This window comes from Shewanella gelidimarina (assembly GCF_023283945.1).
In the GTDB taxonomy this organism is placed as follows: domain Bacteria; phylum Pseudomonadota; class Gammaproteobacteria; order Enterobacterales; family Shewanellaceae; genus Shewanella; species Shewanella gelidimarina.
The window spans coordinates 346,028-403,698 of record NZ_JAKIKW010000001.1; the positions used below are offsets into that span (position 1 = coordinate 346,028).

At 44.2% G+C, this 57,671-nt stretch carries 54 protein-coding genes and 1 tRNA gene (2 of these 55 running past the window's edge); 34 read left to right on the top strand and 21 right to left on the bottom strand.

The features are described from left to right. Nucleotides 1–549: the 5' portion of an outer membrane protein OmpK gene (locus L2729_RS01500; protein WP_248986643.1), read on the bottom strand. Its footprint begins 204 nt before the window's first position; the window shows 549 of its 753 coding nt (coding positions 1–549); its start codon is at nucleotides 547–549; its stop codon lies beyond the left edge, outside the window. A gap of 446 nt (nucleotides 550–995) precedes the next feature. On the opposite strand from L2729_RS01500, the gene L2729_RS01505 reads away from it, so the two are divergent. The 4 genes from L2729_RS01505 (at nucleotide 996) to L2729_RS01520 (ending at nucleotide 4,043) form a co-directional block, all read left to right on the top strand. Continuing rightward, nucleotides 996–1,472: an NfeD family protein gene (locus L2729_RS01505; protein WP_248986644.1), complete on the top strand. Its 477-nt coding sequence runs from the start codon at nucleotides 996–998 to the stop codon at nucleotides 1,470–1,472. Between the two features lie 41 nt (nucleotides 1,473–1,513). Further along, the gene (locus L2729_RS01510) at nucleotides 1,514–2,443 is read left to right on the top strand and encodes an SPFH domain-containing protein (RefSeq protein WP_248986645.1); all 930 of its coding nucleotides are present in this window, start codon (nucleotides 1,514–1,516) and stop codon (nucleotides 2,441–2,443) included. Continuing rightward, complete coding sequence (locus tag L2729_RS01515; RefSeq protein WP_248986646.1) at nucleotides 2,443–3,384, top strand: SPFH domain-containing protein; 942 nt, start codon at nucleotides 2,443–2,445, stop codon at nucleotides 3,382–3,384. Before L2729_RS01510 ends, L2729_RS01515 begins: the two co-directional genes overlap by 1 nt. 245 nt (nucleotides 3,385–3,629) lie before the next feature. Further along, nucleotides 3,630–4,043: an NUDIX hydrolase gene (locus L2729_RS01520; RefSeq protein ID WP_248986647.1), complete on the top strand. Its 414-nt coding sequence runs from the start codon at nucleotides 3,630–3,632 to the stop codon at nucleotides 4,041–4,043. On the opposite strand, the gene L2729_RS01525 is transcribed toward L2729_RS01520, so the two are convergent. Beyond that, entirely contained in the window at nucleotides 4,027–6,144 is a 2,118-nt protein-coding gene (locus L2729_RS01525; protein ID WP_248986648.1) for a putative bifunctional diguanylate cyclase/phosphodiesterase, read from the bottom strand. The two genes, L2729_RS01520 and L2729_RS01525, sit on opposite strands and share 17 nt — an antisense overlap. Nucleotides 6,145–6,628: 484 nt before the next feature. Here L2729_RS01525 and L2729_RS01530 point away from each other — a divergent pair, with 484 nt between their 5' ends. The 4 genes from L2729_RS01530 to L2729_RS01545 all read left to right on the top strand — a co-directional run bounded on the left by L2729_RS01530 (nucleotide 6,629) and on the right by L2729_RS01545 (nucleotide 11,073). Then, the gene (locus L2729_RS01530) at nucleotides 6,629–6,982 is read left to right on the top strand and encodes a RidA family protein (RefSeq protein ID WP_248986649.1); all 354 of its coding nucleotides are present in this window, start codon (nucleotides 6,629–6,631) and stop codon (nucleotides 6,980–6,982) included. A gap of 130 nt (nucleotides 6,983–7,112) precedes the next feature. Beyond that, a complete protein-coding gene (uvrD, locus tag L2729_RS01535) occupies nucleotides 7,113–9,278 on the top strand; it encodes a DNA helicase II (RefSeq protein ID WP_248986650.1) in 2,166 nt (721 codons plus the stop codon). Between the two features lie 107 nt (nucleotides 9,279–9,385). Continuing rightward, a complete protein-coding gene (gene ubiA, locus L2729_RS01540; protein ID WP_248986651.1) occupies nucleotides 9,386–10,249 on the top strand; it encodes a 4-hydroxybenzoate octaprenyltransferase in 864 nt (287 codons plus the stop codon). A gap of 287 nt (nucleotides 10,250–10,536) precedes the next feature. Next, the gene (locus L2729_RS01545; RefSeq protein WP_248986652.1) at nucleotides 10,537–11,073 is read left to right on the top strand and encodes a hypothetical protein; all 537 of its coding nucleotides are present in this window, start codon (nucleotides 10,537–10,539) and stop codon (nucleotides 11,071–11,073) included. 7 nt (nucleotides 11,074–11,080) lie between these two features. Here L2729_RS01545 and L2729_RS01550 read toward each other — a convergent pair whose 3' ends face one another. Then, nucleotides 11,081–12,067, bottom strand: a complete 987-nt coding sequence (locus tag L2729_RS01550) for an alpha/beta hydrolase (protein WP_248986653.1) — start codon at nucleotides 12,065–12,067, stop codon at nucleotides 11,081–11,083. 209 nt (nucleotides 12,068–12,276) lie between these two features. On the opposite strand from L2729_RS01550, the gene L2729_RS01555 reads away from it, so the two are divergent. Beyond that, entirely contained in the window at nucleotides 12,277–13,347 is a 1,071-nt protein-coding gene (locus L2729_RS01555; protein ID WP_248986654.1) for a hypothetical protein, read from the top strand. Between the two features lie 87 nt (nucleotides 13,348–13,434). On the opposite strand, the gene L2729_RS01560 is transcribed toward L2729_RS01555, so the two are convergent. The 3 genes from L2729_RS01560 to L2729_RS01570 form a co-directional block, all read right to left on the bottom strand. Further along, nucleotides 13,435–14,013, bottom strand: a complete 579-nt coding sequence (locus L2729_RS01560; RefSeq protein ID WP_248986655.1) for a nucleoside triphosphate pyrophosphohydrolase family protein — start codon at nucleotides 14,011–14,013, stop codon at nucleotides 13,435–13,437. Nucleotides 14,014–14,145: 132 nt separating this feature from the next. After that, a complete protein-coding gene (locus L2729_RS01565; RefSeq protein WP_248986656.1) occupies nucleotides 14,146–14,421 on the bottom strand; it encodes a hypothetical protein in 276 nt (91 codons plus the stop codon). Next, the gene (locus tag L2729_RS01570; RefSeq protein ID WP_248986657.1) at nucleotides 14,422–14,655 is read right to left on the bottom strand and encodes a hypothetical protein; all 234 of its coding nucleotides are present in this window, start codon (nucleotides 14,653–14,655) and stop codon (nucleotides 14,422–14,424) included. It lies immediately after the preceding gene. A gap of 477 nt (nucleotides 14,656–15,132) precedes the next feature. On the opposite strand from L2729_RS01570, the gene nhaC reads away from it, so the two are divergent. Further along, on the top strand, nucleotides 15,133–16,635 hold the full coding sequence (gene nhaC, locus L2729_RS01575) for a Na+/H+ antiporter NhaC (RefSeq protein WP_248986658.1): 1,503 nt from the start codon (nucleotides 15,133–15,135) through the stop codon (nucleotides 16,633–16,635). Between the two features lie 177 nt (nucleotides 16,636–16,812). Here the strand turns inward: nhaC and L2729_RS01580 are convergent, their stop codons facing one another. The 3 genes from L2729_RS01580 to L2729_RS01590 are packed head-to-tail and all read right to left on the bottom strand — an operon-like array spanning nucleotide 16,813 to nucleotide 19,901. Beyond that, nucleotides 16,813–17,436 carry a TlpA family protein disulfide reductase gene (locus L2729_RS01580; RefSeq protein WP_248986659.1) on the bottom strand — a complete coding sequence of 208 codons (624 nt, stop codon included), beginning with the start codon at nucleotides 17,434–17,436 and terminating at the stop codon, nucleotides 16,813–16,815. Then, nucleotides 17,429–17,917, bottom strand: coding sequence for a cytochrome c-type biogenesis protein (locus L2729_RS01585; RefSeq protein WP_248986660.1), 489 nt, complete (start codon nucleotides 17,915–17,917; stop codon nucleotides 17,429–17,431). Before L2729_RS01585 ends, L2729_RS01580 begins: the two co-directional genes overlap by 8 nt. Further along, nucleotides 17,904–19,901 carry a heme lyase CcmF/NrfE family subunit gene (locus tag L2729_RS01590; RefSeq protein ID WP_248986661.1) on the bottom strand — a complete coding sequence of 666 codons (1,998 nt, stop codon included), beginning with the start codon at nucleotides 19,899–19,901 and terminating at the stop codon, nucleotides 17,904–17,906. The genes L2729_RS01585 and L2729_RS01590 overlap by 14 nt, the downstream gene beginning before the upstream one ends. A gap of 620 nt (nucleotides 19,902–20,521) precedes the next feature. On the opposite strand from L2729_RS01590, the gene L2729_RS01595 reads away from it, so the two are divergent. From L2729_RS01595 to L2729_RS01645, 11 genes are all read left to right on the top strand, one after another. After that, a complete protein-coding gene (locus L2729_RS01595; protein WP_248986662.1) occupies nucleotides 20,522–22,555 on the top strand; it encodes a cytochrome c3 family protein in 2,034 nt (677 codons plus the stop codon). A 71-nt stretch (nucleotides 22,556–22,626) separates the two neighbouring features. Next, a complete protein-coding gene (locus tag L2729_RS01600) occupies nucleotides 22,627–23,055 on the top strand; it encodes a rhodanese-like domain-containing protein (protein ID WP_248986663.1) in 429 nt (142 codons plus the stop codon). Nucleotides 23,056–23,143: 88 nt separating this feature from the next. Then, nucleotides 23,144–23,935, top strand: coding sequence for an FKBP-type peptidyl-prolyl cis-trans isomerase (locus tag L2729_RS01605; protein ID WP_101090380.1), 792 nt, complete (start codon nucleotides 23,144–23,146; stop codon nucleotides 23,933–23,935). Between the two features lie 46 nt (nucleotides 23,936–23,981). Continuing rightward, complete coding sequence (locus L2729_RS01610) at nucleotides 23,982–24,698, top strand: nitrite reductase (protein ID WP_248986664.1); 717 nt, start codon at nucleotides 23,982–23,984, stop codon at nucleotides 24,696–24,698. Between the two features lie 54 nt (nucleotides 24,699–24,752). Then, complete coding sequence (locus tag L2729_RS01615) at nucleotides 24,753–25,457, top strand: 4Fe-4S dicluster domain-containing protein (RefSeq protein WP_248986665.1); 705 nt, start codon at nucleotides 24,753–24,755, stop codon at nucleotides 25,455–25,457. A 2-nt stretch (nucleotides 25,458–25,459) separates the two neighbouring features. Continuing rightward, the gene (nrfD, locus tag L2729_RS01620) at nucleotides 25,460–26,407 is read left to right on the top strand and encodes an NrfD/PsrC family molybdoenzyme membrane anchor subunit (protein WP_248986666.1); all 948 of its coding nucleotides are present in this window, start codon (nucleotides 25,460–25,462) and stop codon (nucleotides 26,405–26,407) included. Nucleotides 26,408–26,542: 135 nt separating this feature from the next. Further along, the gene (locus L2729_RS01625) at nucleotides 26,543–27,031 is read left to right on the top strand and encodes a nitrous oxide reductase accessory protein NosL (protein ID WP_248986667.1); all 489 of its coding nucleotides are present in this window, start codon (nucleotides 26,543–26,545) and stop codon (nucleotides 27,029–27,031) included. A gap of 20 nt (nucleotides 27,032–27,051) precedes the next feature. After that, nucleotides 27,052–28,383, top strand: coding sequence for a nitrous oxide reductase family maturation protein NosD (gene nosD, locus L2729_RS01630; RefSeq protein WP_248986668.1), 1,332 nt, complete (start codon nucleotides 27,052–27,054; stop codon nucleotides 28,381–28,383). Continuing rightward, entirely contained in the window at nucleotides 28,373–29,368 is a 996-nt protein-coding gene (locus L2729_RS01635) for an ABC transporter ATP-binding protein (protein WP_248986669.1), read from the top strand. The genes nosD and L2729_RS01635 overlap by 11 nt, the downstream gene beginning before the upstream one ends. Beyond that, nucleotides 29,365–30,210, top strand: a complete 846-nt coding sequence (locus tag L2729_RS01640; RefSeq protein WP_248986670.1) for an ABC transporter permease — start codon at nucleotides 29,365–29,367, stop codon at nucleotides 30,208–30,210. The genes L2729_RS01635 and L2729_RS01640 overlap by 4 nt, the downstream gene beginning before the upstream one ends. Before the next feature lie 230 nt (nucleotides 30,211–30,440). Then, entirely contained in the window at nucleotides 30,441–31,745 is a 1,305-nt protein-coding gene (locus tag L2729_RS01645) for a winged helix-turn-helix domain-containing protein (RefSeq protein WP_248986671.1), read from the top strand. Nucleotides 31,746–31,857: 112 nt separating this feature from the next. Here the strand turns inward: L2729_RS01645 and fre are convergent, their stop codons facing one another. Next, nucleotides 31,858–32,568, bottom strand: a complete 711-nt coding sequence (fre, locus tag L2729_RS01650) for an NAD(P)H-flavin reductase (protein ID WP_101090309.1) — start codon at nucleotides 32,566–32,568, stop codon at nucleotides 31,858–31,860. Nucleotides 32,569–32,643: 75 nt separating this feature from the next. After that, the gene (gene ubiD, locus L2729_RS01655; RefSeq protein ID WP_248986672.1) at nucleotides 32,644–34,125 is read right to left on the bottom strand and encodes a 4-hydroxy-3-polyprenylbenzoate decarboxylase; all 1,482 of its coding nucleotides are present in this window, start codon (nucleotides 34,123–34,125) and stop codon (nucleotides 32,644–32,646) included. Between the two features lie 233 nt (nucleotides 34,126–34,358). Here ubiD and L2729_RS01660 point away from each other — a divergent pair, with 233 nt between their 5' ends. Next, nucleotides 34,359–34,880, top strand: coding sequence for a hypothetical protein (locus L2729_RS01660; protein ID WP_248986673.1), 522 nt, complete (start codon nucleotides 34,359–34,361; stop codon nucleotides 34,878–34,880). Between the two features lie 68 nt (nucleotides 34,881–34,948). On the opposite strand, the gene L2729_RS01665 is transcribed toward L2729_RS01660, so the two are convergent. Next, the gene (locus tag L2729_RS01665) at nucleotides 34,949–35,461 is read right to left on the bottom strand and encodes a TlpA family protein disulfide reductase (protein WP_248986674.1); all 513 of its coding nucleotides are present in this window, start codon (nucleotides 35,459–35,461) and stop codon (nucleotides 34,949–34,951) included. 178 nt (nucleotides 35,462–35,639) lie between these two features. Further along, nucleotides 35,640–36,308: a signal peptidase I gene (gene lepB, locus L2729_RS01670; RefSeq protein WP_248986675.1), complete on the bottom strand. Its 669-nt coding sequence runs from the start codon at nucleotides 36,306–36,308 to the stop codon at nucleotides 35,640–35,642. Between the two features lie 276 nt (nucleotides 36,309–36,584). On the opposite strand from lepB, the gene L2729_RS01675 reads away from it, so the two are divergent. Next, nucleotides 36,585–36,675 (top strand) — tRNA-Ser (locus L2729_RS01675). A 147-nt stretch (nucleotides 36,676–36,822) separates the two neighbouring features. On the opposite strand, the gene L2729_RS01680 is transcribed toward L2729_RS01675, so the two are convergent. Together L2729_RS01680 and L2729_RS01685 are read right to left on the bottom strand one after the other, a co-directional pair. Next, nucleotides 36,823–37,689, bottom strand: coding sequence for an AraC family transcriptional regulator (locus tag L2729_RS01680; RefSeq protein WP_248986676.1), 867 nt, complete (start codon nucleotides 37,687–37,689; stop codon nucleotides 36,823–36,825). Nucleotides 37,690–37,775: 86 nt separating this feature from the next. Then, nucleotides 37,776–38,210 carry a DUF3859 domain-containing protein gene (locus tag L2729_RS01685; protein ID WP_248986677.1) on the bottom strand — a complete coding sequence of 145 codons (435 nt, stop codon included), beginning with the start codon at nucleotides 38,208–38,210 and terminating at the stop codon, nucleotides 37,776–37,778. A 566-nt stretch (nucleotides 38,211–38,776) separates the two neighbouring features. Between L2729_RS01685 and L2729_RS01690 the strand changes: the two genes are divergently transcribed. Next, nucleotides 38,777–39,418 carry a DsbA family protein gene (locus L2729_RS01690; protein ID WP_248986678.1) on the top strand — a complete coding sequence of 214 codons (642 nt, stop codon included), beginning with the start codon at nucleotides 38,777–38,779 and terminating at the stop codon, nucleotides 39,416–39,418. A 9-nt stretch (nucleotides 39,419–39,427) separates the two neighbouring features. On the opposite strand, the gene L2729_RS01695 is transcribed toward L2729_RS01690, so the two are convergent. The 5 genes from L2729_RS01695 to arfB form a co-directional block, all read right to left on the bottom strand. Next, nucleotides 39,428–39,781, bottom strand: a complete 354-nt coding sequence (locus L2729_RS01695) for a hypothetical protein (protein ID WP_102039166.1) — start codon at nucleotides 39,779–39,781, stop codon at nucleotides 39,428–39,430. Between the two features lie 100 nt (nucleotides 39,782–39,881). After that, nucleotides 39,882–40,544: an SDR family NAD(P)-dependent oxidoreductase gene (locus L2729_RS01700; protein WP_248986679.1), complete on the bottom strand. Its 663-nt coding sequence runs from the start codon at nucleotides 40,542–40,544 to the stop codon at nucleotides 39,882–39,884. A 100-nt stretch (nucleotides 40,545–40,644) separates the two neighbouring features. Then, nucleotides 40,645–41,103 carry an acetyl-CoA carboxylase biotin carboxyl carrier protein gene (gene accB, locus L2729_RS01705; protein ID WP_248986680.1) on the bottom strand — a complete coding sequence of 153 codons (459 nt, stop codon included), beginning with the start codon at nucleotides 41,101–41,103 and terminating at the stop codon, nucleotides 40,645–40,647. A 15-nt stretch (nucleotides 41,104–41,118) separates the two neighbouring features. After that, complete coding sequence (aroQ, locus tag L2729_RS01710) at nucleotides 41,119–41,571, bottom strand: type II 3-dehydroquinate dehydratase (RefSeq protein ID WP_248986681.1); 453 nt, start codon at nucleotides 41,569–41,571, stop codon at nucleotides 41,119–41,121. Between the two features lie 93 nt (nucleotides 41,572–41,664). After that, complete coding sequence (gene arfB / locus L2729_RS01715) at nucleotides 41,665–42,087, bottom strand: alternative ribosome rescue aminoacyl-tRNA hydrolase ArfB (RefSeq protein WP_248986682.1); 423 nt, start codon at nucleotides 42,085–42,087, stop codon at nucleotides 41,665–41,667. Nucleotides 42,088–42,279: 192 nt separating this feature from the next. Between arfB and L2729_RS01720 the strand changes: the two genes are divergently transcribed. The 10 genes from L2729_RS01720 to mepA all read left to right on the top strand — a co-directional run bounded on the left by L2729_RS01720 (nucleotide 42,280) and on the right by mepA (nucleotide 56,454). After that, entirely contained in the window at nucleotides 42,280–42,639 is a 360-nt protein-coding gene (locus L2729_RS01720) for a SpoIIAA family protein (protein WP_101090296.1), read from the top strand. An 86-nt stretch (nucleotides 42,640–42,725) separates the two neighbouring features. After that, entirely contained in the window at nucleotides 42,726–42,902 is a 177-nt protein-coding gene (locus L2729_RS01725) for a DUF3012 domain-containing protein (protein ID WP_248986683.1), read from the top strand. A gap of 172 nt (nucleotides 42,903–43,074) precedes the next feature. After that, nucleotides 43,075–43,482 carry a hypothetical protein gene (locus L2729_RS01730; RefSeq protein WP_248986684.1) on the top strand — a complete coding sequence of 136 codons (408 nt, stop codon included), beginning with the start codon at nucleotides 43,075–43,077 and terminating at the stop codon, nucleotides 43,480–43,482. A 337-nt stretch (nucleotides 43,483–43,819) separates the two neighbouring features. After that, nucleotides 43,820–45,127 (top strand): TolC family protein, encoded by a 1,308-nt coding sequence (locus L2729_RS01735; protein ID WP_248986685.1) that lies wholly within the window; start codon nucleotides 43,820–43,822, stop codon nucleotides 45,125–45,127. 25 nt (nucleotides 45,128–45,152) lie between these two features. After that, a complete protein-coding gene (locus tag L2729_RS01740; protein ID WP_428848208.1) occupies nucleotides 45,153–46,433 on the top strand; it encodes an efflux RND transporter periplasmic adaptor subunit in 1,281 nt (426 codons plus the stop codon). A 12-nt stretch (nucleotides 46,434–46,445) separates the two neighbouring features. Continuing rightward, nucleotides 46,446–49,709, top strand: a complete 3,264-nt coding sequence (locus L2729_RS01745) for an efflux RND transporter permease subunit (protein ID WP_248986686.1) — start codon at nucleotides 46,446–46,448, stop codon at nucleotides 49,707–49,709. A 375-nt stretch (nucleotides 49,710–50,084) separates the two neighbouring features. Then, nucleotides 50,085–50,966 (top strand): cation diffusion facilitator family transporter, encoded by an 882-nt coding sequence (locus tag L2729_RS01750; RefSeq protein WP_248986687.1) that lies wholly within the window; start codon nucleotides 50,085–50,087, stop codon nucleotides 50,964–50,966. 690 nt (nucleotides 50,967–51,656) lie between these two features. Further along, complete coding sequence (locus tag L2729_RS01755) at nucleotides 51,657–52,706, top strand: cytochrome-c peroxidase (RefSeq protein WP_248986688.1); 1,050 nt, start codon at nucleotides 51,657–51,659, stop codon at nucleotides 52,704–52,706. Continuing rightward, entirely contained in the window at nucleotides 52,703–55,507 is a 2,805-nt protein-coding gene (locus tag L2729_RS01760) for a hybrid sensor histidine kinase/response regulator (RefSeq protein WP_248986689.1), read from the top strand. Before L2729_RS01755 ends, L2729_RS01760 begins: the two co-directional genes overlap by 4 nt. Before the next feature lie 83 nt (nucleotides 55,508–55,590). After that, nucleotides 55,591–56,454 carry a penicillin-insensitive murein endopeptidase gene (mepA, locus tag L2729_RS01765; RefSeq protein ID WP_248986690.1) on the top strand — a complete coding sequence of 288 codons (864 nt, stop codon included), beginning with the start codon at nucleotides 55,591–55,593 and terminating at the stop codon, nucleotides 56,452–56,454. A 95-nt stretch (nucleotides 56,455–56,549) separates the two neighbouring features. Here the strand turns inward: mepA and L2729_RS01770 are convergent, their stop codons facing one another. Next, nucleotides 56,550–57,671, bottom strand: partial view of an aminotransferase class V-fold PLP-dependent enzyme gene (locus L2729_RS01770; protein WP_248986691.1) — the 3' end only. 1,164 nt of this gene lie beyond the right edge of the window; 1,122 of the gene's 2,286 nt are visible here — the last part of the coding sequence; its start codon lies off the right edge, out of view — the gene reads right to left on this strand; its stop codon occupies nucleotides 56,550–56,552.

Below are 57,671 nucleotides of genomic sequence, written 5' to 3' on the forward strand. Positions count from 1 at the left end.
CCAATCAAAGAAACCATCAAATACGATGTTAGAGTCACCGACGGGGAAGTCCATTCTAAATGCTGGGGTTAACTGCCAGCCATCACTAATATTATCGCTACCGGTGGCATGTCTACGGTAAGTGTTGAGCTGGAAATAGCTAAAGTAGGGAACGTTAAGATCCATACCAACACCATATAAAAAGCTCTTCACTGGGCCTTCGCCCTCCTCGAGGGTAAATGCTAGAGACAGGTCAGTAATCGGCCCCATTGCCACTTTTTCGCCTAAGATCTTGCCCGCACTTAAGCGCGTTGATATCTCGCCATAGGTCGTGCTGTCCTTTCCTGCATTTGAGCCGTTAAAATAAATCACATCTTGGAAAGCAAACCAGTCGCCATATTTCCAGTCACCGGCGGTCTCAAAGGTGAATGTTGTTTGTGACTCGGACGGTGCTAAATCATAGTTATCCCCGTACAGTGCTGTCACACTTGCATCCCACCAGTTAATCATACTGTCAGCCATAGCGGTTGGGCTCACTAATAGCGCTAGGCATAGCCAATTCTTATTCATCTCAAAACCTTTTTTAGTGCAGCTTATGCTGCTTATATGTATGCAATACTTACACTCTTTGGTGTATTCAATAATTGCTCTATTTAGAAGGGTACAAGCTAAGTTGAAACGCGCGTTATTTAGTCGTTTCAATGGCGAGGAATATAGGCTGAAAGTTAGCAATATTCAAAGGATTTGTTACGCTTTTTTGCGCTAGATTGTAAATATCTTGCTATGAAACGTCACGGTGCTTAGAGTGCTGTGGGGCGATGGTGTTTCAAAATTACGTTAATGATTCATTATAACATGCATTCATTCAAGTGTTTACTGTTACACTCAGCGCCAAAGGTACACTTTTTAATCACCGATATTGAGTCACACAGTTAACAACGGTGACATATTATGTCGCTATAGAAACAGACAGCTGATATAGTCGATATCAGGACTCTTTCATTTCAGGGGGAAATATGGAGTTATCAAATCCTATCTTGATCTGGGCCTGTATAGGCTTATTTCTAATGTTAGCGGAGATTATTTTACCCGGTGGTATTGTTATTCTCCTTGGCGCAGCTTGTTTAGTGGTTGCTGGAGCGTTAGCTACCGGCATCGTGGAGGGTATTGTACAAAGTCTCACGCTTTGGTTTATCTCTTCAATGGTGCTCTTGTTGGCTTTTAGACAGTTAACGCAAAAGCTTGTTGGTGGAGATGCGCATGTCGATAGCACAGACGAAGAACTCGATCTCTATAATCAAATTGCTACCGTTAAGCAGACCATTGGGCCAGCACAGAAAACGGGCCGTATTGAATTTCAAGGAAGTGAATGGCCCGCATTGGGAGATGGCAGTGAAATTGTTGCTGGTTCTCAAGTTCGGGTGATCTGTAGAGACAATATCGCGTTAGTCGTCGAACCTCTAGCAGACAAAAATGAAGATTTAGCGACATAAATTAGTCGTTACACTGTCAATATTAGGGAAGGGATCTATACATGTTTATATTTACACTGTTTGTTTTGTTTATTTTTTTCATTCTTTATAAGTTGCTACTCATTGTCCCTATGCGCGAAGTCAATGTTATTGAGCGCTTAGGTAAATTCCGTGCTGTATTACAGCCGGGTTTTCATTTTTTAATCCCATTTTTTGACCGTGTTTCTTATAAGCATGAGATCCGCGAGCAGGTACTCGATGTACCGCCGCAAAGCTGTATCTCAAAAGATAACACCCAACTAGAGGTCGATGGGCTGGTATACCTAAAAGTGATGGACGGTAAGCTCGCCAGTTACGGTATTGAAGATTATCGCCGTGCAGCAGTCAATCTTGCGCAAACCACAATGCGGTCTGAGATCGGTAAATTGAGTTTAAGCCAGACATTCTCGGAGCGAGATAGCCTAAACGAATCTATTGTACGCGAGATTGATAAAGCCTCTGATCCTTGGGGGATCAAGGTGCTCCGTTATGAAATTAAGAATATCACCCCGTCTCGAAAAGTGATTCAGACGTTAGAGAAACAGATGGAGGCAGAGCGTCGTAAACGAGCCGAAATTACGTTAGCTAACGCCGAAAAGGCCGCGATGATAAACCTATCTCAAGGTGAGCGTCAGGAAGCCATTAATCTATCTGAAGGCGAAAAGCAGCGCCGCATTAATGAAGCAAAAGGCATGGGGCAAGAGATCACCATTATTGCCAAAGCGAAAACAGAAGGGATGGAACTTGTTTCGGCTGCACTAGCACAAGAAGGCGGTAACGAAGCGATGAATATGCAGTTAAAAGAACAGTTCATCAACCAAATTGGCAAGGTTTTGCATGAGGCCGATGTCTCAATTGTACCCGCGGAATTGGCTAAGTTAGAAGGGTTTTTCGAAGGTATGGAGCAAGTGACTCATGCCGTGTCTGCCAATTCAGTGAAAGGAGCACGCTAATGATTGCTGGAATTAATACTGATTTAATTGTTATGGCAATTTGGGGACTTATCTTTGCGGTCTTCGTGATTAAGTTGTTTCAATCTATTCGATTGGTGCCAACTAAATCTGCTTACATTGTCGAACGCCTTGGTAAATATCATTTAACCCTAGATGCTGGTTTCCATGCATTGGTGCCGTTTGTTGATAAAGTGTCTTACATCCATGACCTTAAAGAAGAAACCATTGATGTGCCGCCACAAGAGTGTTTTTCATGTGATGAGGTTAATGTTGAAGTCGATGGTGTTATCTATATTTCGGTAATCGATCCGGTAAAGGCGAGTTATGGCGTGGTTGATTATCGTTATGCTGCGATTCAGTTAGCGCAAACTACGACTCGCTCGGTGATTGGTACACTTGATCTTGACCGTACTTTTGAAGAGCGCGATGTGATTAGTGCCAAGGTTGTTGAAGTGCTGGATCAGGCCGGTGCTCTATGGGGGATCCGAGTTCATCGTTATGAAATTAAAAACATCACCCCACCAGAAACGGTAAAAAATGCGATGGAGATGCAGGTTAACGCCGAGCGTGAAAAGCGCGCATTGCTCGCAAAAAGTGAAGGTGATAAGCAAAGTAAGATTAATCGCTCTGAAGGTGTAAAGACTGAGACCATTAACCATTCTGAAGGTGAAATGCAGCGCCGGATCAATGAAGCTGAAGGTAAAGGTGAGGAGATCTTAACGATTGCTCGCGCTACGGCTGAATCAATTGAACGCATGGCAACGGTTATAGCAGCCCCCGGGGGGCAGAATGTTGTTCGTATGCAGTTAGGGGCACAATACCTAAAGCAGATGGATGGACTTAGCTCTAGTAAGAGTAAGGTCGTATTACCGGGTAATCTGATGGATTTTGATCACTGGATGAATAGCATAGGTTTAGAGGAGTCGAAGACGAAAAACTAATATTTTTCGTTTATTCAAGCTTTAAGCTATCCGCTAAAAATGCTAGTTTCCCGATGGGTGCTAGCATTTTTTTTGCCTGATATTGACGCTTCATTGAATGGACTAAATGTAGATGGCTAAATATTTAATGCCATGGGTATAGCCTGTCACGCAGTAAGTTGAGCTTAGCGTCTATATCTATATCTGTCTTTGTTGCTCGGAGTAAAATGGCGAGTAATACACTTTAACTGAATCGGGTAGATTGTATGGCTTTTGAAGATAAGTTTAGGCTAAGTTGTCACGCTGTTATATTGCGAGAAGGCCCTCAGGAGACTGAAGTCTTATTGCTAAAGGCAACGTATGGAACACTGTCATGGGGCTTACCTGGTGGAGCGTTAGAGCCCGCAGAGACAATTCATCAAGCACTTATTCGAGAATGCCATGAGGAGCTAGGGTTCATCGTCAACATTAGTTTTTTGACGGGGGTTTATTATCACAGTGCCTATAATTCCCAAGCATTTCTGTTTAAATGTGAGATGAATGAATTTGATGAAATAAAATTGAGTGATGAACATTCAGAATATGAATTCATGCCCATCTCCTCGCTTTCTGCAGTACAGAGAACGAGAGTGGTTGATTGCATAGAATTTAACGGAATAGTGATTAGCCGTAAGTTTTAACCGGTTTATCTTCTACTGTTTCGATATGAGGTTTAAATTCAATTTTGGCACTCCTCTTATAGTGCTCGCCTATTTTTAGTAAATCATCAAACACCACGGGTTTACTGATTAAAAATCCTTGTGCGTAATCGCACATCATAAAGCTCAACTCGTCGAGTTGTTCTTGGGTTTCTACACCTTCGGCAATCACTCTGATCCCAAGTGCGTGCGCCATCTCAATAGTCGCAATAATCAACTCTTTGCTAGTGCCATCAGTGTTCATATCTTTGATAAAGCTACGATCAATTTTGAGGATTTGGAACGGATACGTACGCAGATAGCTGAGTGAAGAGTAGCCGGTACCAAAATCATCCATAGAGATACAAAAACCGGCTTTGCTTAGTGCCATTAATGCATCAAGGGTGTAAGCATGACCACTTAACAACACCCCTTCAGTGATCTCCAGCTCTAAGTCTTCAGGACGCATACCTAGCTGGTTTACACTATCGGTAATGAGCTGCACCAAGTTTGGATTTCTAAACTGTCTGGGTGACAGATTAATCGCGATCCTGAAATTGTCATTAAACACTTTTTGCCATGTTTGCGCTGCCCTCAAGGCGCGATGAAGAATAAACTCTCCCATCGGTTCTATCACCCCGGTTTGTTCGGCAATGGGGATGAATTCGGCGGGAGATACGCTGCCAAGAACCGGGTTATCCCATCTGAGCAAGGCCTCTGCCCCCATGATACTGCCGTCTCTGATGTCGAGCTGAATTTGGTAATGAACCTGCAGTTCTCCTCGTTCTAGTGCACCGTGGATCTGCTCCTCAATGGCTAATCGACGAGAAACTTCTTTGTTCATCGCATGGGTGAAGTATGAATATGTATTACGACCAATACTCTTGGTATGGTACATCGCAGAATCTGCATTTCTGAGCAGCTCTGATGGCGTTTTTCCATCATTTGGGTAGATAGCAATGCCGATACTAGCGGTCAAAATAAGTTGACGATTATCGATATAGAATGGCTTTCGAAAGCCGCCAATCAGATTTTCGGCTAGAGGCTGAGCGTCATCTGCACTGGATAGCCCATCGAGTAAGATAATGAATTCATCGCCCCCTAAACGGCCAACGGTATCTTCTTTTCGGGTTGCTTTCGTCAATCGATCGGCGGCAGTAATAAGCAATTGATCACCTGCCTCATGGCCTAATGAATCATTAATTTTTTTGAAATCATCTAAATCAAGAAAGATAACTGCTAGCATCTTTCCGCTGCGTTCCGTTGATTCTACCAACTGCTCTAAACGTCTAAGGGCGAGGAATCGGTTGGGCAGATCAGTTAACGCGTCATAATGTGCTTGATGGCGAATTAAGGCTTCGGCTTCTAGGCGTTCACTATTGTCATGGAAGGAGATGACTGCACCCATTTTTTCGTTGTTAAACGTCATTGGGTGAGACCAGTATTCGACAGGAAAGCTACTGCCGTCGGCTCGCCAAAAGTGGTCCTCTTTTAGGTGGATATCACGATTATCTTGTTTTGAAATTGAACTCATTATTGCTCGATCATCATCAGGGTTCTGATGAACTAGGCTGCGCATATTGCAGGCTATTAACTGCTCTTCACTGCGATAACCCAGCAGCTTTACGCATTGAGGATTGGCAAATATACAACGACCATTCTCATCGACGCCATAAATGGCCGCCGCGGCCGAATTTAAAATGGCAGAGAGAAGATAATTTTTACTGAGTATGGATTTTTGATTTTCTTCTGCTTTTGCGGAACTCTCTTGTAAGCGGCTAAACATGTGGTTGAGTTCGACTTCTAACTCTCCTAATTCACCATGTTCACCCATTTTGTTTCGGGTATTCAGATCGCCATTTGACCAACGTTGCACACAACGAGTCAGATGGCGTATTCGTGGAGTGATCGCCGATAACTGAAATAGGCTCACGCTGAGTATTGAGATGTTAGCGAGGCTGAATAGCGTCACCGTAAATAAAAGAGTCTGATCTTGTGTTGGCCTAGTGAGAAAGACAATAACTGCCAAACAGAGTGACATTACGGTGGTGACCAATAAGACTACCTGCCAAGATTTTAGTGTGTTTTGTTTCATTGTTAGCATACGCACTTCCTAACTTGAGTTGTAAAAACGGCATTTCGCTTGAAAGATAATCAAGGGGAATGCTGGCGTTTTACCGCCGCTTTTTTAAGAGCTGCTGAATATTGAGGAAATCAACGCGATCACCAAACCACCTTAAAATGCCCTGGAGGGGAGGCTTTTTGGGGGAGGGAGTTAAGAAAGTATTTTGAATATCACCAAGCACAACTAAACACCGAGTTAAGTGAGTCAGTATGAGCATGAGGGAGGTATTATTAGCGTTAGCTGCAGAGGTCATTTTAGTCCTTTAAAATATAAGAAATCAGTCCGTGATCACTTGTCTTACTCGATTAAGTATAGGACTGAATTTATGAAACAGGAAACAAGCAATTGATCAATGAAATATCTATATGAAAAACAAGTGTTTTTCACTAGCAAATTTACATTGGTTCGCTAGAATATTGTGGGTGATTTGAACATAAGCTATTTAACTGGAGTTGAGCTGAGTATGAGTATTGAAAGAATTGAAACCGGCAGTCGCATGAGTCGAATTGTTAAGCATAACGGTACTATTTACCTATGTGGTCAGGTCTGTAAGGATGCTGAGCAAGGGATCACGGAACAAACCAGCTCAATGCTAGACAAGGTGGATGTGTTGTTAGCGCAAGCGGGCAGTGACAAAGAACATATCTTGTCAGCGACCATTTACGTTAAAGACATGCAGTACTTTGCTGAAATGAATGCAGTTTGGGATGCTTGGGTGCCAGCAGGCCAAGCGCCTGCTCGTGCTTGTGTCGCCGCTAAAATGGCACGCGAAGCCTTGTTAGTGGAAATATCGGTAGTCGCTGCTGAAAAGGTCTAGTGCTACGGCATCAAGATGGTAGGGGCTTCAGTCTGGTGTTATTTACCATCTCGATGACACGTCTAAGCTTTCACTCGTTAATGGGATCGAGGTTCTGCTATACTGCCAGCTTGATTTTTTGGAGGCAATAATGGACGTATCTTCTTTACTCGACGGCCTAAATGACAAGCAGCGTGATGCCGTAGGCGCTCCGCAATCCAGTATGTTAGTTTTGGCTGGCGCCGGTAGCGGTAAAACTCGAGTGTTAACACACCGAATCGCTTGGTTAATGCAGGTTGAACAGCAAAGCCCTTATGCAATTTTAGCGGTGACCTTTACCAACAAGGCAGCCAAGGAGATGCGTGAACGAGTAGAAAAAGTGGCCGGCGGTAATATGAGCCGCATGTGGATTGGTACATTCCACGGTTTAGCCCACCGTCTACTGCGTACACATTATAAAGACGCCAATTTACCGCAGAGCTTTCAAATCTTAGATTCTGACGATCAACTGCGGTTGATCAAACGTATTCTAAAAAGTCTTCACTTGGATGAGAAACAGTACCCTCCAAGACAAGCTCAAGGTTATATCAACGGCAAGAAAGATCTGGGACTAAGACCGGCTCACATTGATGCGGGCGGCTTTCCGATAGAGCAAAACCTACTTAAAATTTATCAGGTTTATCAAGATTCTTGCGATCGTGCTGGCCTGGTCGATTTTGCCGAGATCTTATTACGAGCTCATGAGCTTTGGCTTAACAAACCGCATATTCTTGACCACTATCAAGACAGATTCAAACATATTTTGGTGGATGAGTTTCAAGATACCAACGCCATTCAATATGCATGGATCCGAGTACTCGCGGGCTCAACCGCAAATGTGATGATTGTGGGTGATGATGACCAATCCATTTATGGCTGGCGCGGTGCTCAAGTTGAGAATTTACATAAGTTCTTAGGCGATTTTCCTGCAGCACAAACTATCCGTCTAGAGCAGAACTATCGTTCTACCGGTAATATCCTTAAAGCGTCCAATGCGCTTATTGCTAACAATCCCGATCGTATGGGTAAAAAGCTGTGGACTGACGATAAAGACGGTGACCCAATAGGGCTTTATTGTGCCTTTAATGAAATGGACGAAGCGCGGTTTATAGTTGGCCGTATTAACGACTGGCAAGATGAAGGGGGCAAGTTAGAAGATTGCGCCATTTTATACCGCTCTAACGCCCAATCCCGTGTACTCGAGGAAGCGTTACTGCATAAAGGTGTCGCTTACCGTATTTATGGCGGTTTACGATTCTTCGATCGCCAAGAGATTAAAGATGCGATGGGGTATTTGCGCCTCATCAGCAATAAAAATGATGATGCTGCATTCGAGCGAGTGGTTAACACTCCTGCCCGCGGTATTGGTGGTCGAACATTAGAGATCATGCGTACCACCGCTCGCCAGCAAGAGCTCACCTTGTGGGATACTTGTGTGCGCTTGCTTGAAGAAAAAGTGCTCAGTGGCCGCGCTGCAAATGCAGTGCGTGGCTTTATGGATTTGATTGTTGCTTTGAGAATCGACACTGAAGAGCAGTCGTTACACCGACGAACTGATCATGTGATCAAAGAGTCTGGCCTTAAGTTGATGTATGAGACTGAAAAAGGCGAAAAAGCCAGAGCTCGAGTAGAAAACTTAGAGGAACTCGTCACTGCAGCGCGTAGCTTTGTGGTGCCAGAAGAGCTCGAAGATATGGGCGAGCTTAATGCCTTTTTGTCGCACGCGGCGCTTGAGGCGGGTGAAGGTCAGGCTGATGAGTTTACCGATGCTGTGCAGTTGATGACATTGCACTCTGCCAAAGGTCTTGAATTCCCAATGGTGTTTATGTCGGGTGTGGAAGAGGGCTTGTTCCCTAGCCAAATGGCGATTGATGAAGGGGACCGACTCGATGAAGAGCGACGCCTCTGTTATGTCGGCATGACCCGTGCAATGCAAAAACTCTATATTACCTATGCCGAGTCTCGTCGTATTTATGGCCGAGAAAGTTTTGCTAGGCCGTCTCGATTTGTCAAAGAAATCCCTGAGCAATATGTACAAGAGATCCGTATGCGCACGCAAGTGTCTGCGCCAGCGATCAGTACTCGCTTTAGTAAGCAAGATGATTCGTTTAACGAGTCAGGGTTTAAAATTGGGCAAAAAGTCAGTCATCCTAAATTTGGCGCTGGCACGGTGACTAACTACGAAGGTAGCGGTGCTCAAGCTCGAATTCAGGTTAACTTTTTAGACGTTGGCAGTAAGTGGTTAGTGATCGCTTATGCACGCTTGGAAAAGGTGTGATAACGCGATTATCAATAGATTGACGATAGCGGTTGAATACTGGTTCAGCTCAGTCATAATGCGGGTACAAGCTAAAGGCCGAAGACGTTGTAGGAGAGCCTAATAAAATGAATTTAAGGGATAAATTGGATGTCTACATGCGGCTCACCCGCATGGACCGTCCTATTGGCACCTTGCTGCTATTGTGGCCCTGTTTAATGGCATTGATGTTTGCCGCAGGAGGGATGCCTGACATAAAAGTCTTGGTTATCTTTGTCATCGGAGTGGTTGTGATGCGCGGCTGTGGTTGTGTGATAAATGACTATGCCGACAGAAACCTCGATGCTCACGTGGAGCGGACTCAGTCTCGACCATTAGCAAGTGGCGAGATCAGCAGTAAAGAAGCACTTTTATTGTTTCTGGCGATGGCACTATTTGCATTTGGTTTGGTGTTGTTATTAAACCCGCTGGTGGTCAAGCTTTCTGTCGTCGGTATTATTCTTACCATTCTTTACCCCTTTACCAAGCGCTACACCAATATGCCACAGATGTTTTTGGGCACCGTGTGGAGTTGGTCTATTCCGATGGCTTATGCTGCACAAACAGGTACAGTGCCCGTTGAAGCATGGTGGCTATTTGCGGCCAATTGGTGCTGGACGGTAGCCTACGACACCATGTATGCCATGGTGGATCGTGATGACGACTTAAAAGTGGGCATTAAATCGACCGCCATTTTGTTTGGTCAATATGATAGACAGATCATTGCTGGATTCCAAACGGCCGCACTCGGGTGCTTTATTATTGCCGGTGTTATTGCGGGTCGAGGTGAAATTTTTAGCTTAGGTATTGTGGCATTTATTGGTTTTGCGCTTTATCAGCAAAAACTCATTTTTGGCCGTGAACGAGCTGCTTGCTTCAAGGCATTTTTAAATAATAACTGGGCTGGACTGACGCTTTTTGTCGCACTGGGATTAGATTATTTAGTTTTATAAGTCCACAAAGGTTACTCGTGCTTGGTTGCGATACCGATAACATCATCAAAATAAACGTCTTCTAATGGAGGCGTTTTTTTATATGCGGCTTTTGATCTTCCTACAATACATTTTTAGGTAAATGCCATTAGACGGTCATTATTCCTGTCTATACTTATCGATAGTCGATGAACTTTTTAGGCCTGATTAGGGGCATCACAAGCGTTTTCAGGATAAAGGCCTATGAAACTGGCTACATCGACGTAATCGTAACAAACAAAGGGAGTTGTTTGTATGGAGGAGAGGTTATGTCATATTGGGTAACGACATTCGATGCTAGCCAGTGGGCTGATTACGAGTTGGCATTACTGATGGTGGCCATTTTAATTTTAGTTATCTGGCTATCGGTGTGTTTATTTAAACCTCAGGGGGCAGTGCGGTGGATTTTTGCGGTCTTGAGCTGCGTAGTGATCAGTGGCTTATGCCTAACCAGTCGCGTGGATGCGTTGCAGTTAAGTTCATTATTGAACAAAGGGCAAAATATTGAAATTCTCGATGGCAGTTACCATTATGGACGCTATCATTTTCCGCACAATTCCGCTCATGGCGTCGACTTTAGAGAGATCCATATTGGCGAACGCATACTGAAGCTGTACCACTCTGGCTATCTGCAGCATACGCGCTGCTATCGCAACTTTTATAACACTAATGAGTTTGGTGACCACGCGCAATTACGTTTGTACATACATTGGTATGAACATGAGTTTATACATAAAAAAGATGTAATCACATTAAAAACCCCCTGCATTTTACGGATTGAAGCGCTTGATGTTGAGGCGGTATAAGGTCGCCCTAATTAGAGCTCACACCATTTTTTAAATTAAAGAGCCAATAGAGGCCCTGTATTGCGCTGGTGGGAAATGCGGTTTCATGGCTGGCGTCGCCGATGATAAGCAGCTTGCTGGTTATCGTCTTGTTTGGCACTTTATTGCTGCTTCGATCCACATTTATGAGGCTATTACTCCTGTCGAGCAAGGCTTTAAACTGCTGCGCATGACCAACCATATCAAAATTCGAAAAGCCTTCGTTACCATTATGCTCAAGCTCACCAATGCCAATAAAGACATTAGCCTTAATCTTGCTTAATGCTTCTTGACGCTGTTGGGTAAGCTTTAAAATCATCTGTTTATGCCACCAAAAAGACGGGCTGCCTAATACGTAATTACTAAACATTTCTGGCTGCTCTAGCAGTATATAAGCCCCGAATAGACCACCTAAAGAGTTGCCTACGTAAGTACGTTGGCTTGGATCTGTCCGAAAGTGTTGTTGTATATAAGGCAGTACTTTTTTCTGTAGAAAAGCGATATGTCGAGCAGCCCCTCCTGTCTGTTTTTTCCAGGTCTGATCAACGGATGGAGTGTAATTTCGAATCCGGCTTTTATCGCCCCTAAGCCCTTTTTGCCACGATACACCGACAAGAATGGCTTGCTGCATTGCGTTTGAGTTCATCGGAAAACGAGTTGCGCCAGAGACTATCTGAAAAGCATACATGGCATCAGTAATATAGATCACTGGGTAATGACGATGTTGATTTGCGTCTGAGTTGTAGCCTTTTGGCAATTTAATAAAGAGGTCGTAGGCCCTATCTGCATCATCGAGCTGAATCGTTTGAGTGCGAGGAATGTTAAAGGGGCTAGCGTCAGTTTGCTGCGCGGCAATAACGTTGTGACTGCTGGTGATGCAAATAATGACTCCAATGGCACTGAGTACATATCGTGAAAACCATGAGGGTAATAATAACAATGCCGAAAAGAAAAAAGAGCTTAAAGTGCGAGACATAAGTTTCATCCTGGAAAGTAGGTAACTAAATACCTTGTATACGTTGGATAATCAGGTCAGTCAGCATACGCTGAGCCTTCGCTATTTTACAGTGACTTAGGCTTAACATTAGCTTTCAATTAATCCGGTTGGTGGATGGTCATTGCACTATTAATCCCTGAGCATTACTTGTAGGCTATTAGGTTAATGATTTGTAACAAGGAGCCCGTATGCGTCGCAGTATTAAGTTAAGGCTGAGTTTTTTGCTAACCGCAATCGCTAGCTACGTTTTGGGGTTTAACCTTTTACCCGAATCGCTGAGCAATGATACAGAGATTGTCATACTGGGTGTTATCGCCGCAGTGTATTTTGTACTACTGCCGATTTTATATTGGTTTTGGATCATTAAGGCGGGTAAGCAAAAAGCGTGGAAGCTACTGCTGATCTTCAGTCTTAGTGGCTTAATGGCGCGATTGAGTTTTCCTGCTGAGGTGGCCAGCTATTTCGAATTTATCATGTGGTTTAGGTACCCGATTATTGCGGTGTTGTTACTGATAGAACTCTACTTAATGGTCAGTATCGCTAAGGGATTATGGCAAGCCCGCAAGATGAAGGGGGATCCTAGGGTTCATATCGTTGATAAGTATCAAGATGAGGACGACAAGAAGCGCTCGTTAGCACTGGTATTAGCATCAGAGCCGGCAAGCTGGTATTACGCTATCCCTTGGTTTAGTCGTCAGCATGTCTCTAGTGATAATGCCATTGAGCTATTATCTGGCAAGACTTGGATGTGGCTATTGATGCTGCTGGGGACATTGGCGATGTCGACGGCCTGCTTCATGTTGTTAAGCCTATGGAGTGAATTAGCGACAATCATCGTCACCAGTATTATTGCTTATGGTGTGGTGTTTGTGACCGCTAACTATCGCGTATCAAAGCATTACTCATTATATGTTCAGCAAGATAAGCTAGTGATCAATAATAGTATGTGGGGCTTTTTAACGGTCAATATTGCCGAGATAACAGCGCTAGAAGTTGGCACGTGGGACAAGAGCAGTGCGTTGAAGAATGATGATTCTGCCGAAGAGTTACTGTGCTTTGGTCGAGGTGTAAATGCCAATATAAAGCTTCAATTTAGCCAGCCACAGACATACTTTGGTGCACTTGGGCAATTACCTGAGAAAATTGAACAGCTCTACTTGGTCGTAAGCGATCCCGAAGCCTTAGCGCAACAGTTACGGGTAAAGCAGAGTGATAAAAAACAGTTAGAGAATCAACAGGTTTTGGCTGCTGGGGTTTAGCGCGGCGCGAACCTGTTTAGCACAGTATCGACTAGGTAGCCGTTTGAGAGCCTGCTGACCTAGTCGTTAAACTATTTTGCTAGCAGATTAGTTTTTTACCAGTGCATCTAAGTCCGCAGGGCGATAGTAAACGGATTTTAATACCTTGCCTTGGCGGACAATTTTACCACCCATATCAACGTCTTTAGCACACTTGGCGATAATGAAATTGCCTTTGGTACTGCCAATGATCTCTACACCTTGCTTAGCATAAAAAGCGATAGTCTCTGTCAGTTCTTGCTCATTGCGACAGACTTTACTCATGTTGCTTGAATGTACTTCATCCCAACAAGTGATAAAGTCGATTTCACGGTTTTTAGCGACATGTAAAAGCAGGTCAATCACATAGCTTATTTCAACATGGTCAGATATTTTTTTAGCGCCTATGTGCACTAGACGTCCCATCAATACATAGACTGAGTCGACAATAGCGTCGGCTTGTTCAACGCGGCTATCTGCTTCAGCAAGCTCAGTTAACTCTTCAATTGCTAGCGAAGTGTGCAACGTATCGGCTTTATCATCTAGCGTTGATTCATCTTCAATAGGTAGATCAAATGTGGCACGGAATTGGTGAATATCACCATAAAGATGATCGTAGAGAGGCTGGTCTAAAGCAGATAGTTTCATAAGTAATACCCTTGGCGCTAATATTAAAAAATTGCCGTCATAGTAAAGAAATGGACCTGAAAATGAAAGGTTGGTAGTGCTGCTGAACGTACTCAAGCGCATTTTGTTATGTTAGCAGCTTGGATTTACGGGTTAACCCCCACTGCCTGAAAACAAAAATGCCATGATGGTACTTAAAATACCCACTTCAACATCTCTATTGCTTGTCTGTTGGTCATTAATGTTGTGCGCCTCTCGCTCTTCTCTAGCCTCGCGAGCATTGTCCGCACCACTGATAAAAGGCTCGGCAACGGATTGAGTTTGTTGCACGCTGCAGGCGGTCAATGACGACATGACCAACATGATAATAATAAACAGGCTGGCGGGTTTAGCACTTTGTATCAGCTTTTGTATGGATCTATGCATCATTTAGGCCTCCACTTTTAGGTGGCATAGGATATGGGGATGAAGACTACAGATGAGCGTTTGCATCGAATCTACGCTGACATCCAAAGCTTGCCAACCATCGGTGCTCATAATGTCCAATGCAGTGATATAAATTGAATGCTCTGCTGTGGTACTCGACTTATTTATTGCGGTCTCGCCAGAGATCCTAAAAATACCTTCAGGAGTGGTAATACGACTAATGCTAAACACTTCCATATGTAGACTCTTCCTTACTTATAGGTAGAACATCACCTTAAAACAATACTTTCAATAATAAAAGTACTCTGAATGTTACTACATCATCTGAATGAGGGTTAGGCTGCGCCGTTTAGTCACCGTTATTGCTGCCACCGCTATCTTGTTGGACTCGCCATAGCCTTCGTTGAGTGGCTTTGAATATTTCGATATCGTCTGCTGAAATGATATCAAAGTCACTTTCAAAATATTTAAAGCCTTTAAATTCTTATTTTATGCATAAAAAGTAGCTATCGAACTCCTGAGTTGAATAGCTAGTCTATTTTGGCGAACACGTTAGCTACGATGAATGGCCACTATGGTTTGGATCGGTAGACGCAGATGTTGCAATTATGTAAGGATGATCGGCTTGCAGGGCTGTCTATACGGTTTTACATGATGCTTTCATCGAACCAGACGGAGACCTAGCAAGATATAACAATAATAAAAGGATGTTTCATGACCCCAGATAACGACTCTAGCTCGTCACTCAATGACGAGTCTACGCAGCACAAATTACCCTCTCTGCTCGATGCCCTGCTCCCTATTTTTGCGCTAGTGATGATGCTAACCACTGCCGTGTATCTTTTCTCGTCTGATAGTTCCTACGGTGCCAACCAAATCGCACTCATTATGGCGGCCTGTATAGCACTGGTCATTGGCTGGAAAAATGGCTACAGCTGGAGCGAAATGGAGCAGGGGATAGTGCGCAGTATTGGCGTTGCCACAGGCGCGTTGTTGATTCTCTTTACGGTGGGTTCTCTAATTGGTACTTGGATATTGGCAGGTACCGTGCCGACAATGATTTATTACGGTATGTTAATTCTTAACCCTGAGTACTTCTATGCGGCCAGCTGCCTACTTTGTGCCGTCGTGGCGATCAGTATCGGTAGCTCGTGGACGGTGGCTGGCACGCTGGGTATTGCGCTTGTCGGCGTGGCTTCGGCCATGGGTTTGAGCGTTGAAATTACCGCGGGTGCTATTATTAGTGGCGCCTACTTTGGTGACAAGATGTCGCCAATGTCTGATACCACTAACCTAGCACCGGCAGTGGCGGGAACGGACATTTTTACCCATATCCGACATATGGTTTGGACGACAACCCCCAGCATTATTATCGCGCTAATCGGCTTTCTATTACTTGGTTTTAATAGCGAGGCGACAACAAACAGCAGCAATTTTGAAGCGACCTTATCATTAATTCAAAGTCAGTTTAATCCAGGTTTTCATCTGCTATTACCCTTGCTGGTTGTGCTTTTTGTAGCTTACAAAAAGATGCCAGCGTTTCCAACTGTGATTATAGGCACGATTGCGGGGGCAATATGCGCCGCCATCTTCCAGTTTGATAGCGTGGTTGCATTTGCTAATGATGCGACGCTGTTGCCTGTCGTGGCTTTGGTCAAAGGGATTTGGGTGGCTATGTTTAATGGGTATACCGCCAATACTGGCGATGAAGTGCTAGATAGCTTATTAAGTCGCGGCGGGATGAGCAGCATGATTAATACGGTGTGGTTAATTCTGTGTGCAATGACGTTCGGCGGCATAATGGAAGTTACTGGGCTGCTTAAACGGATCTTGCAAGGAGTCTTGGGAGGAGTAAAATCCAGCGGCAGTCTTATTATTACCACTCTGGTCAGCTGTATTGGGGCTAACTTAATTACCGCGGATCAGTTTATCGCCATTGTATTACCAGGCCGTATGTTTAAATTGGAATACAGCAAACGCGGTCTGGCACCCGTCAATTTGAGTCGTGCACTTGAAGATTCTGCCACCATCACTAGTCCACTGATCCCCTGGAACACTTGTGGTGCATATATGGCTGGCACGCTAGGAGTGGCGACCATTGCCTACCTTCCTTATGCTTTCTTTAATTTGGTTTGCCCTTTAATCAGTGCTGCTTACGCGCATTATGATTTTAAAATTGAACGTATAGAGCCTGAAACTGCAGAGTCGATTGCCTAAATAATACTAACTCAATCTAAATACAAAGGCCGAGTGTTTTGTTAACGTTCAGCCTTGTTTGATCTACTTATTCAGTCAATATCGATGGCTAATTTTCTGTTAGCCATTGTCTTTGATTATCATCAAAAGAGCTGCCTAATAAAAAGGTTTTTCACTAGAGCATGGCGAGGGATGTAATTATCGATCTGCGTATTTAGTGATGAGTTTCTCAAGGTAAGGTTGAATATCTTTATCACTCCAGTCGAGGTAGCCACGCATGAAACCGATGAGGTTCCCCGAGCCATCAAATACATAAGTTGCTGGCACAACGTCGGCTGGCATGACGTTATCGATGTTCATTTCTGGGTCAAGCCATGTGTGATAGTAACCAAGATCATGACGTGCTAAAAAAGCGGCGACTTTATCGCTTTCTTCATCAATAGAAACCGGCAGTACAACTAAATTGTTATTGATATTTGCCTGTTTAATGGCTTCCATTTGTGGGATCTCCTTTAAGCAGGGAGCACACCATGTCGCCCATAGACTCATCAGTATCACTTTGCCGTCGAACTGCTTTAAATTAATGGAGCCGCCTTCGGTATCGACAAAACTAACATTAGGGACTTCTCTTGCTGAACTCATCTCTATAAAGCGTGACATTATCATCGGCTTTTCTATCGGCTGCCCCGTGTTGTAAACTTTTTGAGTGGGGAGTGATGCGTGTGCTGGAAAAGCTAGTGTAAAACTAAGTGCTGCGACAGCTAAGAAAGACGCTATCAACTGCTTAGCATTACAGAGCGGGCGAATTATAAAATTAGTCATGGGGAGAGTCCTGCGTAAGTTTTTGAGCCTTCAATGTTGGCTGCACGAAGAAAAATAGGCCTATTATGGCGAGTAAAACCAAAATTATTGGTATAAACCAGAGTATAAAAGTATGACTACTAAGTGCTGGCATGTAGCGGATCTTCTCGCCGTAGCGCAGTACCATAAAATCAATAATGGCTACTTTAGATTGCCCTTCGTCCAACATTAAAAATATCTGTCCTTTAAGCTCACTGGCTATTTTGCTTTGTGAATCAAATAAATTCTGATTCACCGCCATCGGACAGCGTAATTCGCGGGCAATTTGAAAGCCAATATCCCTTTTTTGTTCATGGGTATAATGTGTCGGTGCTAGAGTATCTTGGGCTGTCGCTGTGACACAAAACAGCAGTAATAATAAAATCAGTACAATAGAGAGTACGTTTTGTGTGAGCTGCTTAAAACGGAGTGCGCCATTCATTGTGCCATTATGCCAATTCATTGGTGTGCTCCCGATACTTTAGTGTTAGCGAAGGCATCGGCACAACACTCTTGCTTGTCGAAAAGACAATGACAAGCCCGCTAAGCATCATGAATAATGCGCCCAACCATATCCAGCTTACTAACGGTTTGTAACTGATCCTGATGAGGTACTCATTGTCATTGAGCCCACGCTTATTCGTCAGTTTTTGCCCCATAGAAATATATAGGTCACCTAAGAAGCCGCTATGTATTCCTGCCGCTGACATCTCCATGCCATTGGTTTTAAATGTTTGCCTTTGCGGATAGAGGTAAGTCACAAACTGGTTTTGGTTATCCAGTACTCTTATTTGAGCTTGAATGGCGGTGTAGCTGTTACGTTCAACGGCTTGTGTCTCATCATAAATAAAGCTGTAGCCAGCCAGAGTCTTACCTTGACCAGGCCCCATACGGAGTAACTCTTCGGACTCAAAGTTAGACACTAACGTCACCCCTAGAATTGATATTGCGACGCCAAGATGAGCAAAACACATCGCGTAAAAGCGCAATGATGAAGAGTCTTTGCCAGTGCCTAACTCATAGTCTTTAAAAGCAATTCTCTGAACTAATGCAAGCCCTGTAGCGCTTATAATCCATAGAGAGGAGAACAAACCGAGTAGAAGCCAAAAACTAAATGTGTCTCTAGTTACCAAGGTGATAATTAGTGCCATTAACATGCACACAGCCGCTAATATTAGAGGTTTTCGCATCTTGGCGGAATGCTGCCAGTTTTGCAGTGGTGCCAAGCCCATAAGTAAAAATATAAGCGCAGCAATCGGGATAAAAATACTGTTGAAATAGGGGGCTCCTACCGAGATAGTTTGTCCGGTTATAACCTCGAAAATGAGGGGGTAGCAAGTTCCGAGTAGCACCGAAATAGCAGCAATGACCAGTAACATATTACCGAATAGAATTAGACTTTCTTTAGACAGTAACGAAAATGTCATTGGTGCCGCCTTTATTGACGTTCGCTGAGCAAACAATGCCATCGCAGAGCCAGAAAATACAATGAGTAGTATCAGTATTGATACGCCACGGGTGGGATCTGACGCAAAGGCATGCACCGATTGGACCACACCAGAGCGAACTAAAAAGCTTCCGAGCAGGCTTAAAGAAAAGGCCATAATGGTCAAAAAAATACTACAAGAACCTAATATTCCTCGTTTTGCGGTGAGTAATATGGAGTGAACCATTGCAGTTGAAACTAACCACGGAATAAACGAGGCATTCTCTACAGGATCCCAAAACCACCAACCACCCCAGCCAAGTTCGTTATAGGCCCACCATGAGCCAAATGCATTACCTCCGGTTAGAAAGACCCAAGCCAAAATGGCCCATGGTTGAAGATAGCGAGCATATTGTTGGCTTAACCCACCTGATAGCAATGCTGCAACGGCAGCAGCGAAACAGATAGTTAGCCCAACGTAGCCGAGAAAAAGTAGTGGTGGATGAATTACCAGCCCTATGTCTTGCAGAATGGGGTTGAGATCTCTGCCTTCAATTGGGATACCGGGTAATAGTCGCGTGAAAGGGCTAGAGGTAAACAGTAGAAAAAGACAAAACCCTAATATAAGTAAGGCGGCGACCGCTACAAGCTTTTGATGGAAATATTGATCAGTGACAGGGGCACGATTAATGATGAAAGTTGCCCAAACGGCAATGGCGACGACCCAAAACAACATTGAGCCTTCATGGGAACCCCACACCGCAGCGACTTTATATAAGGTGGCTAACTGTGTATTCGAGTTATTAGCAACGTAGGCGACAGAAAAATCATTAACTAAGAAGCAATAAGCAAGAGATAGTATTGACGATATCAGCGTTAAACACATTAGTGTTGTTAATGGTTTTGTATAGCTGAGTAAATATTTACTGTTTAGCTTAATACCCACAATCGTTATAAATGATAATGTAAACGATAAAGTAGAAGATACTATAAGCAATGTTAAGCCTATCTCTGGAATCATGATTTTTCCTATGTTTTTAATTAATTCAGAGTAATTTATATAAGAGCGATGTATTAGTTTTACAATATTGAAATATGTTGAGTTATGTGCTTTAACTACCCAGAGTTAATAATCTATTGCTGCATTAAAAACCAATCGATATTTCTTTTTATAAGACTAATTCAGAATCCATTTGAATAATGAGAGATAGTTCAAACTATAATTGACAATGTCCACCTGCTATTATTTTTAATATATAAATGTCGTGTTTGAACTATTTTTAGATCTAAAAATCATGAGTTTAACACTTAAATAATTAACGTGAGTAAATCGTATGTGGCTGTTGTGGATGAAGTTTTTTATTTTTACATTTACTCACAACTAACGCGTTTTGTTATGTGCTCTAGCGCATGTTTTTCCTCGGCTTAATCAGGAGAATAGCGGTTGCTCAGTTGTTTAAGTCGTTCGGTGAACGGTTAGGTTTTGTAAAAACACATTTGAATGTAGGTACCTATATTGGCTGCGGTAAATAACTAAACGGTGATGTTATTTCTTCTTTCGATAAAACCAAATTCTAATGTGATGCGTTAAAGATAAGATGAGAATTTAAAAATAAAACTGATAATAAGTAGGAGTGAATGATGAGACGATGGAAGCACAAGGTAGCATTAAGCGTGCTGTTTTGTTTTGGTGCCATTGCTAATGTTAATGCCAGTGGTGGTAAATACAACAGCGTACCTGAAATGGGTAAAACAGCGAAAGAAGCTATTGCCAATTACAAAGGTACTGAACGTATTAATGGCGTGAAAACGCTACAAGATTATATTGTTCAAGAAGAAGAATTATTCGATTTCTTGTTCGAAAATCATCCTCTATTTAAATATCAAGAGTCAGGTAACTTAGTGGGTGATTACCACATAAGTGATCGTGGCGAAGAGTATTTAGATACCGGACACAGCCCTGATTACAGCTCAATTGATGGTAAGCCTCGTGCTGTACAGTACCGTTTAGGTGCGAAATCTATTTTGGATTATCCAAACAATTTTGTTGGTCCAGAAAAGTGCGCTGAGTGTCATGCAACTCAATATGAGAAGTGGCAGCGTTCGCGTCATGCCCAATCAGTTCGTTTTCCTGGTGAACACCCAGAAGTGGATAACGATCTAAAAAAACCAATGTATGGCACTAAAGATACCTCTATCTTAGCTGACGGTATTACCCCTGACATGATCTACGCCACTATTGGTACACCTCGTACTAAATACGGTTACATTGATGCTTGGTTAGTCCGTGGTACTTACCATATCGAAGGCGGCTTGCTGCGCGACGGTACCGGTAAAATGGTTGCTGGTGCTAACCAGTTTTCACGTGGGTGGGCTGAGTGGCTTACCGATGACATGGCTAAAAAAATCAATGCTGTTATTCCTGAATTCCCAACAACGTTAGAAGAGTTTGGTGGTTCAGGATCGCATCAGAAAGGCATGAGCTCATACGGTGCTAAATACCGTAAAGAGATGTTGTTCCAACCTGCAAGTTCATATTGCGAAATTTGTCACTCTTTCAAATTTGATTTCCAAAATCAACAAGAGTTCTTCGATGCCTTAGGTGATCCTAAGAAACTACAAGAACATACCATCAGTAAGGGTATTGCTTGTGAAGAGTGTCATGGCGCTGGCGGTCATTTAGATGGTGGTACGGGTGGCATGCAGTCTAACTGTGAACGTTGTCATCAACGCTTCCAGTACAACCCTGCACTTATGGATACACCGGAAGCACAAGAGAAAGGTGAGTATGCCTTTGGTGTGAAGATGAAGTCTCTTTGTCCATCTTGTGGTACTGAAGGTTCACAAATGTATGGCTCTGCGCATTATGAGAAAGGCATGCGCTGTACTACTTGTCACGATCCACATGAAGTGACTGACGGTACGTGGATGTCTGGTATCACCAAGCCAAAGCTAAAGAAAGACTGTAAGGACTGCCACGAAGCACAAACTTTGATTGCTGAAAATACAGATACTCACAGCAAGCAAACATGTCAAAGCTGTCATATGCCAAACATGGGTAGTTGTGAAAACTTCAAAGCAATGCAGTTCCCTGACCAAGCGGGCTTCGACGCGGTTCGTAAGTCTCACATGTGGAAAATTGATGTTAACCCAACACGTAAAACTTTGAACCCACCTGAAGGCGAGCCTCGTACTCAAGGGCCAAAAGCTGGCAAAGGTTGGACGGTTGCTAAGAACGAAGAAGGTCGCTCATATCTCGATTTGATGTGGTCTTGCGCTCGTACCTCAATTTCTGACCACGATGTGGTAGATAACAAAGGTTGTCACAGCCAGTTCCAATCAGAGCTTGAAACCGGTCTGCATTATGAAGACCAGATGGAGATCTATGGCGAAGTCATGAAGATGCAGACTCCCGTCAAAGAGGTTCACGCCAAAGTTGAGCAAGCACTCGAGCGAATCGATCAGCTACTCGAAGTCACCAAGCTATCAACCGAAGATAAGACACAAGTCCTTATGTTGGCTGAAAAAGCGAAAGAAACTGTTGATCTGATTAAGAAAGATGGTTCTTGGGGTGTACATGGTTTCCGTTATAGCCAGAAACGTCTAGATGCAGCGCTGACTTATGTCACTCAAGCGCAAAACATCCTTGACGGAACAGGTTACGCTGCGAAGTAAGCAGCTTAATCGTTAACTATCTCGGCACCCGAATAAGTCATAAACGGTGTCGAGATATAAGAGGGAAGATTATGAAAAGAGTACTTGGTCAAATGCTAGTAACACTGACTTTACTCGTTAGTTCGGCAAGCTGTATAGCGGGTGGCGGCTCAGAGATGGCCTTAGCTCCGCATTACGAGCACCAACTCAATACCATCACCATGATGGAAGTGGATGGCTTAGTGGGTAAAGAGGGCGTTTACTTTTTTGATGTCAACACGTTGGAGCTGTGGGCTGAGGGATTTATACCAGGTGCTATTTACTTCAATGTTAAAGATTGGAAAACGCTTCTACCCGTAAAAAAAGACACCCAGATGGTGTTCTATTGTGCGAATAGGCTTTGCAATGCGAGTGAAATTGCCGCCAGAGCAGCAATGAAGTTGGGCTACACCGATGTTAGACAAATGCCAGAAGGGATTTATGGCTGGCGCTTATCAAACCGGGTGACTGAAAAGCCATAGTAGATCAATCCAGTGATGAATGACTACACAGATGGAACTGCTGTAATCAATTTAATGAATGACGACCTTATTAAAAGAGATGATGAACATGAAAACATTTGTAAAAACGTCTTTAGCTGTTGTGACGGGACTTTCGCTATTTATTTCTGCTAACAGCATGGCAAACACAGACCTGACTAGCGACGTACAGAAAGAGTCATATAGTATCGGCGCCTCAATCGGTAAATACCTTTCTAGCCAGATTTTCGCTCAAACAGAGTTGGGTGCAGAGGTTAATGTTGAACTGGTTATTGAGGGTGTAGTGGACGCACTTAAGAATAATCCACAATTCTCAGATGAAGAGATCCTCACCTATTTAAATCAGCGTTCAGTGCAACTCAATAGTGCTAAAGAGGCGGCTGAAGAACGAATAGCTCAACAAAATATAACTGCCGGTAGCACCTTTCTGGCCAATAACAAAAAGCTGCCCGGCGTCAGTGTGACCGATTCGGGTTTGCAATACGAAGTGATATCAGAGGGTGAAGGACGTAAACCCGGCCCTGAAGATGTGGTCACTGTGCACTATAAAGGCTACTTGGTTGATGGTACTGAATTCGACAATTCCTATGATCGTGATGAACCTAATCGTTTTGCTTTAATGAGTGTCATTGAGGGTTGGCAAGAAGGGATCCCTCTAATGACAGAAGGTTCTACCTACAAGTTTTCAATTCCATCTGAGCTTGCCTACGGTCAAAAACAGGTCGGTATCATTCCGCCAAGTTCAACGTTGGTGTTTGAAGTTGAACTCGTCAAAGTTGAAGCCCCAGGCGAAAACTCCCACGGTATGGGACTTAGCGGCATGGGAATGGGTGGCATGATGGGAATGGACAAAGCGCACTAGTACGTTAAGTGCCTGAGTCGTTATCTAACTAAATTAGAGAGTCACTATGAGTAGTCTTGCTGTTGGCATTGGTTGTTGTCTGGTTAGTGTCATTGCGTGTGTTTGGGGCCATCACCTTCAAGCTCGTCATCTCCAACGTTCTGATCTAGCGAGCCAAGATATTTTGTCTACTGCTAAAGGAAGAGCAGTAAATGGAGCAGTGCCAACAGTAATCTCTTTAGTGATATTAATTGTACCTCTGGTGCTTTATAGCCAGTTAGGCCACTTTTCTGAGTGGGATAAAGGAGTAATAGACGACAACATTGATTATCTGATCGCCGCAGATATCAATAAAAATGCACGTAAAGTCAACGAGCAACCTAACAACGAAATTGCATTGTTAACTTTGGCTCAATCTTATGTCGATGGTGGGCTATATGCCCAGTCTGTTGCGACGCTAAATGAACTACTTGCCGTTACTGGTGAGGATGCTCAAACCTTAGGGATGAAAGCGACTGCCATGTACTACCGTGATGGCCGCCAGATGAGCATCGAAACCCGTTTAGTTTTGGCTAGAGCGTTAGCCCTTGATGAATTTGAATCCCAAGCGCAATTACTGATCGCGACGGATGCTTATCTCAATCAAGAGTATGCCAAAGCGATTGAACATTGGCAGTTGTTACTCCGTAGCGACAGCCAGAGCTTTAATCGAGCCTCAATTAACAATGCAATTTTAAAAACCGAGCAAAAAATAGCTAATCGTTCAGTGACTGCATCTGAGTAAAGTCACACCAATAGAGAATAGGTCGGCAATATAGCTGACTAGATGGAGGATGCTGTGAGTGAAAATATAGAGAGACGGAGGTTCCTTAAATGCTTAGGAGCCAGCTCTTTGATAATAGCGCCCTTAGGGTGCAGTTCAGTCAAAGAAGAGTCAGATGCAAACAAACCTCATTACGTGATGGTGTTTGATCAAAATAAATGTACTGGGTGCGGTGAATGTAAGGACGCATGTAATGTCGCAAATAATCTCCCTGATGGTAAGTCTCGCATGGTTATGGAGCAGTTATCAGGTGGTGTTGCGGGTGAAATATGTCCTCATTGCGGCAAAACAGAATGTAATTGCGAACGCAAATATGTGCGTGTTTCTTGTCAGCAATGTAAGAACGCTCCTTGTGTCACTGTTTGTCCGACGGGTGCAGCCCATAGAGATGAAAAGACTGGCATTGTGACTATGGATGCGTCGAAATGTGCTGGGTGTAAGTACTGTATTGGTGCTTGTCCATACGATGCACGTTACATCAATAAAGAAACTGATGTCGCAGATAATTGTGATTTTTGTTTACACAGCAAGTTAGCCATTGGTGAACTTCCTGCTTGTGTGCAGCAGTGTCGATATGATGCGTTGATTTTCGGTGATGCTAACGATTCTACCTCTTATGTGAGTAAGTTATTAAGAGTGAAAGATTCGGTGCGGATTAAGCCAGGCTTTGGTACTGAACCAAGTTTGCGTTATATACCAGTTGTAAAGATAGGGGTATAGCTATGGATGGAACAATTGATTTTAGCATGGGGTTATCGGAAGGCGTTGCATGGCCTTGGCCTATTGCCGTTTATCTGTTTTTTGCAGGAATTTCGGGCGGGGCATTAACCTGTGCGATGGTTATTCGCTTCTATAAAAATCAGACCGAAAATACACCTTTCTATAAAGCCGCAGCCGTGATCTCGTTTGTGACCATCAGTTTGGGCATGTTGTGTTTGGTCTTAGACTTAACCAACCCACTGTTCTTCTGGCGAATTTTGGTTTTTTATAACTTTAATTCAGTGATGTCTATAGGTGTTCTTGCGCTATCGGTTTATATCCCGTTGACGGCAGTCATTTCACTATTGGCATTAGAAGATGAGATCCGCAGCGTACCTGTACTGAAAATATTAGTGCCAATTATTGAAAAGTTGAAAGCTGTGCGCAAGCCGGCTGAAGTAATAGTGCTTATCCTGGCTTTGTCAGTATGTGCTTATACCGGCTTCCTAATTTCAGCACTTATCCGTTTTCCAATTATAAATACATCAGTACTGCCGGCACTATTTATTGCCTCTGGGCTCTCAGCGGGTGCCGCAGCAGCGAAGATGGCGGCAGTGTCGATATTTAAGGGAGATCTACATAGTTCAGATATGAAGCTGCTTCACGGCGCTGAATGGCCAATTATGTTTGCTGAAATTATGTTTCTTTTCATGATAGCGACATCATTGTTGACAGGTAACGCCGGTGCCCAAAGTGCCTTTGCTGCTTTTCATTCAGGTGTTTGGGCTAATGTATTTTGGCTTGGTGTTGTTGGCGTCGGCTTTGTTGGGCCGATATTGCTTAACTTTGCTACCAGTAAGTCGTTCAGCCATTCAGCGAAAGCCTTCTACGTTTCAGGTCTTTGCTCTGTGAGCGGTATGATGTGCTTACGTTTGTTTATTCTTTATGCTGGACAGCACTTTGCTATTTAGCGGTAAAGAAATACGTGTTTGATAGGTGAGTAAGTCTGCGCTTATTGTATTGTCCCTGCAAGGTTACAATCAATCGTAGACCGAAAGCTTATTGGATTAATCTGTTCTGCTTTCTTTAAGTTATTGGGGTTTTAAATGAAAAAACTACTAGGCCTACTGCTATTAATGCCGTTGCTATTTGCCTGTAGTCAACAAGATAGTGAAGTTATGACTATCGCGGCTGTGCCTATTCATGAACATGACCGTTGCCATATGTGTGGCATGATGATCAAGAAATACCCTGGGCCTAAAGGCCAGGTACACCTAAAAGGACTGCAGGTGACGCCGAAGTTTTGTTCGACTCGAGACATGTTTAATTTTGCACTGCAAAGCGAAAACCAACGTCAAGTGACTGACCTTTTTGTGCATGATATGGCAAAAACGGATTGGGAATCGCCCGAAGACAGTGCCTTTATTGATGCTAAAACGGCATGGTATGTCTATGGCGCGAGTAAAAAAGCGGTAATGGGCCCAGCAGTTGCTAGTTTTGGCACTAAAGAAGGCGCGGTTAAATTTGCTCAGGAGTTAGGCGGCATAGTGCTGAGTTATGACCAAATAGATACCCAGTTACTTGCAGGTGAGTAACCTTTATTAGGCTTATTTCAATGTCAAAAATGGCTCATGTTATCGCCCTGATTACGACTATTGTAACCGTTGTGCTTAGCAATGCTGTGATGGCAGCAACATGGACAGTTAATAGTAACTCTGAGCTACGTGAGCAGTTACTTAGTGCTAACGCTGGGGATACCATAATACTGCAAGCTGCTAGTTACACTGGTAATTTCGAGATCACTAAAGCGCTAATGTTGCAAGGGTTAGAGGGGGCTGATATTGATGCTCTAGGCCATGGCAGTGCGATAAAAGTCAGTGCCAGCGATGTCGCGATAGAAGGTCTCAGCATTCGAAATTGGGGTGCCGATCTGTATGAAAGTGATGCCGGTATTTGGATTGCTGAACATACGGGTAAGATCACCATTAACGACAATCGTTTAACGGGTGACGGCTTTGGGATCCGTGCGGACCATAGTCGAGAGTTGACCATTCGCCATAACCAAATATCAGGTAATCCCCTGCTGCACGTTCTTGATAGAGGTGACGGTATTTATCTCAATCGTGTTAAGCAGGCCGTCATTGAGTTCAATAAAATCGATCATGTCAGAGATGGCGTCTATATAGAGTCGAGTGAAGGCAGCTTAGTCGCGAACAACCGCTTTTATGAGCAGCAATATGGCATTCATTATATGTATAGTGCGCAAGATGAAGCTTACGGTAATGTGAGCGAAAATGTGAGTGGTGGTTACGCGATCATGAGCTCAAAATCGATATATTTACATCACAATCGAGCACAAAATGCCACTGAGTATGGCGTGCTATTAAACATCACCAATGGTGCCCGTATTGAGTTCAATGTGCTACGTAATATCCATAATCCCAATGGGCAGGCTGTCTTAGGTAATCAAGGCCGAGCCATGTTTATTTACGGCGCCTTAGATAATGAGATCCGTGGTAACGAGTTTGCGATGAGTGATATAGGGATTGCGATGGCCATGGGTGGAGAGAAAAACCGTATTTATGAGAACAACTTTATTAATAACCTTATTCAAGTGAAATACGTCGGCGATGAGCTGCTGCAGTGGAGCCGTGCGGGGCGCGGTAACTATTGGAGTGGCTATATGGGTTGGGATCATACTCAGGATGGCATTGGCGATCAGAGTTATCAGCCCAATGATTCAATGGACAAACTGTTTTGGCGTTATCCTGAAGCCAAATTTTTACTGAACAGCCCCGTTGTTTCTCTTCTGCGTTGGGTCGAGTCGCAACTGACGGTATTCACGGCCACAGGCATTAAAGATGATTACCCGCTAATGCAGCCGTTTCCGATCAATCATCCCGTTGAGTCAGAGATGTTCGAAAGTGAGTTTGTCTATGAACAGTAATACGAGTCCAACTTATAATATCCCAGTGGTCAACGTTGAACATGTGGGGTTGCGCTTTGGTGATGTAGAGGTATTACATGACATCAATCTGGATGTGTATCAAGGGCAAACGTTAGCATTGCTCGGCCACAATGGTGCGGGAAAATCGAGCCTGATAAAGTTGATTTTAGGCTTGATTAAGCCCACTACGGGTCAGTTAACAGTGCAGGGTGGGCGAGCGTCATATCAGCCTGTAAATCTGGGTTATCTGCCAGAAGATGTCAGCTTCTATGACAAGTTAACGGGCTGGGAGGTGCTTAGCTATTTTGCCGCACTTAAAGGGGTAAAAGCCCCACGGGTTAAGCAACTTATAGCTGAGTTTGAATTGGAATACGCACAGCATCGACCGTTGAAAACCTACTCAAAAGGGATGAAGCAACGACTTGGCGTAGCTCAGGCTATTTTGTCACAGCCTGATATTTTATTGCTGGATGAACCCACCGTTGGGCTAGACCCGCAGGCCTCACAGTTTTTGTATCAAAAGATAGCGTCGCTTAAACAACAGGGCTGTGCAGTGATTGTATGTACTCATGAACTGTCAATCGTAGAGAAGCATCTCGATAGTGCTCTCCTGCTGGCGGGTGGACGTCGAGTGGCTTCTGGAACGCTCGATGATCTGCGCCATGCAAGTGGCTTAAAGACTCAAATTAAGCTGCCAAACTTCACCGATAAAGTGCAGGGCGATGGTTATTTACAGTCTTTACGTCATGGACAAGCGTTATTAGTGGCTAGCGATGAACGCAAAGCCGTTATTGAATATCTGGTTCAACAAAAGTCTTGTACTGATTTCAGCGTTATCGACCCGAGTTTAGAGGCTATTTATCATCACTTTATGCAGCAGCAACCTTTGAATCCGTTACCATCTGATATTGCCGTGGCGACTATACCCAGAAAAGGTTGGTTGCAGTCTTTATTTAGCCCTATAGCACGTCAGAGCCAATTATGAATAGCACACTGTTAACTTCGCCTATCCTGGTCATTGCTTACAAAGAGCTACGCGATAGTTTGCGTAATCGTTGGATATTATTTATGGGCAGTATATTCATGTTGCTGTCTTTATCGGTCACGTTTGCGGGGAGAGCAGTCACAGGAGAGTTGGCTTTACCTCCACTGGCCAACTTAATGTCGAGTCTATCGACCACTTCGGTGTTTATTATCCCTTTAGCGGCGATTTTGCTCAGTTACGACAGTTTTGTCGGTGAGCAAGAGGCCGGCACATTATTGTTGTTACTGTCATACCCTATCAGCCGTACACAGATACTCATAGGTAAGCTATTAGGCCATAGTTTGGTGATGTTCATCACCACCAGTTGCGCTTTTGGCTCGACGGCAGTGCTATTGCTTACTTTTGGTAGCCAATACTCAGTGGTTGAAGTGGTGAGCGTTTTTGGGCAGTTTATCATCAGCAGTAATTTATTAGCGCTGACTTTTATCTTGCTGGGTTATATCGTTAGCTTGCGCGCGACAGAGAAAGCTAAGGCGGTCGCTGGGCTATTGTTTGTTTGGTTCATATTGGTATTAATTTATGATCTGCTGCTGCTCACGGTATTGGTCTCCGATGTGGCGTTTATGGATAAGCAGCTGTTGAATATTTTGATTGCACTGAACCCGACTGATCTTTATCGAGCGATTAACTTAGTGTCTGTTGGTACGGAAAGTACCGGTGCGGCGTTTTCAATGTTCGGCGATATCGATTGGGGGATGTCGGTGATGTATTCGTTAATGTTGGTCTGGATCTGTGCTCTGGTTGTTATTTCTCAAAGTATTTTTAGTCGTAAGCCGTTATAAAGGATTTCCTTTATCTAGTTTAAATGTGGCATGATGGCGCAAAATTAGAGAGTGCTAAACCTGATTGTTCATAAATGTTTTTCATTTTGTGAATAATGACATACCGCAATTAACTGGAACACTTAATTGAGATTTTTGTCACAATAGCAATTTATTTCTATCACTATAATTTGTGGCAATGTGGGGGTTAAATTAGCTCGCTCAAATGACTAAATTTTAAGAGGTTAATCTTGCTAAAAGTTACTCCATATCTGGAGCTCGACCAGCAGGCAAAGCAACTGGTGGATCGTGCTAATAATACGATGATCAGCCTGACGTTTTCAGAATCTGCCGTTTTATATCAATTGTTGATTGCTGATAGCGTATGTGGAAAAGAGGCATTACTCGATGCCGGTTGGCCCGATCGTGTCGTTGCTGCCACTTCTTTAACGCAATGCGTTAGCACCCTGCGTAAAAAACTAGAAGCCTATCCAGAAGTACAGCTTAAAACCGTGGCTCGCCGTGGCTATGAGCTATACGTATCTAAGCGGTCGCATATTAAAATGCTGGCAGTGAATGACGCTGAATCGATAAAAACAGCGCTTATAGATGTTCCTATGATGGTCAAAATCGGCGGGATTTTAGTGTTGTTGTTATTTATATTGTGGTCTTGGTATACCAGCGACTATCACAGTGCGGTTAAGAACAGCAGTTTGTGGAATACGGATAAAAAAGTGGCATTAAATATCGGTGGCACCAAAGAGATTATACCGATGTTTTATCAAAGCAATGTTGAGTATTTGCATCCGTCGATGTGGCAAAAGCATTTGGCCCCTGAAAGTAACCATTTAGCCAATTTTGAAGGTTTCGAAGGTTATGTTGCCACTGATGGCGATAACTATTCAATGGCGATCTGCCCCAACGTTATTGATGGTGAATGTGCAGGCCATAACTTGATGAACATCACCGCGATTGATCGTAATCCTGCAGGGCTCGACATCAGCCATTTTTCTGAGCTTGCTGAGCGGCTTGAGAAGCGGATCCGTTATAATAGGATTATTATTCCCCACAATGACAATGACAATGACAATGACAATGACAATGAAGTGGGCGACATCACCGAGCACCACTATCATGCTGATGTCTACTTCCCGGTGGCGGGGGAGCTACTGGTGCGCTCAGATCTCAGTTTGTCATTGATCTATGAAGACGATAATAGCGGGCAATTTTACTCCGCAACTTGTATTACCGATGAAGACTGCCTAACGACGCCGATTAAGTACAAGGTGCGCGGTACGTTTAAGCAATATGAGCAAAAGATTAATGATTTAACGGTTGATGTGTTTCAAGTCAAAGTGAGTCAAAAAGAGTTTATTAAACCTGAAGTTGTTAGCCCGTCAGCGATGAATTTTTATCGAGCGATTAGAAAGCACGACATTACCGATGACGTGTTGTATTTTTATCGGGTGCATACCGATGAGAAGAGTGCCGTGTGGATTTCACCGATATTGGGCAGCATTGTCGCTTGGTATAAGTATGATCAGGTGAGGATCTAACAACAGCTGTTCTAGTGGAAAAATCTGCAAAAAATAGGGCGCTCAATAATGAATATGAGTGCCCTATTAGTGTTTGATGTGATTTAAACTGAACTCAGATTAATGGGGACAGTTATTTAATAAATGCGAATGCATCACCGTATAGATGGTCTTCTTCAACCCCCATGCTACGGAACACTTCTCGCGCTGCACCGACCATATCAAACCGACCTGCAATATAGATGTCGTAGCCATTAAGGCTAACAAAATCAGTTTTTAGTTGCTCTAACAAGTTAGCTTGTTTGCCGTTCCAGTCGCTAGGAGCCTCTTCAACCACGGGCACAAAGTGCAACCAAGGGTGTGCATCATGCCACTCACGAGCAATCGATTCATAGTACATCGCATCAATGGTGCGGCAACCCCAATACAGTGTGGTCTCAATCTCTTGTCCGAGTGCTATCTGATGCTCAACAATACTCTTGATGTAAGAGAATCCAGTCCCACCAGCAATCAGTAAACGTGGGCGCAGACTGTCATGGCGTAAATGAGCATCACCACCGGGTATTTCAATCTCAATTGTACTGTTATTCGCTAAGCAGTCTTTAAGGCGTTCAACCACTTGCATTGGATAGCTCTCGCTAACCGCGGCACCAATGTGAAGCTCTAAGTGCTGGCTATCTGGCGCTGAAGCGATAGAGAAAGGACGCTTGTCGGTCTCTCCCATCACGACGCAAAGATATTGGCCAGCTTTGAAATCAAAGGCGACAGCAGACTTTAAAATAACCTGAAATACCGCATCATTAAACGGTGCGACTTTTTCAATTGTACAACTAATGGTGTTCATCTTTAATCCTTGATGAGCCTCTCTTTGGAAGCTTATTCAATATATATTTTGCGTATTGCCTAAGGCTATATCGCGTTATAGGGTGGGTGCGTCATCTATTCCTAGATCGCTCCATATTGCATCTATTTTTTGTTTGACGGCTTCATCCATCACGATAGGAGTACCCCATTCACGATCGGTTTCCCCTGGCCATTTATTGGTTGCATCCATGCCCATTTTGGAACCGAGTCCAGTCACGGGCGAAGCAAAGTCGAGATAATCGATAGGCGTATTTTCTATCATTACCGTGTCACGCTTGGGATCCATTCGAGTCGTAATGGCCCAGATCACATCATTCCAATCTCGACAGTTGACGTCTTCGTCGACGACAACAATAAATTTGGTGTACATAAACTGACGTAAGAACGACCACGCACCCATCATCACACGCTTGGCATGACCCGGATACTCCTTACGGATAGAGATCACTGCCATACGGTATGAGCAACCTTCTGGTGGCAGGTAGAAGTCGATGATCTCTGGGTATTGTTTACGCAAAATAGGCACAAACACTTCATTCAATGCTAGACCTAGCATAGCAGGCTCATCAGGCGGACGGCCGGTGTAGGTGCTGTGGTATATCGCATCTTTTCGATGGGTCATGTGGGTCACAGTAAAGACAGGGAAAGAGTCTGTCTCATTGTAGTAACCGGTATGGTCACCGTATGGACCCTCTTCAGCCATCTCATCAGGATCGATATAGCCTTCGAGAATGATTTCGCTGGTGGCGGGCACTTCTAAATCACAAGTGATAGCTTTACACACTTCAGTGCGCTCACCACGGAGCAATCCCGCAAAGGCATATTCACTCATGGTGTCTGGTACGGGGGTCACGGCTGCTAAAATGGTGACAGGGTCAGCGCCAATGGCCACGACAACTGGGTAGCGCTCACCGGGGTATTTCTCTTTGAAATCTTTAAAGTCTAATGCGCCGCCGCGATGATCAAGCCAGCGCATAATCAGTTTGTTTTTACCGAGTAATTGCTGACGATAGATCCCCAAGTTTTGGCGTTTTTGGCGTGGACCTTTAGTAATGGTCAGCCCCCAACTCACCAAGGGAGCAACGTCTCCAGGCCAGCAGTGTTGGACTGGCAGTCGGGTTAGATCAACTTCATCACCGCTTTTGACCACTTGTTGGCAAGGTGGATTACGCACTGTTTTAGGGGGCATGTTTAAGGCTTGCTTAAACATCGGGATTTTTGCGATCACATCTTTAAAGCCGCGCGGTGGCTCCGGTTCTTTTAGAAACGCGAGTAGTTCACCGACATCTCGAAGTGCGAGAGGATCTTCTTTACCTAAAGCCATAGCGACTCGTTTCGGCGTACCGAACAAGTTCACGAGCACTGGCATGTCATTGCCGACAGGGTTTTCGAATAACAGAGCGGGGCCTTTTGAGCGCAAAACGCGATCGGCAATCTCTGTCATTTCCAAATGAGGGTCGACTGGATGACTAATACGCTTAAGCTCACCATTACTCTCTAGGTGGTCTATAAAACTGCGTAAATCCTTAAAACTCATAGGGGAATTCTCATCGCTATAAAGTGTGATATGGCGCGCACTATAGCATTATTCACGTAGGCGTTAAACGCCTGTTCATCAAAGCTGAGTACGCTAAAGAACCAGTCGTTAGTTATAGGTTGGTTTTAGCATTCGGCACGACTTTAAATGGCATTGGTGTAAATCGTATTTGGGCGTAAAATAGGTCAATGCTTTATGTTTTGCTAATGTAATATTAGCGTAGGAGTATGGCGATGAAACAACTTTTTGTTAGATTATTTACGGTAATACTGGTGGTGTTGTCGAGTTCCGCTGGGGCTGGCCATGCGGTTGCACAGCAGCATTTACGCTTTGTCGCACCACCGCTATGGGCTGTGAGTAACGTGAGTGTGGGCGTAGGCTGGGGCAGTGGTTGGAATTCAAATTTCAATGACCCATGGCGCTGGAATGCTGGGGTCTCAAATGGGTGGTATTCGTACCCATATCGTGGCCGCTATTACCGACCTGGTTGGGGCCATTATGGTTCTCGTTGGGGTTATAATCGTAATCAATATACATCCCCTTATCGTTATCAGCGGCCAGTTTACCGCCAAGCAGAGCCTAAAGTTATATCGCCTCCAGAACGAGTTACAACCAGTGTTAGCTACGCAACGGGCTTAACGCATTTGCCGGAGAATGCCCGAGTGGTGCACAAAGACGGTCACACTGTTTATGAGTGGCAAGGGGTTGAGTACGTGTTTGACTGGAATAGTAAAACCTACAACAAGGTTAATTAACTTAGTTTGGCGTCTATAGCCGTGTTAACAAGGTCGCACATATAAGCGCGACCTCACGCTAATGCCAATCACCAAACCACTTCAGTCATTACATTCTCAGTTTCACCAATAAGGGTCTTGACCACATTATTGTCAGCATCGAGCAATATCAACCTGGGTATACCTGTGTTGGCAAATTGGTTATAGATACTTCTATCGGTATCTGCAACGAGGGCAAAGTTGAGCTCATATTCTTGGGCAAACTTATCGAGCGCTGCGTTATTTTCTTCTCGACCAATACCAATAATATCGACATTAGGGCTCAAATAAATATCTGACGCGGTGAGGTGTTTGATGGTGCGTTGTGAATCATGACACCAAGTGGCGAATAAAATGAGTAACTTATTGTTGCGTGACTTGCTCAGGTCAATGCTGTTTCCTTGAGTATCAACAAAATGAGTTACAGGCACTTTATCACCGGCTTTCACATAGGTTAAGTATTCTGTTTTGTTTTGCTGAACTGCAGCATGTTCGGTATTATTTGCGCAGCCTGTTGTCGTCAATATAAACAAGCTGGTTAGGATCAGTGTTAGGGCTCTCATAGGGCATCCATTCGTCTGTAAGTCGCCCTAAAGTAACAAAGCCTAACCCATTTGTATAAGCCTTCTTAAAGCTAGTTGTGTGCAGCATTAACAAAGTTGGCTGATAGTGCTTAGAGACCTGTTTAGAGACCATCGTGAGCTAGCCTTTGAGAAAAGGACGGGGTCCCTTTACTCAATATTATAGTGAATGGAAGAAACGCTCTGGTCTTGGCAGGTAGTAATTATCGTAGTTCGCCGAAAATACCACAGTTTGTGAACGGCCAACAATTTCGGCTCTTGGCACAAAACCAATCATTCTTGAATCTGCACTATGTTCGCGATTATCTCCCAGTACTAAATAATGCCCTTCCGGCACGGTAATGGGGCCAAAACTAGATTGACGCGTAATAATACCTTGCCCCGACATCCCTGCAATTTTTACCTGATGGCTTAAGCCCAAAAGGTGCTCAACCCGAATGTCTGAATCATTCGGTTCTTGCTCGGACGCGTCGCTATACTGCAGTGCTGCACCATTAATCGATAACACATTGTCGCGCATTACTATGGTGTCAGAGGGAAGGCCTATTACTCGCTTGACCAATTTTTTGTTACTGGCCTTTGAATCAAAAATAACGATGTCGCCACGCTGCGGATCGGCAAGCTTGGCAATGGATATATGGGTAAACGGAATACGCAGATCGTAAGCCATTTTATTTACCAACAGACGATCACCTTCGACGATGGTTGGTTTCATTGAACCTGTGGGGACACTGTTCCAGTCGGCAACCGCACTTCTGAACACCAGCATTAACGAAATAAACAAAATAAGTGAGCGGTTCTGTTTCAGTAGTGTTAGAAATCTTCTCATACAATAGTTCCTTTATTGATTTTGGTAGTTACTTCTCCAATTTGAGACCATGTCACTCTGCAGAAATTCATATTTCAACTAGATATAAAGGTAACCAAATATGAATTGCGAGTCTGTAGAGGGTTGCATCGATGATTTTTAAGTGCCAATTTGCTGGATAATACAGCAGGAAAGCCACTATATTGCAGAAAATGCAGTAAATGGTCTATTTGTTGTCCAGTTGAACAAATAGAGGCTTTACATTTTAACCCGATATCCCTATTATTCACGGCGTTCGGAGAGATGGCAGAGTGGTCGAATGCACCGGTCTTGAAAACCGGCATAGGTTTGTAGCCTATCTAGGGTTCAAATCCCTATCTCTCCGCCACATTAAGACGAAGCCCTTAGCAGAAATGCTGAGGGCTTTTTCGTATGTGAGAATAAAACCCCTAGGGCTCCTCTTGATTAGAGCCTGCTATCTCAGCGCCGTATTAAGATGACGCTATTTAATCGCTTTGGTGTAATGCGATAGCTACTACTTCAAAGCAAAATAGATATCGGTAATCAGCTCGTTTTCAGGTACTGCAGGAAACAGGTTCATATATTGGAAGAACAACGGAAAATCTCTTAATTGTTCTCCACTTGCAGGTAACCAATCGCGGTAGAACTGATAGATCTTTTCATCCATCTGCTGATGCGATCCTAAATGTCTGATTTTGGCAAAGCGGCCGCCGGGGATCATTTTGGCGATCACGCCGTAATCATTGGCTTGTAACTCTTGGGTGAGGGAGCCACAAATATCAAAGTGAAACTGCTCGGCAGGCACAGTATTGGGGTCGTTATACGGCACGCCTATCGATTGGCTGCTGGCCACTGGAGAGTCGGTTGTGGCTTTGCGCCACTCAATAAACTTTTGCAGTGAGTCGTTGAGTGTTTGCGGCGCGCCGTGGTGCTCCAATACAGCAACTGGTGTCTCGTCTCTATGGGTTAATTCTATATTCACAGTATCATTCCTCGTTAGGTTCACTTTCTCATATTCGTCACTCCACAGCTGCCAATTGGGCGTGAGTCTAAATTGAGAGGGGGTTTGTATAAATGCCTTTTTAAATGCACGAGAGAAGGATTCTGAGTTTTCAAAGCCAGCATCAAGCGCGATATCCGTTATCCGCTCATTAGCATGAAATACTAATCGGTATGAGGCTCTTTTAAGCCGCATCATTAAGATGTATCTGCCGACGTTGATCCCGGTAAAAACCTGAAACTGTCGATGAAAATGATATTTTGAAAAATGAACCACCTGACTCAACTGCTGCACATTTAGGTTGTCGTCTAAATGCAGCGCAATATAATCGCAAATCGCGACAATTTTGGCTGAATAGTGTTGGCTTGTCTGCTGGTTCATTTCAATCTCTCCTCAAGTGCGAAGCTATTATTACAGTGAGCCACAGACGTTACCTGACCGAAATTGCTGACTAGTTTAATAATTTTTTAAAATCCGCGTCGCTTCCAGAATGCGCCTATTTTGTCACCCTCTTCATTGGGGTGGACTTTAAAGGTTTTCTCGGCAATGACTTTGCCTTTGAGTTCAAGTGTCATGCGCCATTTGCCGACTTTATTGTGTTCTGGTGCCCAAATGGTATCACCAATATAAAATTTCCAATCATTAGATTTTACGTAGACTTCACCGTCAAAGGGGGGACGAATATCGCCGTTGGCATCGGGAATGTCGGGATGGTATATGCAGTAGCGTAATACTTGGTTCTTGGCTTTTTTTATCTGCGTGACAAAACCAAACTCAATGTCGACTTCAGCGGGCACGTGTATCGTTGCTTTAGTCAATTTAGGCAAGTCATCACTGTCTTCGTCCCATTGGGTGAAAATACCGCTACGAATGATACTGACATCAGGTTTGAGTTTGGACACGAGTGGCAAGTCTTCATGTAAGAGTTTAAGAGGTATTAAGGATACTCAAAATAGCGCCAACTTTCATGTTACGCAGCTAATAGGATTAAACGTGAATATTTCTATACAGTATAAAATGCTGCTCGGGTGGACATTTTTAGCTGGCAAGGTAACCTGAGGTGGACTTATGTGTCGCACATTAGCATTTTTATAATCATCAATTGAATACCAATTGCATTAAGTATTTGACCAATTCAGAACGCTTCAGGCTTTTCAATTCAAGGCGCATTGGTGAAAAAAGGGTTATTCCCTTTTAAGCCAATGCAAAGCAGAAGTGGAAAATCTGAAGCGCTCACGTAGTGCGGCCGACGTTTAAAGCAAATGGCAAAGCCCTTTAAGCTTCGTTGTGGCCTTTGGATATAGAATAACTATTAGCTTCAATCCCTCACCTTGCCTACAGGGTTTTGAATTCCCGCTGAATGGTCAAACTTTTAATGCAACTGGTATAGGATAGTGTGGATGCTATGGATTGAAACTGCATAAGCCGCTTACTTACTTCTCAATTCAATCAGGATGAAGTCAACTTTATGAATCTTGCTACTCTATTTTACGTTTACGACCCTATGTGCAGCTGGTGTTGGGGTTATAAACCAACATGGTCACTGTTAGAAAACCAACTAAAACAACAATTCCCAGACCTCGCTATTGAGTATCGTTTGGGCGGGCTAGCAGCCGATACAGACGAGCCGATGCCGCAAGAGATGCAGGTCTTTTTACAGCAGACATGGCAACGTATTTCAGAGCAATTAGGCACTCAATTTAACTTTAATTTTTGGACTGAGTGTCAGCCAAAAAGAGCAACCTATCCGGCGTGTCGTGCAATATTGTTGGCGCGGGATGCAGGGCTAGAAGCCGAGTTTTATCTTGCGGTGCAGCAGGCGTATTATCTTGAAGCGAAGAATCCTTCAGATAATACAACATTGGTTGATATCGCCAGCAAGTTAGCAATGGATGGTGAGGCTTTTGCTACAGCGCTCAATAGTGATTTAACCAAAAGTCGATTGCAGCAAGAGATAAGTCAAACAAGACGGTTACCCATTCAGGGCTTTCCCTCTTTGGTGCTGGCGCTAAATGGCGACTTAATATTAATTGAGTTGGATTATAAAAATGCACCAACCAGCTTTAACCAAATTGCACTGCTGATGAAAGAGGCCAAACTCGAAGTCTAGCGGCTAGGGCTACTCTACACAGTTAACGTGGTGCTCATTGTTGACGGTTAAGGCGAGTACTTTCATATATTGGTTGTGGGTAACATAACCGCAGCGGCCGTTAATTTGTTCACCAGAAGACAGCCGGATGCGATAGATATATTCACCATCCACTTGTTCGGTGCTGTGGTGAATACGCATGCTTTTAGACGGATCGATATTATCGAATACCAGATTATTGTTGGGGAGACTGACTTCAACGCGGGTCAGTAGTTGCCCGGACTGGTTGTTGATCTCAACGCTAGGCATAATGAAAAAATAAGCGTGGTAGCCTATAAATAAACACAGTGCGGTAAATAGGGTGAATATAAGGCAACTTCGCATCAATACTCCTAAGTGAACGTTGAGTAACGTAAATCAATTTTTATAATTATAGAAAACTATTCCATTATTTTTATTTCACGCCTTAATTCGCGTGTCACTATTATCCGCGGTTAATGGTGATATCAGAGATATAGCCATGTTCTGTTGCCGTCAGGGCTTGCTTTAACATCACAGCGGCCTCTTCTGCGCTCATAAAGTGACTGGTATTAAGGGATTTACCACTGGTATCCCAAAATGGCGTTGCCATTCCTCCAGGATATACCGCAATCAGTTTCATCGGATGGTTCTTTAATTCTAGTCGAACCGACTCAACTAAACCGCGCACCGCCCATTTTACGGCGCAATAAGTGGACTCTTCTGCCTTAGCCATTTGAGCGGCCGTCGACATCACCATCACTACAGTGACAGGCTTATCTTTATAACGTTTTACGGCCTCGCGCAGGAGCATTATTGCCGAGGTGACGTTGTTGCTGATCAAGGCATTTATCGCTGCTGCGGATTGATCTTCTAAACGACCAAAATAGCCACTTCCTGCACTGTGGATGATGACTGAGGGTGTTTGTGGCAATGAATCAAATAAGCTGATGACAGAGTGCTCATTACTGAGATCGCAGCTGTGAGAGCTTACATTGGCACCCAAGGTTGCCGCGAGAGTGTTTAAGCGTTGTGCATTACGACCGCTGATGCAAACTGCGGATTCTTGACTGTATAGTGTCGCCAACGCTGCGCCTAAACCTGAGCTTGCACCTGTGATCAATACCATTGCGGTCTATTTCCTGTAGATTATGTCTATACCCAACGACTTGAATTTGCTCGTTGCAGAGGCGTTGCGCCAGCGTAACTTTAGGCGCATTTACGTAGAATTACTCGATTACTAGCAGTGGTTGTTCAAAGTCTATTTGCTCACCATCTTCGATTAGTATGGCGGTGATGGTGCCACTTTTATCCGCCGCAATACGATTCATCATCGTCATGGCTTCAATGATACAAACAATGTCGCCTTGCTTTACCTGTTGCCCCAGAAAGCATAATGGCTTGTCAGTATTTTTATCGGTCAGGTAGAGGGTGCCCACCATGGGTGATAGCAGTTTATGGCTGTCTAAATCTTCATAGTGTTTGCTCGCGCCAGTATTGGAACTTGGCTCTGCCGTCGGCGCGGCCACACTGCTTGCAGGGACTAGAAATGTTTGTACGCCAGCTTGTATCGGCAGCGGGCTGTGGCGGCAAATACGTACCGACTCTTCACCTTCTTTGATCTCTAGCTCGGCAATATCTGACTCTTGAACTAACTCAATCAGCTTTTTTATCTTACGAATATCCATATTGGGCCAGTTACCTTATTTTTGTTTTGATGCGTTCAACTGAGCGATTGCCGATTGCAGTGCAAATTGATAACCCTGAGCGCCTAAACCGCAAATAACCCCCACGGCTTTATCGGAGAAATAGGAGTGGTGGCGGAAAGGTTCGCGACTATGAACGTTAGATAGATGCACTTCGATGAAGGGGATCGCGACGCCTAAAAGTGCATCGCGCAGCGCAACACTGGTATGGGTAAAAGCCGCAGGATTGATAATGACAAAATCGGCATCGGTATTATGTATCGCCTCAATTAACAGGTGCTCGGCGTTAGATTGAATATGATCTAACTGCACGTTGGCATCAGCAGCTTGCTGTTTTAGGCCATTAACAATGTGCTCAAGGGTATGATGTCCATAATGCCCGGGCTCTCTGCGTCCGAGTAAATTCAGATTAGGACCATTGACGAGTAATACTTTGGCTTGGCTGCTCATGAAAAATCCCCTTGGATAAACCGTATTAAAGTGCGCTAGTGAGCGATTTAAAATTAATCACTAGGTTGTTGAACTCAAATGAGTGATAGATGTTCAATGTTCACTTTTATTTTGTCTTAGGGCTTTGGTTGCCCCTTTCTGTTTTTTACTATCAATGCGGCGACGTTGGCTGCCTTTAGTCGGTTTAGTGGCAATTCGCTTTTTTTGTACGACAGCGACACTCGCAACTAAAGTGACAAACTGCTCTAGCGCCGTTTGACGGTTAAAGTCCTGACTGCGACTCTGTTGGCATTTGATAATGATCTTGCCACTTTTCGTGATGCGATGATCGGCTTTAGAGAGCAAACGTGCTTGGTAGAACTCAGGTAAAGATGAGTTCTTAATATCGAAAATTAGCTGCGCTGCAGTAGATACTTTATTGAGGTGTTGACCACCCGCACCACTGGAGCGTATAAATTGCCATTCAATTTCGCTGTCTTGAATAGAAACCGCGTTGGATATTTTAATTAATGCCAAGGAATAATGCCTACTCTAAAAGGTTCATTTCAAGCCCAAGTTGATGATGCTAAGCTTGATGAAGGTCAATGTTAACAGACTTTAAGCTAAAATAAGGGCTTAAGCCGCTTTTCCTTCAATTTTGATTTGCTATCATCAAGCGCTTATTGATACGACTTTCTAAACTAAAGTGTAGCGTTATGGAGCCTATATATGCTGTGTAAGATCCCAGATATCGCCAAAGGCGTCATTAGCTTATTTGCCAGTGGTCGATTATCCACTGAAGATTACGCTCAAATATTGCAGCCGATGATTGAAAAATACCGAGATAACAATGGCAAAGTGTGTTTATACGTTGAAGCAGATGTCTTGCTTGAAGGTTGGCAGCATGAGTCGTTAGCGGGGAGTGGCAAGGTGCAATTACCCAATTTCGAGGCCTTGGTACTGGTTGGTGGGCCTGACTGGTTTGGTAATGCCGTTAGGTTGCTAGGGCCTTTTATGCAAGGTGAAGTAGCGTGGTACCCGTTAGAGCAAAAACAACAAGCGATCGATTGGATTGCTGCGCGTACCTAGCGTTTATATCTGCATAGGTATTGGTATACTAGTCCAAGAATAAATACTGGGTAGCACTTGCTCTCAGTCTATAAAAAGGATTAAAGATGTCTCTGTCAAAATTATCAGCAACATGTTTGGCGTTAGTGTTGGCCATGGGTATGACTGCCTGTGCGCCTGAAGTGGGTAGTGAAGCTTGGTGCCAGCAGATGAGTGATAAACCGTCTGGGGACTGGAGCACTAATGAAGCTACTGATTATGCGAAACATTGTGTATTTAAATAACGCTATCATTCCGCGGCACTAAAATGCGATGAAGTTCACTAAGGGCAATATAAAAAGTTGTGTGAAGTGAACTTTAAGATATTATGCTAGTCTGATTAGCTGTACCGACATATTATTTATTCTACTTAATAGGTGAAATTTGCGTTTTTTTGCTCCTCAAAATCTCTTAAAGATGACAACGATGCTTATCGCCATTGTTCTTCTGCAATTTGCAGGTGGCAATTTGGGCGCGCATCAGTTACATCTGGGCGATCATGAAGAGGAGAGTGAATCTCACCCGCACATTCAGTTTACCGCCGATGTAACCACATTCGCGCAATGTATTGATGAATGTACCTGCCCGTTAGATATCGAAAATAATAGCGTGCAAAGCACTACTGTCCACGAACATACAGTGAGCAAGACCGAATCAAAAAACTTTGATCTGTGTCTCGACTGCCCTTGCCACGGTGGCCACGTAACGGCTATGTCCTTTGTTTCTATTGTCCCTTCGGTCCCGGTCGAAGACCTGTTGAAAAGCAGTGACAAGCAGTACTTACCTCCCGTTCAATTGCAAGATTACCGCCCTCCTATCGTTTGATCTTTATCAGCAAATAAATACACATACTAGAATTTAGAGCATTTAAATTTAGAGCAAACCGTTTAAGGTTTATGCCTTCAATATCATGCTGTTATTCGTATTTAATTATGCTGAAAATTTCCTTATATTTAGCGTGAACAGTGCCATGCACTTACCCATCAGCCAATTTATTACTCCACTGTGAGTGCTTTATTTAGGTGCTGTTCATGCTGACTCTTATAAAGATTTACGTCCAAAGTTAAGCACTTTATTTGGCTTGAGATTTCTGCACTCGTTTTAGCATGAGATACAGATCTTAGTCGAAAATAGGCCTGCTATTGGATGGATAGGATCCGCGATGAAAAAAACCATAATCGCCAGTCTGCTGCTAGGGTATCTTGCAAATACAGCAATGAGCTCACAGGCAATTGCAGCAGAAGCAGACTTAATGAGCGCTATTCCGGTATCACAATTGAGTGTATCGAATAGCAATACTGGCCAGTTCAATGACTGGCTACCGCAAGTGATGCAGCGCTTTAACGCATTGCCCGAAATTCAAGCGCAAAGTGCCCGACGTCAACAAGCACAATTGAATATCGCTGCCGCAGACAAGGCCGTATATAACCCTGAACTAGGTGTTAGCTATCAAAATGCTACCGACGACACTTACACCTTGGATATCAGTCAAACGATTGATTGGAGTGACAAGCGTGGTGCGGCAACCCGCATGGCGCAACTAGAAAGTGAGATTTTACTTTCTGACATATCACTTGAACGTAACCAAATGTTGGCCGAACGATTACAAGCTCTTGCGAGCCAAAGCCAAGCCCGTAAGGCGTTACAGTTTCAACAGCAACAATTCAAACTTGCCAAGGCACAATTAGACATAGCCCGCCAGCGTATGGAACTGGGCGACTTGTCGAGCGTTGAGTTGCAGCTAATGCAGTTGGAAGTGGCAAGCAATGCCGCTGATTACGCCATTGCAGAGCAAGAATCGATTGCTGCCGACGGCGCGGTTTTAGGTTTGTTTGGTGAAGTTGAATTACCTTTTTCGGACTTCCTCAATACCTTATCGATAGCTGCTGGTAAGCAGGATGTGTCGCCGGATTTACCCGCTTTGAAGAGTGCCTATCAACAAGTGTTAGTTGCCAAGGTTGCTGCAAAGCAAGCGAAGGCAGATAACGGTGCCGACCCGACCATTAGCCTTAGCGGTGAACGCGAAGGCACGGAAAATAAAGTGGGTTTTGGTGTCTCTATCCCACTGCAATTTAGAAATAACTACAGTGAAGCTATCGCTTCCGCTAGCCAAGAAATTGCGATTGCGGAGCAGACTTATCTGGCAGCAGAGCGGGTCTTGTTACAACAGCAAAAGCAGTTCTCGCTGAGTATTCCGAGGCTTACCCAGCGTTACCAAGACTGGCGTGAGCTGGTGATTATCACAGGTTCAAAGGCTGCTACATCCTTAGGTCAACAATGGCGAGCCGGTGATATCAATACCAGTGATTACCTACAAAGCCAAAGGCAAATTAGTAACAGCTATTTAGCTGGATTAACGCTGGAATCAGCACTGTATGAGAATTGGTTGACATGGATGGGAGCCAGCGGACAGCTGGAGCACTATCTAAACAACCAACTTCCACAGACAGCATCCGCGACGGCGAGATAAGGCTTTGAATATGAAAACCAATATTATGAAAAACGATAGCATGAATACGGTAGCAACTATGAAAAAGACACTAAACGAAAGTAGCAAAAAGGGTGCATTTGGACTTAACGCGATTACCCGCGCAATGAGCTTTGGTTTATTTATGGCATTAAGTAGCGCCTTTCTTATGCCAATTGTCGCCAATGCAGGCGATGGTCATGATCATGCTGAAGAGGCAATTCCAGCCAAAAATGCTGAAGTAGTAGATGATGGTCACGGTCATGGTGATGAAGAGGCGACTGAAGCGGCTGAAGAGGAGCATGGACTGGACGCGCTCAAGTTGACGGCTGAGCAACGTTCGCTAGCGGGCATCGAAGTGGTGCAACTCACAGAGCAGAGTTTTAGTTTAGAGGCGGTCGCGACCGCAACATTAGTGGTTGACCGAGATAGAACCGTTACCATCGCGCCGCAAGTCGATGTGCGTGTGCAAAAGCGTAATGTCGTCCCAGGCCAAGATGTAAAACAAGGCGATGTATTGCTAACGCTCGGCGGCGTAGCGGTTGCACAGGCGCAGGCGGATTATATTAATGCTGCAGCTGAGTGGAGCCGAGTTAAGCGCATGAGCAAGAGTGCTGTCAGTGCTAGCCGTCGCCTACAAGCGCAAGTTGATGCTGAGCTGAAACGTGCGACGCTAGAAGCGATGAAGATGACAGCTGAACAAATTAAAGCGTTAGCGTCGAACCCTGACAGTATCGGCAGCTACCAGCTATTAGCGCCAATCAACGGGCGAGTGCAGCAAGACATAGCCATGCTAGGACAAGTTATTAGCGCCGGCACTGCTTTGATGCAGCTTACCGATGAATCCCACCTGTGGGTGGAAGCACAACTGACACCCACTCAGGCAGAGAAAGTAAGCATTGGTAGCAATGCGATTGTGAAAGTAGGCGATAAGAGCCTAACGGCAAAAATTATTGGTCGCTCTCATGAGCTAGACAGTGTAACCCGTACTGAACAGATTTTAGTGAGCTTTGAAAATACTGGTCATGTGTTGCATGCGGGGCAGTTTGCTGAGCTATACCTTCCGGATGCAGAGCAAGGTGGCGTTATTTTACCTGATGCAGCGCTAACGCGTGGTGGGGATGGTGATTGGCAAGTATTCATCGAAGATGAAGATGGTTTTGAAGCGTTAGAAGTGGAAGTCGTTGAACGTCAACGAGGTATGAACCTAGTGCGCGGCTTAGCTGCTGACAGCAAAGTCGTGGTCTCTGGTGCATTCTTCCTATCATCGGAACAAGCCAAATCAGGTTTCGATATTCACGCTCACTAAAAGGCAGACACTATGTTACAGAAATTAATAGACGCTGCTATTCGCAACCGTCTGATGGTCGTGCTTGCCCTTGTCGGGTCAGTGATTGCCAGCGCAGCTATGCTGCCAAACCTAAATTTAGATGCTTTTCCTGATGTGACTAACGTTCAGGTTACCGTCAATACCGCCGCTGAAGGCCTTGCGGCCGAAGAGGTCGAGAAGCTGATCAGTTACCCGGTTGAATCGGCGATGTATGCCTTACCGGCAGTGACTGAAGTGCGTTCTCTTTCTCGTACTGGACTGTCAATTGTGACCGTAGTATTTGCAGAAGGCACGGATATCTACTTTGCTCGTCAACAGGTTTTTGAGCAGCTACAAGCCGCTAGAGAGATGATCCCTGATGGCGTGGGAGTACCTGAAATTGGGCCTAACAGCTCAGGTTTGGGGCAGATCTATCAGTATATCCTCCGAGCCGATCCCGGTTCGGGCATTGATGCAGCTGAGCTACGTAGTCTTAATGATTACTTAGTCAAACTGATCATGATGCCAGTGGGTGGCGTGACCGAAGTATTGTCATTTGGTGGTGAAGTTCGCCAATATCAAGTACAAATCGACCCGAATAAAATGCGCAGCTATGGCTTGTCTATGGCGCAAGTCACTAGTGCACTAGAGAGCAACAACCGTAACTCAGGGGGTTGGTTTATGGACCAAGGCCAAGAGCAGCTGGTTGTTCGTGGTTATGGTTTACTGCCTGCAGGTGATGCGGGGCTAAAAGCGATTAAGCAGATCCCATTAACTGAAGTCGCGGGTACTCCGGTACGAGTGAGTGATATTGCTAATGTAGACTTTGGCAGCGAAATACGTGTGGGTGCCGTCAGCATGACTCGCCGTGACGAAGCGGGTAATAAGCAAGCTTTAGGCGAAGTCGTTGCCGGCGTAGTACTTAAGCGTATGGGCGCAAATACCAAAGCGACAATTGACGATATTAGTGCGCGTACCGCATTGGTGGAGCAAGCATTACCCGATGGGGTTTCGTTCGAGGTATTTTACGACCAATCTGAGTTGGTTAACAAAGCGGTTGAAACGGTACGTGATGCATTGCTAATGGCATTTGTGTTTATCGTAGTGATATTAGCGCTATTTTTAGTCAACATTCGCGCTACCATGCTAGTACTGCTCTCTATTCCAGTCTCTATTGGTTTGGCATTACTGGTGATGTCTTACTTTGGTATGTCGGCAAACTTAATGTCACTCGGTGGCTTAGCGGTCGCGATTGGTATGTTGGTCGATGGCTCAGTGGTGATGGTTGAGAATATTTTCAAACACCTTACCCAACCAGACCGACTTCACTTAGCAGATGCGCAAGCACGTGCATCGGGTGAGGATGATCCGCACCATGCTGGTGAAGATGGTCTTGAGCAGGATGAGCGTAGCGGTATCGCAATGCGGATCACGCTGGCAGCGAAAGAGGTGTGTAGCCCAATCTTTTTTGCTACTGCGATTATCATAGTGGTATTTGCGCCTTTGTTCGCCCTTGAAGGAGTGGAAGGTAAGTTATTCCAGCCAATGGCAATAAGCATTATCTTGGCGATGATTTCGGCCTTGTTAGTGGCCTTGATTGCAGTGCCCGCATTAGCCGTCTATATGTTCAAACGAGGCATCACACTCAAAGAAAGCGCAGTGCTTAAACCGATTGAATCTGGCTATCGTAAACTGCTTACTGCAACAATGGCTAGCCCTAAAGTGGTTGTTATTACCGCTGTAGTGATGTTTGCAATGAGTATGACTTTACTGCCGCGATTAGGTACTGAGTTTGTGCCAGAGCTGGAAGAGGGCACCATTAACTTACGTGTGACTCTCGCACCCACAGCCAGTTTAGGCACATCACTTGATGTGGCACCTAAACTTGAGTCCTTGCTGCTCGACTTTCCTGAAGTGGATTATGCCTTAAGTCGTATTGGTGCACCTGAGTTAGGGGGTGATCCTGAGCCCGTCAGTAATATTGAAATTTACATCGGCCTCAAGCCAATTGAAGAGTGGGAACATGCTGAAACGCGTTTAGAACTGCAACGTAAAATGGAAGAGAAACTCAGTATCTTCCCTGGTCTGTTGTTTACTTTCTCACAACCGATTGCGACTCGTGTCGACGAGTTACTTTCTGGCGTAAAAGCCCAGTTGGCGATTAAGATCTTTGGTCCTGACTTAGATGTATTGTCAGAGCGTGGTCAGGCATTAACCGACTTAGTCGCAAAAATTCCTGGCGCAGTGGATGTATCACTTGAGCAGGTAAGCGGTGAAGCTCAGTTGGTTGTTCGCCCTAAACGGGACTTATTGGCGCGTTACGGGATAAGCGTTGATGAAGTCATGGGCCTTGTGAGCCAAGGTATTGGTGGCGTAAGTGCTGGACAGATCATTGATGGTAATGCACGTTACGATATTAACGTACGTTTAGCGCCTGACTACCGTAGTACGCCTGATGCATTGAAAGATCTATTGCTCAGTGGCGTGAGTGGTGCAACCGTACGTCTGGGTGAAGTCGCTGATGTGGTTATTGAGATGGCGCCACCGAATATCCGTCGTGATGATGTACAGCGCCGCGTAGTGGTGCAAGCTAACGTTGCGGGTCGTGACATGGGTTCAGTGGTTAAAGATATCTACGCGATTGTACCGCAAGCTGAATTGCCACCTGGATACACAGTGGTCGTGGGTGGGCAGTATGAAAACCAGCAACGGGCTCAGAAAAAGCTCATGTTGGTGGTCCCTATCTCGATAGGACTCATTGCACTACTACTTTACTTCTCGTTTGGTTCAATTAAGCAAGTCGCCTTGATTATGGCCAATGTACCGTTAGCATTGATTGGTGGTGTTGTGGCCTTGTACGTCAGTGGCACTTACCTTTCAGTACCGAGTTCAATAGGCTTTATTACGCTGTTCGGGGTCGCGGTATTAAACGGGGTGGTGTTAGTTGATTCGATTAATCAACGTCGAGCCAGTGTCAAATCAGAGTCGAATGAATCGCTTTATGATGCGGTTTATGAAGGCACAGTGGGTCGTTTACGTCCGGTATTGATGACGGCATTGACCTCAGCGCTAGGCCTTATCCCTATTTTAATCTCATCGGGTGTCGGCAGCGAAATTCAGCAGCCACTAGCCATAGTGATTATTGGTGGTCTGTTTAGCTCTACGGCATTGACGCTACTTGTACTTCCAACGCTTTATCGCTGGTTATATCAAGACCGAAAAAATGGCCGTAATGGTGTAGCTAAAGATTTTGAAGAATTGGATGCAAGTTCATAGTATTCATCGTCGATGCAGATAACACGCCTGTCTAGTGACTCATAGGGAGGTGAATAGTTTTGCTTTAACAAGGATGGTTAAAGGAGGTTGAGGTAAGGTCGCGTTGCATTAGTCTGCGGACGCGTTCTCCTCAACCTGTTTTGTGACGGTCTACTAGGCTTTATTCAAGTTAATAGTCATTAAGCAGCGGTTCTAGATAGAGAGTACTGGAGATCATTACTCTCTATTATCCCGCTGGTTTGCCTAACCTGCTTAATGCTATTGAGTCGAAATTCTAGTATAGATTTTGGAAGTATAAAGCTAGTTTATTTAGTTCGCGGAGCCGGAATGCTCCGCATTTTTAGAAAGCCAATCAGGCTATCTAAGGAGTCGTATATGGCACACGCCCATCCGCATGACTTTGAAAAAAACAGTAAAAAGCTCTATGTCGCCATTATTATCAACATCATACTGACAGCATTTCAGGTGGTCGGTGGCATTATGGCTGGCAGCCTTTCATTACTCGCTGACGCACTCCATAATTTTAGTGATGCTGGCGCCATTATCATTGCGGTTATCGCGCGTAAAATCGGTAATAAACCAGCCAATAATAAAATGTCATTTGGTTATAAACGAGCAGAAATCATAGGCACATTGATAAATAGTGTGTCTTTGATTGCCGTTGGTTTGTATTTGATTGTGGAGTCATTTGAGCGCTATTTCAATCCGCAACCTGTCGACGGTTGGATAGTGTTCGTGGTGGCTGGCATAGCCCTCATTATCGATATAGCCACCGCGCTGTTGACGTACTCCTCTGGTGCAAAAGACAACCTGAATATTCGGGCAGCGTTTATTCATAACGTGTCTGATGCCATGGCATCAGTGGCGGTGATTATTGCCGGTGTATTGATTATTTATTTCCAATGGTATGTTGTCGACCTTATTACCACCGCCATTATTTCTGTCTATGTTATCTATCACGGTATTATTCTATTACGTAAGTCGATACTTATTTTGATGGAAGCTGCACCGGAAGATATTGATATTGAAGAGGTAAAACAAGCGATTACTCGGTTGGACTGCATCACCCGTGTGGAGCATGTGCATATCTGGGAAATAGCAGATAAACGTTACATGTTTACTGCTGATATTGTGGTGAATGAAGTCGGTGAAAAGGTGCAGCAAGCTCTTGCTTCAGATGCCATTAAACAAGTTAAAACACTATTGAAATCAAAGTTTGAGATTGAGCATTCAACCATTGAACGACACTTTCCATAAACTATTTTGTGATGCAATAGTAGGGACTGTCATTAATGAGTCTGACGGTCTCACCTGTAGTTATGCTATCAATCAGCGTAGAAGTTAACTTTTTTACATATAGCCCATTCTGCCACCTTTGTAACGCAACCCTGCTAAGCCAATGACATTCAGCGTTGAACTCAAGCGGTGCACCAATCGAGTTATCAGCACTTTTACTACAGCATTTCACTACCGTATTTTACTGTACTGTCTTTACCCCAAGAGAGTTCTGAGCCAACGGGCAATTTATGCTGTTGAGCGGACAGCCAAATCGTCCCCGAGAGTCATTGGATAATAACGTCAACCACTGATGTATATACCCATCCCACTGAATCATGCATCTTTAGGTAGGAAGGGTATATAAGGTTAATGCTGAGATTAATACCGACAATATTTATGTTAGTTAGGGGGGGATCTATCAACAGTGGCTCTTGGGGTTGGTTTCCATGCTTTTAGTCTTTATGACTAGCATGCATTACGCGCTTTTCGCTTAGCCAATTAAGCATCATCGCTTAAGCCTGATACTCAAGTCATGACTCTTTACCGTAAGGAGTCGAACAAAAACCAAGCTGGAAAGGTCAACAGCCGCTAGCATTTTAATCTAGCTAAACTACACTTAACTTCACGCTTAGGTAAAGGATTACTGAGCTTACAACAGGGAGGTTACTCATGGTTTTTAAGTATCGCTGGCCGATTGCTATTATGGTTGTTGCGAGCTTCTGCACATACCTCTATTTGAGCTTTCAAGGTCAGGCTGACTTTAATTCTGGCATGCAGCACCGCGCAGATGTCACTGCGGCGGTATTAGACAAACAGCCTCAAGTAACCAGCTTAACCACTTCTATTTCTGCCATCCCAATGAGTCCGTTTAACGCGAGTCAAAAACCTCATATAGCACTGGGACTAAAACTTTTTTTAGATCCGCAACTGTCCTCTAACGGTGAGATCAGCTGCGAATCATGCCACCATATTTACGACAATGGAGCGGAAGATCTACCGGTATCGATAGGGGTCAATGGTCAAGGTCAGCGTAATTCACCAACTGTGTTCAATATTGGCCTCAATACGCGTTTTTTTTGGGATGGCCGGGCAAATAGTTTGGTGGAGCAGATTGATGGACCCATCCATAATCCACTGGAGATGGACAGTAACTGGGACGACATTGTGGCACGGTTGTCGACGCAAACAAGGTATCGCAGTGCTTTTGCTATGCATTACGACGAGGGGATCACTGAGCAAACCATTAAAGACGCCCTGATCGTTTTTATGCTGCAGCTCAACACCCCTAATGCGCCCTTTGATCGCTATCTCAATGGTGATAACGCTGCGATATCGCAGGTTGCCATTAATGGTTGGGGGAAGTTCCAGACACTCGGTTGCATCTATTGCCATCAAGGGCAAAACATTGGTGGCAATCTGTTTCAAAAATTTGGCAATGTGCAATCGGTAGATACGCTTAATGAGGACTTTGGTCGATACGCGCAAACCCATGACGTTAATGACAAACACGTATATCGGGTACCGAGTCTGCGTAATGTGGCGCTTACCGCGCCCTATTTTCATGACGGTAGGGCCAGAAGCATAGAGGAAGCGGTAGTCGTCATGGCCAAAGTGCAGCTTGGCAAAGATTTAGAAGCGACAACGTTAGTGGAGTTGGTGGCCTTTCTTGACTCACTTACCGCGCCGGAACCACCGATCCTTAAGGAGCTAAGCCAATGAAGTTGTTAAGCTATAAAGCAGTCTCTATTTGGCTGGTAGTATTGGCAACCCTAGTGTTATCGCTTATGGCCATGTTGGTGACTAAGGTGCATATCGTGCAGCAATATCAATATGCCTATACCGAATTAAGTCACAGAGTATTAGCGGTTAGAGATGATGTGTTTAAAATCGAAATCAGCAATGGTCAAGATTACGATATTATCTCAGATGCACTGGTGAGTGTTGAGCGACAAGTGCAAAGCTTGCAAGCGAGTTTACAGCGAAATAACCTGTCAGCCATTGTCGCCATATTACTCAGCGATCCGCAGATGGAGCAGCATGCGCGGCAACTATCATCTTCAGTGTCTCTGTTAGTCGTTGACCTAGAGACCATATTGCGACTAAAAATTTCGCAAGAGTACTCAAAGGATACCGTAAAGCTATTGCAACATGATCTGTGGCGAAAAATACCTGATAGCAGCAGTCGGATGTATATGGTTGCAGAGGCTGTTGATTTACCTGTCGAAGGGGCAGTACCTGCGGCATTATTAGCCTCTACTAGTTATCAGAGCTTACGCATTCACCAACAACTGTTGTTGCAGTTGGAGCAACAAATCGCGACAAAAAATCAGTTAATTCTCAATGCGGAATTGAGAACTAGTATCAGTGAACAGGGCTTTTTCTGGCTATCCGTTACCGAAAACACCAAGTTAAAGCTGCTATTCACTAGCATGCTATTGGTCATTATTTTGTCGCTTTATTACCGATTGCAATTAAAAGAACAACACCGTAAAGATCGCGTCATGTTGCAAACACTCACCGATTCAGAGCAAGAAAAAAATCTACTCTCTCTGGTCGCTGAGCATGCACAAGACGGCTTTATTATTACGGATCACCAAGGTTATGTGACCTGGGTAAATAAGGGGTTTACCACCATATCAGGCTATGAACAGCAGGATATTTTGGGTAAAAAGCCCGCTGAAGTACTGCAGGGTAAACAAACGGATAAAGAGCAAATAGATAAAATTAGCCAAGCGATTAAGAGGAGTGAATCCATAGAGGCTGAAATTATTAATTATCATAAAGATGGCAGCGAATATTGGGTTGATATGACCATCAATCCGGTTAAGGATAGTTCCGGAAAGGTCAGTAATTTTATTGCTGTGGAGCGAGACACTAGCGCACGTAAGCAGATGCAAGATGATTTAGCTCAGGCGGTGATCAAAGCTGATGTGTCGAATCGAGCCAAGTCTACTTTCTTGGCAACAATGAGCCATGAATTAAGAACACCACTCAATGGTATTTTGGGTATGGCACAAATCATTGAGCCAAATTTGGAAAATCCAGAGCACCGCAAGCAGATCCAGATATTGCTTGAGTCTGGTAATCATCTGACGTCACTCCTTAATGACATTCTTGATTTTTCTAAAGTGGAACAAGGTAAGTTAGAACTGGAAATCGAAGTGTTTAATTTTATCAGTGTGCTCGAACCTATCACCAATACTTATACTCCCATCTGTAATGAGAAAGACATTGAGTTTATCGTTGAAAACGACATTGAGGCAGAGCAATCTTTTAAAGGCGATAAAGCTCGGATAAGACAAGTGATTTATAATTTGCTGAGCAATGCAGTTAAGTTCACCCAATCTGGCAGTGTGTCATTAAGGCTAAAGCAAGCGAACAATACGGCGGGCAATCAAGGCGTTGAGATTACGATTCAAGACACTGGCATAGGGATCCGCGATGAACGCTTGGAGTCTATATTCGATCCGTTTACTCAGGCTGAATCTTCAACTACGCGTCAGTATGGCGGCACGGGTTTAGGCCTATCGATTGTTAAACAACTTGTTGAGTTGATGAGTGGCAATATTACCATCAGCAGTAAAGTCGGCAGCGGAACAACTTTTGTATTATTCATCGATGTCGATCGTGCCGCAAGCGTGCAGCCAAGCAACGAAGTCACCGAAGTTGCAGTGAGTAACCTACCTGATAGCATCAATATTCTGATTGCTGAAGACAACAAGATAAACGCGTTAGTGGCAAAAACATTCTGCCAGCGGTTAGGCCATAGCGTCGATGTGGCTAAAAATGGTTTAGAAGCTATCCAAATGGTACAAGAAAATCATTATGATTTAGTGGTGATGGACAACCATATGCCGGAGATGGATGGTATTGAAGCGACTGAAATTATTAGGCATAAGCTTAAGCTCGATATCCCCATTTTTGCTTGTACCGCTGATGTATTTCAGCAAGCCCATGACAACATGATTAATGCGGGTGCTAATCATGTGTTGACTAAACCGCTACAAGAGCAGAGTTTTAGGGATGCGCTCAATCAGCACTCCCAGATCATCTGCAAGATCTATTTATCTCACCAACTGAGTAAGTTGAATAATGACGACAACAAAATTGTCGCGCTTGCTCGGCATCGAGAAGAGGAGTTGAACATTACCGAAGCCGATATCGACTTTAAGCAGTTGTTGACCGCTTGCGATAATGATAACGCCAAGGTGGAAAATTTACTCAGTTCATTTAAGGCATTTTCCGAGAACTCGATTACTCAATTGATCCAGGCATTTGATAGCGACGATGTGAAAGAGATCCATATCTTGGCACATGCAATTCAAGATATGGCGAGCAACTTCTATGCAGTGCGCTTAAATAACCTAGCCAAGGAGATTGAAGTGGTTACTGGAAAGGGCATTATTCCGCAACTTGAGTCATTACAGCAGTTGATTAATTTGCTTGAAGTGAACATGCATCAAAATCAGCGATTTATGTCTAAGGCTGGACGGATAACTAACGCTGATAAGCTAGCCTAACAATTGAAAATGACTCGGAGTATGTCAGTGATGGGTAAAGAGTATTTAATCAACAATGCTTCACAGCAAGTACCACACAAATAGTGCTGAGTAAACGCTGGCTTAAAGCTTACCTTTTTGGCTGTTTACTGGCTTTTACCTGTAGGGCTAATGTCTTAGCTAACCCATGGGAAGCGGTTGATGAGCCATCTTTAGGAGAGGTCACAGCTATGGGAAGTTACGCTAATGGCTGTCTTGCTGGCGCAAAGGCACTGCCCTTGTCTGGTGAGGGGTTTCAGGTTATTCGTACTGCAAGAAATAGATATTATGGCCACCCACAGCTTATCGCCTTTATTACCGACTTAGCTCAATCATTTCAACAATCCCAACAAAGTGACTTATTGATTGCCGATATGTCTATGCCTCGAGGCGGCAATTTTAGTCACGGTCATTCAAGTCATCAGATCGGGCTCGATGTCGATATATGGCTACAATTGGCGGATAAAACCTTAACAGAAACTCAGCGCGAGAGCCCTGAACCGCTGGACTTAGTTGATCAAAAAACGTTTAGTCTCGATAGCCCACATTGGCAGCCGCAACAGACTCAAATGCTACAGCTAGCTGCTGAAGATGAGCGGGTCGCTCGCATTTTTGTCAGTCCAGTGATTAAGCTGCATCTGTGCGATATGAAGCTAGCGGATGACACTTGGCTGACGAAGGTGCGGCCTTGGTGGGGGCATACTTACCATATGCATGTCAGGCTACATTGTCCTGCAGATGATGATAGCTGTATCGACCAAGCTCCTATTACGAAAGGCAATGGCTGCCAAGAGCTTAACTGGTGGCGACAACAGATGACGCAGACAAAAACCAAAACTAAGCCGAGTAATAAAAAGCTACCGGCTAAACCGAAAAAGCCAAAAGTAAAACCAAAGCAGTGCAAGCGTTTACTCACAGCGGAGTCTTAATTTGTGAGCGCTAAAAAAGCCCGCTGTTTTGTTATTTCAACCGATAACAATACAGCGGGCTTTTTGTATTTAGAGTTTTATTTGGACCTTAAGGGTTAGGCGCTTAGCGCGTAGCCGCCCTTTAGATGAGATACTTGCTCGAATCCTAGTCGGTGCATCGCTTGAGCTGCAATCATTGAACGACTCCCACTGCGACAAACCAATACCCATTGTTCATTTTTATTATTTTGGTGCTCTTGCATAAACTGCACTAAACGCGTTAATGGCACGTTCTGACTCGATTGCTGTGAGTGGTTTAGCGCATATTCATGCGGTTCTCGAATATCAATAATCTTCACGTTATGGTCTTGTCTCATTGCCGCTTTGAGACTCATCGCGTCATACTCTTTTATCTTAGATTTGTCACCGTTTCCAATGATGGCACCACACATGATTTCGGTACCGACTTCGTCATTAAGGTGCGTATCTAACAAGGTTTTTTGTTGCTGAAAATTAAGTTCAGGAAGTGCTTCGTTGAGTACCGCATTGAGTAAGTTGTTGCGACTAACCTCAGCCTCTAGGCTAGTGGTAAATTCATTATTGTAATCATGGCTGGCACAAATCAATGTATTGCAGCTAATGCTATCTCTGATCAACTTCAAGCTATGAAACAGGGCTCGGCTGCAGCTTGAGTCAAAATTAGTTCTGCCTAGACTACCCATCAATATGGTATCACCGCAAAAAGCGTATTGTGTTTGCTGAGGCATATTATCCAATGCTAAGGGCGTTGCGCATAACAGTAAACTAATGCTATCGCGAGTGTGGCCGGGAGTCGGTAGCCTGACCAACTGTTTTGAACCAATGCTAATCGTTTGGTATTGCTGACCTAAGTGTTCAGTGGTTTCTTGAGTTTCTGGCCAACCTAATACATCAGATTGTTGCTTTGCTAAATAACGTTCAACCAGAAGTTCACGACCAGATTGGTGATCGGCATGGCCATGAGTATCGATGGCGGCGACCAGCGTCAGCTGCTGACATTGCAGCAAGGTGTCGAGTCTCTGGATCAGCTCTGGCAATGGGTCGATAATTAACGCTTGTTTACTTGATGAGTCGACATAGACCCAAGTGCAACTCGCGCCAGAGCGTAACTGCAATAAGCCATCTAATGGTGTTTTGTCGGAGATATTACTGCTGTCGTCTAATATCATGCAGCTTTGAGTGAGAGCTTTTGAAGCGGT

What these genes read in the sequence shown, in the direction of transcription:
- L2729_RS01505 (WP_248986644.1), top strand. Translation starts at nt 996, where the DNA reads ATGGAGTTATCAAATCCTATCTTGATCTGGGCCTGTATAGGCTTATTT.
- L2729_RS01510 (WP_248986645.1), top strand. Translation starts at nt 1,514, where the DNA reads ATGTTTATATTTACACTGTTTGTTTTGTTTATTTTTTTCATTCTTTAT.
- L2729_RS01515 (WP_248986646.1), top strand. Translation starts at nt 2,443, where the DNA reads ATGATTGCTGGAATTAATACTGATTTAATTGTTATGGCAATTTGGGGA.
- L2729_RS01520 (WP_248986647.1), top strand. Translation starts at nt 3,630, where the DNA reads ATGGCTTTTGAAGATAAGTTTAGGCTAAGTTGTCACGCTGTTATATTG.
- L2729_RS01525 (WP_248986648.1), bottom strand. Translation starts at nt 6,144, where the DNA reads ATGCTAACAATGAAACAAAACACACTAAAATCTTGGCAGGTAGTCTTA.
- L2729_RS01530 (WP_248986649.1), top strand. Translation starts at nt 6,629, where the DNA reads ATGAGTATTGAAAGAATTGAAACCGGCAGTCGCATGAGTCGAATTGTT.
- uvrD (WP_248986650.1), top strand. Translation starts at nt 7,113, where the DNA reads ATGGACGTATCTTCTTTACTCGACGGCCTAAATGACAAGCAGCGTGAT.
- ubiA (WP_248986651.1), top strand. Translation starts at nt 9,386, where the DNA reads ATGAATTTAAGGGATAAATTGGATGTCTACATGCGGCTCACCCGCATG.
- L2729_RS01545 (WP_248986652.1), top strand. Translation starts at nt 10,537, where the DNA reads ATGTCATATTGGGTAACGACATTCGATGCTAGCCAGTGGGCTGATTAC.
- L2729_RS01550 (WP_248986653.1), bottom strand. Translation starts at nt 12,067, where the DNA reads ATGTCTCGCACTTTAAGCTCTTTTTTCTTTTCGGCATTGTTATTATTA.
- L2729_RS01555 (WP_248986654.1), top strand. Translation starts at nt 12,277, where the DNA reads ATGCGTCGCAGTATTAAGTTAAGGCTGAGTTTTTTGCTAACCGCAATC.
- L2729_RS01560 (WP_248986655.1), bottom strand. Translation starts at nt 14,013, where the DNA reads ATGAAACTATCTGCTTTAGACCAGCCTCTCTACGATCATCTTTATGGT.
- L2729_RS01565 (WP_248986656.1), bottom strand. Translation starts at nt 14,421, where the DNA reads ATGATGCATAGATCCATACAAAAGCTGATACAAAGTGCTAAACCCGCC.
- L2729_RS01570 (WP_248986657.1), bottom strand. Translation starts at nt 14,655, where the DNA reads ATGGAAGTGTTTAGCATTAGTCGTATTACCACTCCTGAAGGTATTTTT.
- nhaC (WP_248986658.1), top strand. Translation starts at nt 15,133, where the DNA reads ATGACCCCAGATAACGACTCTAGCTCGTCACTCAATGACGAGTCTACG.
- L2729_RS01580 (WP_248986659.1), bottom strand. Translation starts at nt 17,436, where the DNA reads ATGACTAATTTTATAATTCGCCCGCTCTGTAATGCTAAGCAGTTGATA.
- L2729_RS01585 (WP_248986660.1), bottom strand. Translation starts at nt 17,917, where the DNA reads ATGAATTGGCATAATGGCACAATGAATGGCGCACTCCGTTTTAAGCAG.
- L2729_RS01590 (WP_248986661.1), bottom strand. Translation starts at nt 19,901, where the DNA reads ATGATTCCAGAGATAGGCTTAACATTGCTTATAGTATCTTCTACTTTA.
- L2729_RS01595 (WP_248986662.1), top strand. Translation starts at nt 20,522, where the DNA reads ATGAGACGATGGAAGCACAAGGTAGCATTAAGCGTGCTGTTTTGTTTT.
- L2729_RS01600 (WP_248986663.1), top strand. Translation starts at nt 22,627, where the DNA reads ATGAAAAGAGTACTTGGTCAAATGCTAGTAACACTGACTTTACTCGTT.
- L2729_RS01605 (WP_101090380.1), top strand. Translation starts at nt 23,144, where the DNA reads ATGAAAACATTTGTAAAAACGTCTTTAGCTGTTGTGACGGGACTTTCG.
- L2729_RS01610 (WP_248986664.1), top strand. Translation starts at nt 23,982, where the DNA reads ATGAGTAGTCTTGCTGTTGGCATTGGTTGTTGTCTGGTTAGTGTCATT.
- nrfD (WP_248986666.1), top strand. Translation starts at nt 25,460, where the DNA reads ATGGATGGAACAATTGATTTTAGCATGGGGTTATCGGAAGGCGTTGCA.
- L2729_RS01625 (WP_248986667.1), top strand. Translation starts at nt 26,543, where the DNA reads ATGAAAAAACTACTAGGCCTACTGCTATTAATGCCGTTGCTATTTGCC.
- nosD (WP_248986668.1), top strand. Translation starts at nt 27,052, where the DNA reads ATGTCAAAAATGGCTCATGTTATCGCCCTGATTACGACTATTGTAACC.
- L2729_RS01635 (WP_248986669.1), top strand. Translation starts at nt 28,373, where the DNA reads ATGAACAGTAATACGAGTCCAACTTATAATATCCCAGTGGTCAACGTT.
- L2729_RS01640 (WP_248986670.1), top strand. Translation starts at nt 29,365, where the DNA reads ATGAATAGCACACTGTTAACTTCGCCTATCCTGGTCATTGCTTACAAA.
- fre (WP_101090309.1), bottom strand. Translation starts at nt 32,568, where the DNA reads ATGAACACCATTAGTTGTACAATTGAAAAAGTCGCACCGTTTAATGAT.
- ubiD (WP_248986672.1), bottom strand. Translation starts at nt 34,125, where the DNA reads ATGAGTTTTAAGGATTTACGCAGTTTTATAGACCACCTAGAGAGTAAT.
- L2729_RS01660 (WP_248986673.1), top strand. Translation starts at nt 34,359, where the DNA reads ATGAAACAACTTTTTGTTAGATTATTTACGGTAATACTGGTGGTGTTG.
- L2729_RS01665 (WP_248986674.1), bottom strand. Translation starts at nt 35,461, where the DNA reads ATGAGAGCCCTAACACTGATCCTAACCAGCTTGTTTATATTGACGACA.
- lepB (WP_248986675.1), bottom strand. Translation starts at nt 36,308, where the DNA reads ATGAGAAGATTTCTAACACTACTGAAACAGAACCGCTCACTTATTTTG.
- L2729_RS01680 (WP_248986676.1), bottom strand. Translation starts at nt 37,689, where the DNA reads ATGAACCAGCAGACAAGCCAACACTATTCAGCCAAAATTGTCGCGATT.
- L2729_RS01690 (WP_248986678.1), top strand. Translation starts at nt 38,777, where the DNA reads ATGAATCTTGCTACTCTATTTTACGTTTACGACCCTATGTGCAGCTGG.
- L2729_RS01695 (WP_102039166.1), bottom strand. Translation starts at nt 39,781, where the DNA reads ATGCGAAGTTGCCTTATATTCACCCTATTTACCGCACTGTGTTTATTT.
- L2729_RS01700 (WP_248986679.1), bottom strand. Translation starts at nt 40,544, where the DNA reads ATGGTATTGATCACAGGTGCAAGCTCAGGTTTAGGCGCAGCGTTGGCG.
- accB (WP_248986680.1), bottom strand. Translation starts at nt 41,103, where the DNA reads ATGGATATTCGTAAGATAAAAAAGCTGATTGAGTTAGTTCAAGAGTCA.
- aroQ (WP_248986681.1), bottom strand. Translation starts at nt 41,571, where the DNA reads ATGAGCAGCCAAGCCAAAGTATTACTCGTCAATGGTCCTAATCTGAAT.
- L2729_RS01720 (WP_101090296.1), top strand. Translation starts at nt 42,280, where the DNA reads ATGCTGTGTAAGATCCCAGATATCGCCAAAGGCGTCATTAGCTTATTT.
- L2729_RS01725 (WP_248986683.1), top strand. Translation starts at nt 42,726, where the DNA reads ATGTCTCTGTCAAAATTATCAGCAACATGTTTGGCGTTAGTGTTGGCC.
- L2729_RS01730 (WP_248986684.1), top strand. Translation starts at nt 43,075, where the DNA reads ATGACAACGATGCTTATCGCCATTGTTCTTCTGCAATTTGCAGGTGGC.
- L2729_RS01735 (WP_248986685.1), top strand. Translation starts at nt 43,820, where the DNA reads ATGAAAAAAACCATAATCGCCAGTCTGCTGCTAGGGTATCTTGCAAAT.
- L2729_RS01740 (WP_428848208.1), top strand. Translation starts at nt 45,153, where the DNA reads ATGAAAAACGATAGCATGAATACGGTAGCAACTATGAAAAAGACACTA.
- L2729_RS01745 (WP_248986686.1), top strand. Translation starts at nt 46,446, where the DNA reads ATGTTACAGAAATTAATAGACGCTGCTATTCGCAACCGTCTGATGGTC.
- L2729_RS01750 (WP_248986687.1), top strand. Translation starts at nt 50,085, where the DNA reads ATGGCACACGCCCATCCGCATGACTTTGAAAAAAACAGTAAAAAGCTC.
- L2729_RS01755 (WP_248986688.1), top strand. Translation starts at nt 51,657, where the DNA reads ATGGTTTTTAAGTATCGCTGGCCGATTGCTATTATGGTTGTTGCGAGC.
- L2729_RS01760 (WP_248986689.1), top strand. Translation starts at nt 52,703, where the DNA reads ATGAAGTTGTTAAGCTATAAAGCAGTCTCTATTTGGCTGGTAGTATTG.